We start from the raw sequence: 54,983 nt of genomic DNA on the forward strand, positions 1-54,983 counted from the left end.
CCCACTCGGTCCACGAGCCGTCGTAGTTGCGGACGTTCTCGTACCCGAGCAGGTGCTGCAGGACGAACCAGGTGTGGCTCGACCGCTCGCCGATGCGGCAGTAGGCGATGACCTCGTCCGCGTCGCCGATCCCGGCGCCGTCGCGGTAGATCGCGTCGAGCTCCTCGCGGGTCTTGAAGGTGCCGTCCGGTGCCGCGGCGGTGGCCCACGGGATGTTCACGGCGGTGGGGACGTGGCCGGCGCGGAGGGCGCCCTCCTCCGGGTAGTCCGGCGCGGTGGTGCGGTCGCCGGCGTACTCCGGGGCGCTGCGGACGTCGATCAGCGGCTTGCCGAGGTGGGCGAGCACGTCGTCCTTGTACGCGCGGATCTCGGTGTCGATCCGGTCGACGACGGGGTACTCGACCGGCGTGACCACGGTCTGGTCGGTGGTGAGCGCGCGGTCCTCGGCGATCCACTTCGCTCGGCCGCCGTCGAGGAGACGGACGTCCTCGTGGCCGAACAGCGAGAAGACCCAGAGGGCGTAGGCGGCCCACCAGTTGTTCTTGTCGCCGTAGATCACCACGGTGGTCTCGCGGCCGATGCCCTTGCTGCCGAGCAGTTCGGCGAAGGCCTCGCCGTCGATGTAGTCGCGGAGCACCGGGTCGTTGAGGTCGGTGTGCCAGTCGATCTTCACGGCACCGGGGACGTGGCCCGTCTCGTAGAGCAGGACGTCCTCGTCGGACTCGACGACGACCAGGTCCGGGGTGCCGGCGTCCAGGTGCTCCTGCAGCCACTCGGTGGAGACGAGCCGCTCCGGGTGGGCGTAGGCGGTGAACTTCTCGGACGTGTCGACCGGTGCGGTCATGGTGGGCTACCTCCAGGTGGTCATCCGGCACCGGACTAGGATCGGTCGTCGGTGCCTGTGGGCAACGGTACGCGGGCGTGCCGTGCTCCTGACGCAACGTGACACCCCACGACATGCTTCCCGAAGGACTGCCCCGATTGTCAGCGAACACCGCGCCTGAACACCTCGTCGACCGCGACCCGCAGGTGACCCCGCAGCAGATGGCTGCGTCGCTGGTCCCGCCGCCCCAGTTCGCCGATGCGTCGTTCGCCTCCTACCGGCCCGACGCGGAGTACCCGTCGCAGGCGGCGGTCCGCGACGCGGTCGCGGCCTTCGTCGCCGCCGGTCCCGCCGACCAGCCTCGCCGGGGGCTGTTCGGTCGCCGGAAGCCCGCGGCGGAGTCGACCGTGAAGTCCGGCGTCTACCTCGACGGCGGGTTCGGCGTCGGGAAGACCCACCTGCTCGCCGCCGCCTACCACGCCGCGACCGGTCGGAAGACGTTCGGCACCTTCATCGAGTACACGGCGCTCGTCGGGGCCCTCGGGTTCCAGGGCACCGTCGACTTGCTGCGCGGGACGGCGCTGGTGTGCATCGACGAGTTCGAGCTCGACGACCCCGGTGACACGATGGTGATGACGCGCCTCATCAAGGAGCTCACCGAGACGGGCACCCGGTTCGCCGCCACCTCGAACACGCCGCCGGGCGCGCTCGGCGAGGGGCGCTTCGCGGCCCAGGACTTCCTGCGCGAGATCCAGGCGATGTCCGACCGGTTCGACACCATGCGCATCGACGGGCTCGACTTCCGCCGGCGTGCGGTCGACGAGTCGGCAGGCGTGGTGGCCGACGTCGCCGCGGGACTCCCCGGCGGACGCGTCACGCTCGACGACTTCCGGGCGGTGGTCGGGCACCTCGCGTCCGTGCACCCGTCGAAGTACGTCGCGATGGTCGAGGACCTCGACGCCGTCGGCCTCACCGACGTGCAGCCCTTCACCGACCAGACCGATGCACTCCGGTGGGTCGCGCTGGTGGACCGGCTCTACGACGCGCAGGTCCGGATCGTGGCCTCGGGCACCCCGCTCGACCAGGTGTACCCCGAGTCGATGCTCGACGGCGGGTACCGCAAGAAGTACCTGCGTGCGGCGAGCCGCGTCGTGGCGCTGACCCGCGCCGTGGACTGAGCCGCCTGCCGGTCGAGACCGGGCGCTGCCCCGCTGCGCCGCGCCTCCAGGCCCCGTTCCGCGACGGCTGTCGGACACCGTCCGGACGGACCGGGAGAACTCGTGGCCCCCGTCCAGGGGACTGCCCGGGGGACGAAACACGACGTTTACACACCGGGCCGTCGCGTTACATCCGCGAAACACTTCGTGCTCCCTCGTGAAACCTCGCCTCGCCAGACTCGGTGACACCCGACGCGGACCAAGAGCCGCTGGTGCAATCGAGAGGTGAACAGATGCTTGATCAGGGCAACACGACGTTCGTGTTGGTCATGGCGGCGCTGGTGTTGTTCATGACACCCGGCCTGGCCTTCTTCTACGGCGGTCTGGTGAAGGCCAAGTCCGTCATCAGCATGATGATGATGTCCTTCGGGGCGATCGCGCTCGTGAGCGTCCTCTGGGTCGTCTACGGCTACGCCATCGCCTTCGCGAACCACGGTGACGGCACGGCGGTGTCCGGTGTCGTCGGCTTCTTCAGCATCGACTGGAACCAGATCGGCCTCGGGCAGGCGTTCGAGGAGGCCAAGGCCTCGACGATCAACGCCGCGTACCCCTCGATGGCGTTCGTCGGCTTCCAGGCGACCTTCGCGATCATCACGGTTGCGCTCATCTCCGGTGCGATCGCCGACCGTGCCAAGTTCGGCGCGTGGATGGTCTTCGCCGGCGTCTGGGTCACGGTCGTCTACTTCCCGGTCGCCTCGTGGGTCTTCAACCTCACGTCCGGCTGGGCGGCGACCTGGGGCGTCATCGACTTCGCCGGTGGCACCGCGGTCCACATCAACGCCGGTGCCGCGGGTCTCGCGCTGGCGATCGTCCTCGGCAAGCGCGTCGGCTTCGCCAAGGGCGCGCACAAGCCGCACAACCCGCCCTTCGTGCTCCTCGGTGCCGCGATCCTGTGGTTCGGCTGGTTCGGCTTCAACGCCGGTTCCGAGGGTGCCGCGGACGGCATCGCCGCGATCGCCTGGGTCAACACCCTCGCCGCCCCGGCCGCCGCGATCCTCGGTTGGCTGCTCGTCGAGAAGCTCAAGGACGGCAAGGCCACCTCGATCGGTGCCGCGTCGGGCGCCGTCACCGGCCTCGTCGCCATCACCCCGGCGTGCGCCGCGCTCACCCCGGGCTGGGGCATCCTGCTCGGCTTCCTCGCGGGCATCATCTGCTGCTTCGCGATCGACTGGAAGTACCGTCTCGGCTTCGACGACTCGCTCGACGTCGTCGGCGTGCACCTGGTCGGCGGCATCGTCGGCACGCTGTACCTCGGCTTCTTCGCCAACGACACCGGCCTGATCTACTCGGGCTCGTTCACGCAGCTCGGCAAGCAGGCCGCCGCTGCCGGCGTGGTCGGTCTCTACTCGTTCATCCTCGCCTTCGTCATCGGCTGGATCATCGAGAAGACGATGGGCTTCCGTGTGAAGACCGAGGACGAGGTCGCCGGCATCGACACCGCGGTCCACGGCGAAGAGGGCTACGTCCTCTACGAGGAGCGCGACGAGACCCCGGTCTCCGTCCGGTAGTTCGCTGCCACACCGTCACGACGGGCCCCGCGCACACAGCAGCGCGGGGCCCGTCGTCGTGTGCGGGGCGCGGGGCGCGGCGCGCGCGGCGCGCGGCGGGCGCGTGGCGCGCGCCGGTGGTGCGGGGCGGGTTCGCACAACGGAAGTCACCCAGAACCGCGCGATCGCGTGGTTCGGGGTGACTTTGGTTGTGCGGCGCGGCAGGCGCCCGGCCGGCGGGGCTCGCGGCGCGGCAGGCGCCCGGGCACGCGGCACGACGGCGAGCGCGCGGCCGGCGGACGCGCCCGGCGCCCCGCGTCCGGCAGAGTGGAACCATGACGACGACGTCGAACACGCTCACGAACCTCCGCGAGGTCGGGGGACCCGGCCTCCAGCACGGCCGCCGGCGCACGGTGTACCGGGCGAACACCGACCCGGTCGCTCCCGCCGCGTACCCGGCGGCCCTCGCCGCCGTGGTCGACCTGCGCCGCGTGGACGAGACGGACGCGGTACCGCACCCGCTCGCCGCCACGCCCGCCTACCGCTCCGTGCCGCTCTTCGACCCGGCCTCGGCGATCGAGTCCGCCGCCGAGGCCGTCCACCTCGAGGATCAGTACACCGACTGGCTCGATCGGCACCGCTCCGGCATCGCCGCGGCACTGCGGACGATCGCCACCGCGGACGGCGACGTGCTCGTCTGCTGCGCCGCCGGCAAGGACCGGACAGGTATCGTGAGCGCGCTGCTCGCCCGGCACTGGGGTGCCGATGTCGAAGCCGTCGGTGCGGACTACGCGGCCAGCGCAGCCGGGCTCGTCGAGCGGTTCGCCGCCGAGCGCGCCGCCAGCACGGACCCCGTGGCGACGGCGATCGGCCACCGCTGCGTGCCGGAGATCATGACGACGGTCATCGAGCGCGTCGAGCGGCGGTGGGGCTCGGTGGACGGGTACCTCCGCAGCATCGGGCTGCGGGACGACGAGATCGCCGCGCTCTGACCGGTGGCTGCGCGCGCGACGCGGGTCCGGCTCTGGACGTGCGGACGGACGGGAGGCGCGGTGCGGGTCGGACCCGCACCGCGCCTCCCGTCATGGGTCGCGTCAGCGACGTGGTGGCGTCAGCGCGTCACCAGGCGTAGTCCTCCGGCGAGGTCTTGTGCCCCGGGAAGATCTCGTCGAGCCGGTCGAGCGCACGCTGGTCGAGGCGGATGTCGACGGCGCGGACCGCGGACTCCCACTGCTCCATGGTGCGCGGGCCGGTGATCGGTGCCGTGACGCCGGGCTGGTGCAGGAGCCACGACAGGGCGAGCTCGCCCGGGGTGTGCCCGAGCTCCTTCGCGAACGACTCGTAGGCGGTGAGCTGGTCGCGGTGGCCCTCGACGTACTCGGCACTGCGGCCCGAGAGGCGTCGCGAGCCGTTCTCGGTCTTCTCGATGACGCCACCGAGGAGGCCGCCCTGCAGCGGCGACCACGGGATCACGCCGAGGCCGTACTCACGGGCGGCCGGGAGGGCCTCGCGCTCGATGTCGCGCACGACGAGGTTGTAGATCGACTGCTCGCTGACGAGGCCGAGGGTGTTCCGGCGCGCGGCGGCCTCCTGGGCCTGGGCGATGTGCCACCCGGCGAAGTTCGACGAGCCGACGTAGAGCACCTTGCCCTGCTGCACGGAGACGTCGATCGCCTGCCAGATCTCGTCCCACGGGGTCGCGCGGTCGACGTGGTGGAACTGGTAGAGGTCGATGTGGTCCGTCTGGAGGCGCTGCAGGCTCGCGTCGAGGGCCTGGCGGATGTTGTACGCGCTGAGCTTCCCGCCGTTCGGCCAGTCGATCATGTCGCCGTAGACCTTCGTCGCGAGGACGGTCTTCTCACGCCGCCCGCCCCCCTCGGCGAACCAGCGGCCGATGATCTCCTCGGTGGCGCCCTTGCCCACCGAGCCGCCGTAGCCGTTGGCGGTGTCGAAGAAGTTGACGCCGAGCTCGTGGGCCCGGTCCATGATGGCGTGCGAGTCGTCCTCGCTGGTCTCGGGGCCGAAGTTCATGGTCCCGAGCACGGCTCGTGAGACCGACAACCCTGTGCGGCCGAGGTGTGTGTAGTCCATGGTCCAGGTCTACGCGGTCCCGGTCTCCGCAGGCAGGCCCTGTGGGTACCCGCCTCGGAGGGTGCGCTCCATGCCGCGCCGGGCATGAGCGGGTCGGGCAGGGGAGTAGCGTGCGGTCTCGTGAACACCCCAGCACTCCGTGGCAGCCGGATCCTCGGGTTCGGCCACCACCAGCCCGCACGCGTCCTGACCAACGACGAGCTCTCGACCATGGTCGACACGAACGACGAGTGGATCCGCACGAGGACCGGGATCGAGACCCGGCACATCGCCGGACCGTCGGACACCGTGACCTCCATGGCGATCGAGGCAGCGCGGAACGCCCTCGCCGACGCCGGCATCGCGCCCTCCGACGTCGGACTGGTCATCGTCGCGTCCACCACCCACCGCGACCGGGCGCCCTACACCGCCGGCCGGGTCGCCGCGGCGCTCGGCCTGTCGCCCGCCGCCGCACCCATCGACATCAACACCGCCTGCAGCGGCTTCGAGTACGGCGTCGCGCTGGCCGACCAGGCGATCCGGGTCGGGTCGACGGACATCGCGGTCGTCGTCGGCTCGGAGGTGCTGTCCGGCATCGTCGACTGGACCGACCGATCCACGTGCGTGCTCGTCGGGGATGGCGCCGGCGCCGCCGTGCTCGGCGTGTCCGACGAGGCCCAGATCGGCCCGGTGTCGTGGGGGAGCGTGCCGCACCTCGAGGAGGCCGTGCTCGTCTCCGGCGACCCCGAGCGCTTCAGCCAGGAGGGTCGCTCCATCTACCGCTGGGCCATCACCGAGGCCGCCGACCACGCCCGGGCAGCCGTCGCCGCTGCGGGGCTCACGATGGACGACATCGGGGTGTTCGCGTTCCACCAGGCGAACCTGCGGATCATCGAGCCGCTCGTGCACGCCCTCGGCGGGGAGTCGAAGTTCGTGGTGCGGGACGTCGTCGAGTCGGGGAACACGTCGGCGGCGAGCGTGCCGCTCGGGCTGTCGAAGGCGTGGGCCCGGGGGGACCTCCCCGAGGGGGTGCCGGCGCTGCTCTTCGGGTTCGGCGGTGGGTTCGCGCACGCTGGGCAGGTGGTGACGACGCCGGTGCGGGGGCGCTGAGGCGGGCCCGCGTCGGGACGGACGGGAGGCGCGGTGCCGGCTGGCACCGCGCCTCCCGTCCGTCTGTCGGTTGCGTCCGGCCGGTCGGCGGTTGCGTCCGATCGCTGGTTTGCGTCCGGCTGGTGGTTCGCGTCCGGTCGGTGGTTTGCGTCCGGCCGGTGGGTGCGACCGTCAGTCGCCGGTGCGGTCCGGGGTGTCGGCCCAGAGGTCCTCGCGGCCCTTCCGACGACCGATCGCCCGCCGTTCCTTCGGCGCCTTGGCCTGCTTGGGCTTCTTCGGCGCCTTCGAGTCCTTCGTCGACTTCGGTTCCTTCGCCGACTTCGGTTCCAGCACGATCGGGAACTGCGCCGGGGGCAGCCCGAACCCCGTCCGCGAGGCCTGGATCACCTTCCGCCCGAGCGCGTGGTTCCCGAGGCCACCGACCGCCGCGCCGATCCCGAACGGGAGGGCCCGACCGACGATCGTCGTGCCCTGCCGTGCGGCGAAGCGCTTGATGAACTGGTCGCGCACCTGTCCGCCGATGCCGTTCACGACCTGCTTCGGGAGGGACGACGTCACCATCTCGCCCCAGAACGCGGTGCGGACCTGTCCACCGGCGATCTGGCCCGCGAGCTGGTTGATGAGCTGGGTGCCCGGCGAACCGAGGATCATCGCCATCACGAGCATGCGTGCGCGCTCGGGGTCGTCGAGCGCGATGCCGTGCACCTCGGTCACGGACTGCGCGAACAGAGCCGTGGTCTCGAGGAAGCCGACGGTCTCGGCGCCGCTCAACCCGAGGGCCGCCGCCATGCCGACGCCCGGGATCACCGCGCTCGCGCCGACGGCTGCACCGCCCGTGGTCACCGCCGCGAGGTACTGCCGCTCGAGGATCTGGATGATCTCGGCCGGGGTCGAGTCGGGGTGCCGACGGCGGAGTGCCCGCACGTGGGCCACCACGACGGGGCGTTGCACGCTCAGCACCCGGTCGAGCATCTTCACCCAGCCGGCCGGCTGGGTCTGCTCGGGGGTGCGCGCGTTCGGGTCGGTGGGGGTGGAGGCCACAGGCGCTGCCAGCAAGGGCACGATCGCCTGGTCCTTCTGCTCTCGGGCCATGGGGACGACGGTACGCCGGACGCATGGGAGGCTCGTCGGATGACCCCTGCACACGCACTCGATGCAGCACGGCGCGCTGCCGGATTCCTGACGCCGGACGAGGTCGCGGCACTGGCGCCGGACGTGCTGGTCCTGGACCCGGCGTCCGTGCTGGTCGGTCGCTCGGTGGTCATCGAGCCGGGCGTCGTGGTGTACCCGGGTGCCGTCCTCGAGAGCCGGGGGACCGGGGCGGTCGTCGTCCGCGCGCGGGCGCGGTTGGGGCCGGGGCCGGTGACGGTCCTCGCGGACGGGGCGCGCGTCGAGATCGGTCGGGCGGAGCTCGGGCCAGGTCCGGTCACGGTCGTCGCGGTCGGTGCGGCCTCGTCCGGTTCCGGGAGTGCCGACGTGGAGATCGGCGCGGGTGCGAGGCTGTCCGGTGGCTGTCTCGTCGAGGGACCGGTGACGATCGGCCCCGGTGCGCAGGTGATCGGGACGGTCTCCGTCCGTGACGTCGTCCTCGGCGCCGGAGCCGACCGCCACGACCCGGACCCGGACCGGCGCGGCGCGGTGGTCAAAGGTACGGGGCGGGTCCACGGCGTCCGACTCGGAGCGGGTGACGTGGTCGTCGGCCGTGCCACGGTCTCCGGTGTCGAGCGCCAGCGGGCCCACCACCCGGACGCTCCGCGGTTCACCGGCACGTGATCCCCGCCCGTCGGAGCTTCGCCCGGACCCGCTCGGGATCCATCAGGTCCGCCCAGGTCAGCCGGACGACGGCGCGGACCTCGGGGAAGGACCGCACGAAGTCCTCGCGCTGCTTCTCCTGCCAGTGGGCGTCGGCGGTGGTGGAGCCGCCCAGCATCGCCGGGTCTTCGTACTTCCCCCGGCCGTCCACCTCGACGACCACGCCGGCCTCGGGGAACCAGAAGTCGACGATCGCCGTGCGTTCCCCGGGCCGTCGGAACGTGTGCTGCTGTACGGGCTGCGGGACGCCGAGCTGCCGGAACCGGACCCGGCACACCGACTCCGCCGGCGACCCCGACAGCCCCGACCCCATCCCGATCGCGACCCCCGCCTTCGTCCGCCCCTTGCGCAGCGAACCCGCCTCGCGCTCGAGCTCCGTCGTGGTCGCGAGGCCGCGGCCGAGCACGTGGTCGACGACGGGGAGCGAGTGGATCAGCGGTCGTGACGCTGCCAGGTCAACCGCCGTCCGGGCCGCATCGGTCGCGGCGATCTCGTTCGCCCGGGTGCGACCCGACGGCGGTCGGTGTTCGGAACCGTGTCGGACGAACCACGTCGTGACGCGGGTGTTCGGGGAGGTCGGATCGCACACGTGCACCTTCGGTGGCCACGGCCCCACGAACGGCAGTCCGAGCACGGCGCACGCGGACTCGTGCGAGACCAGGTCGCTCGGGCGTGCGCGGTGGATCGAGGCCCGCACGAGCACGTGGTGCCGATGCTCGGGCAGGAGATCGTCCAGCGCACCCCGCTGCACGAGCACGCCGGGCCGGATCCGGACTAGCTGCCCACGGACGACGGCTCGTTCGAGGTGCCGCCGTTCCGCGCTCGGGAGCCCGGTCGTGCGGATGATCTCGATGTCGTCTGCTCTGCTCACCGCCCCAGGGTCGCGCCCGCGTCGGCCCCGGGCGTCCGTGCCGCCGGATCCGTGGACACCTCCGGTCATCAAGCAGCTTGTGGAGGACCGAGGGTGATCCGTGCGTGTACATCGACCGACAAGACACTCGTCGATCGTCGGGCGTGATGTCGCTTCATGCACGTGCATCTCATGCGTGTGCAGGTTCCGACGAAGCACGCGTCGATCGACTCGCGCGATGTCGAAACACGCGCGGAACCCGGGGCGCGGCCGCCGCCGCCAGCGCTCAGCGCGCGGCGAGCTCCGCGCGCAGCGGCAGGTCCTGCTCCTCGAGGATGAGCTGCGCCCCGACCGACGTCCGGGCGTTCACGACGATCGGCGCGAGCAGGTTCACCGTGGTCCCGCCGTCGGCGCCGCCCGGGTTCGCGACGACGAGCAGCATCGCGTCCTCTGGTGCGGTCAGCCCGAGCCCGGCCGCCTGCTCGTCCGTGAGCTCCGGCGCGTACGACGGCAGGTGCACCGCGGCGTCGAGCACGAACAAGCGCGCGTCGTCGCCCACGAGCGTGAAGAGCCCGTCGGCGCCGTCCACGGGCGTCAGCGTGAAGACGGGGGCGGGCGCCAGGCCGAACGGGGGGACGGCGAAGGTCAGGTCGATGCTCATCGGAGGTAGTCCATCAGGGTCGGCTGCAGGACCTTCGCGGTGACGGCGAGGGCTGCCTGGTAGTTGGTCTGCTGCACCTGCAGGTCGAGGACGGCCTTCGCGAGGTCCTTGTCCTCGATGCCGGCGCGCCGGTTCTCGAGCGACACGGTCGCGCTCTTCAGGGAGTCCTGCGCGGAGAGGGCCGCGGCGTGCCGGACGCCCACGTCGGCCTGGATGCCGCGGACGGTGCTGATCGCGGCGTCGACGTCGTTGATGCGGGGGTTCACGTTCACGCCGTTCTGCAGGTCGCCGACGATCGAGTCGATCATGGCGAAGACGGACGAGTTCCCCGAGCCGAACACCGCGGTGCCGGCGGTGTCGACCCGCACGGTGGTGCCGTCGCCGATCCGTCGGGTGACGTCGGTACCGGAGGACGCCCACCCGGTCGCCGGGTCGTACGCTGTGGCGGCGGTGGACGATCCAGCGAACACCGATCGCGTGCCGTAGGTCGTGTTCGCCCGGGACTCGAGCTCGGACTTGAGGGACTGGAACTGCGTGATGAACGCGTCGCGGTCGGTGTCGCTCATGGTGCCGCTGTTCGCCGCCTGCACGGTGAGGTCCCGCACGTTGTTGAGCACGGAGTACACGCTCGACAGGGCGCTGTCGGTCGTGGCGAGCCAGCCGGCCGCGTCGTTCGCGTTGCGGGTGTACTGCGCGGCGGCCGCCTGCTCCTTGCGCACCTGCATCGACGAGGCGGTCCCGACGGGGTCGTCGGACGGTCGCTGGATGTTCTTCAGCGTCGTCGCCTGGTCGGTGAGCTGCGCGAGCTTCGCGGCGCCGGCCTGCAGCCTGGCGCTCGCGGCCGTCATCGACATCTGGGTGGTCACACGGGTGATCACGGTCAGCCCCTCCCGACGAGTCCGACGCGGTTGATGATGGTGTCGAGCATCTCGTCGACGGCGGTCAGGACCCGCGCGGCGCCCTGGTACGCGTGCTGGTAGCTCAGCAGGTTGACGTTCTCCTCGTCGAGGTCCACACCGGCACTCGACTGCTGCTGCGTGCGCGCGTTGGTCAGCGCGAGTCCGGTGAGCGTCGATTCCGACGCGGCGGACCTGGAGGCGCTGCCCACCCCCGCCACGAACGTCGCCCAGGAGCGGTCGGCACCGTCGGAGGCCGCGCCGAGTCGCGAGAGCGCGTCGGTGAACGAGTCGTCGAGTTCCCCCGCCGCGTTCCGCGTCGCCAGGCCGCTGCCGTCGGTCGGGACGACGGCGAGGCCCTGGGCGGCCGGGACGCCGGCCGCGAGGGAGAAGAACGGGGTCCCGGTGGCACCGGTCGGTGTGGTCCCCGTGGCGTGCACGGCGTTGACCGCGCCGGCGAGCTTCGTCGAGACCTGGTCGTACGACGCGGACGCCTCGGCGAGTGCTCCGCCGGTGCCGTTCGCCGTCGCGGGGGCGAGCAGTGAGAGGTTCCCGCCGATCGAGCCGCCGGACAGGGCGACCGCGCCGGCCGTGCCCGAGGTCCAGGTGAGGGTGACCGCGGCACCGTCGGCCATGCGCTGCCCGCCGCCGAGCGCCACGGAGCGGGCATCGGTGCCCTGCACGATGGCGTTGCCGCCGATGAGGACGTCGACGGTGCCGTCGGTGTTCTGCCGGACGGTGCCGCCGGCCAGCGAGGCGATCTGCTGGGTCAGCTGGTCGCGCTGGTCCAGCAGCTCGTTCGCGTTCCCGCCGGACGCCAGCGCGGTGCGGATCCGACCGTTCAGGTCGGCGACCTGCGACGCGGCGTCGTTGAGCTGCTGCACCTGGCCGTCGACGGTGCCGCGGACGCTCGTCCACTGTGCGTCGACCGCCTTCGAGCCGCTGGCGAGTGCGCTGGCGACGGTCTTCGCGGCGCCGATGACGGCGCTGGCGGCACCGGGGTCGTCCGGGTGGCTGGAGAGCTCGCTCCACGAGGACCAGAACGCGTCGAGCTTGCTGGCGAGCCCGTCGTCACCGGGTTCGTTCAGCCCGTTCTCGAGCGCGGCGAGTGCGGTGGCGCGGGCGTCGGCGTAGGCCGAGGAGCCGGAGGCCACCCGCACGCCGGCGTCGAGCGTGAGGGACGCCAGGCGGGCGATGCCGTCGACGGACACGCCCTGGCCCGCGAGCGCTGCGGTCCCGCGCATGAACCCGGTCTGGGCGGCGGGGATCGAGGACTGCGAGACGCGCTGGCGGGTGTACCCGGCGGTTCCGGCGTTGGCGATGTTCTGCCCGGTGACGTCGATGCCGGCGCGGGCCGCGGCGAGGCCGGAGTAGGCGGTGGCGAGGGAGCCGAAGGTGCTGACCACGGTGCTACAGGGTCCCCTCGAAGAGTCGTGCGCCGTCCGTGCCCGTACCCGAGGTACCACTGGCGTCGTAGGTGGCGGCACCCGTGACGGACCCGGCGAGCGTCTCCTCGGTCGCCTGCGCGGCAGCTCGGAGGAAGCGGTCGTTCTCGTCGCGGAGCGCCCCGATCTGCGTGGTGAGCTCCACCATCGCGGTGAGGTGGGCGGCGAGGATCTCGCCCCAGGGGCCGTTCGGCGCAGCGGCGACGACCTCGCGCAGGGGTGCGTCGGCGGCGACGCCCCACTCCTCGGCGACCTCGGCGCTCGACGCGGCGCGCTCGAGACCGGTGCTGCGGAGGCGCTCGAGGACCTGCTCGACCTCGCGGCTGGCGTGCGAGACCCAGCGGGAGCGACCGGCCGCGAGGAGCAGCTGTTCCTCCTCGAGCTTGAAGGTGAGCAGCTCGAGCAGTTCGCGTTCGCGCCAGAGCACGGCGGACAGTTCGTTCACGCTCATCAGCTCCTCCCGGTGGGGTGTGTCGGTCATCCTGCGGACACCGGGACCTATCGGGTCGCGGGTGCCGGGCGTAAGCACCGACCGGGCGAGTGCGCCTGCCGGACACCATCCGCGCCTCCAGGGAATCACCCACATCGGGGGACAAGAACGCGCGTTCCCAGGCCGGGGTCCCCCCAAATGCCGACCGGGAAAATGCCCCCTCACCCCCGCTTTGGGGACGGTTGTGCACCCACTCAGGGCTTTGCCAGCCGATACATTCGAAGCGCACCGCGGGGGACACCCCGCACCGCGTCGCAGGGACGCACGGTGCACCACCCGGAGGGACCCGGGTGGGTCTTCGGCGTACGCACCGGCCATCCGAGGCCGGCGTCTGCCGCGCCCACGGACGGGTCAGCATGTCAGGCGACCAGGGGATCAGCATGGACCGGAACGACCGCAACGCGATGATCGTGGAGCACCTCCCGCTCGTGGGCTACATCGTCGCCGACGTGCGGGCGCGTGCCACGCACCTCGACCGTGACGACCTCGCCGCCGTCGGGTCGCTGGCCCTCGTCGCCGCGGCCGAGGCCTTCGACCCCGACCTCGGCGTCCCCTTCGGCGCGTACGCCCGCACCCGCATCACCGGCGCGATCGCCGACGACATGCGCTCCGCCGACTGGGCGTCCCGCGGCACCCGGAAGCGGATCCGCGAGACCCTCGCCACGCAGGAGGCGCTGTCGGCCCGGCTCGGGCGGAGCGTCGGCGTGCAGGAGATCGCGGACGCGATGGGCGTCGACCGCCAGACCGCCGCCGACGCCATGAGCGACGCGGCCCGGACCGTCTCGCCGATCGACGAGACCGTGCACGACACCCTCGCCGCGGACCTGCCGCTGCCGGGTGAGGACCTGCTCGAGGCCGAGAAGCGCCGCTACCTCCGTGCCGCCGTCGAGGCGCTGCCGGAGCGGATGCGCTTCGTGGTCGAGAACGTGTACTTCGGCGACCGGTCGGTGACCGAGGTCGCCGCCGAGCTCGGGATCACCCACTCCGCCGTGTCGCAGCAGCGCTCCGAGGCGATGCGCCTGCTCCGCGACGGACTCGCCGCGCACTACGGGGACGACGGCGTCACCGTGGAGCCGGCCTCGAAGACCACCGCCGCGCGCCGCAGTGCGTACCTGGCACGGGTCGCCGCGAACGCCGCAGCCGGCGTGGCGCGTGCCGTGCAGGACGCCACGACGGTCACGACCGCACCCGTCGTCGCGGTGAGCTAGCCCTCGGCGGTCTCGTCGCACGACGAAGTCCGCCGATTCCCTAACGGCTCCGGCCAACCGGTCGAGAGTCACCCCTGTCAGCCCACGGACGGGCAGACGTACGACCCAGATTTCACGGAGGAAACCACCATGGGTATGTCCATCAACACCAACCTCTCGGCACTCAACACGTACCGGAACCTGAACTCGACGCAGAACGACCTGTCGAAGTCCCTCGAGAAGCTCTCGTCGGGTCTCCGCATCAACCGCGCTGCCGACGACGCGGCCGGTCTGTCGATCTCCGAGGGGCTGAAGTCCCAGGTCGGTGGCCTCACGGTCGCCGCCCGCAACGCACAGGACGGCATCTCCGTCGTGCAGACCGCTGAAGGTGGCCTCACCGAGACCCACTCGATCCTCCAGCGCATGCGCGACCTCGCCGTGCAGGCCGGCAACGACTCGAACAACGCGGACTCCCGCACGGCGATCTCCACCGAGGTCACCGAGCTGTCCAAGGAGCTCACCCGCATCTCCCAGTCGACCAACTTCAACGGCATCAACCTGCTCGACGGCTCCGCCGGCACCGCAGGCGTCCTGAAGTTCCAGGTCGGCGCCAACGGCGACGCGGCGAGCCAGATCGACGTCGACCTGTCGGGCGCGAACGTCTCGACCGTGGCGACCGCCGTCACCGGTCTCGACTTCACGACCGCCACCGGTGCGCAGACCGCGATCACCACGATCGACGCGCAGATCAAGAGCGTGTCGACGGCACGTTCGAACATCGGTGCCATCCAGAACCGCTTCGACCACGCCATCAACGTGACGAACGTGGCCAAGGAGAACCTCACCGCTGCCGGTTCGCGCATCACCGACGTCGACATGGCGGAGGAGATGGTCAAGTACACGCGCGACAACATCCTCAGCCAGGCCGGCACCTCGATGCTCGCGCAGGCGAACCAGAGCACGCAGGGTGTGCTCTCGCTCCTGCGCTAGCAGCGCTGACGCCGCCGTCCGGGATCGTTCAGGTACCCCGGGCGGCGGCGTCACCCGCACCCTTTCCCCTCGTAGCGGCAGGAGCCATCGATGTCGTCCGTGTCATCGGCGAGCAGTCTCGCGATCGACGGTCTCGTCAGCGGTCTCAAGACCACCGACCTCATCAACTCGCTGATGAGCGTCGAGGGGGTCCCGCAGACGCTCCTCAAGAACAAGCTCACCAGCACCAACTCGTTCATCTCGTCACTGCAGACGATCAACGGGCTCGTGCAGACCCTCGCGACGAAGGCGAAGGACGCGGCGAAGGCGACCTCGCTCGACCTCTTCACGGCCACGAGTTCGTCGCCGGGCGTCACCGCGGTCACCGGGGCGAACGCCAGCGCCGGGTCGCTGAGCTTCACGGTCGGGTCCACCGCGTCGGCCCAGGTCGGCGTCACCGCGGCGATGGCGACGTGGTCCTCCGCAGCCGAGTCGATCACGCTCGTCGGCGCCGACGGCACGAAGACGACCGTCACACCGGCCTCCGGGTCCCTCGACGACACCGTGTCCGCGATCAACAAGTCGGGCGCCGGTGTCACGGCGACGCGGGTCGCTGCCGGGACCGACGCCGACGGCACGAAGCTCTACCGCCTGCAGCTCACCTCGGCGAAGACCGGGGCAGCCGGAGCGTTCGAGGTGTACCGCGGCACGGCCGACGAGGTCACCGCCGGCACCGCGACGAACGTCCTCACCCAGGTCGGTGCCGCGGTCGTCACGCAGGCGAAGGACGCCAGCGTGACCCTGTGGGCCGGTACCGCGGCGGCGCAGACGGTGACGAGCACGACGAACACGTTCACCGACCTCGTCCCCGGGGTCAGCGTCACGGTGACGCAGCCCACGACCGACCCGGTGACGCTGACCATCGCGCAGGACACCACGAAGGCGCAGACCGTCGCGTCCGGCCTCGTCGACGCGATGAACGCCGTGGCCGCGTACTACAGCTCGAACACCGCCGTCACGAGCACGACCAGCCCGACGACCGGCACCACCACGACGACGGCCGGCGTGCTCTCGGGCGACGGCACCACGCGTGACGTCGTCCAGCGGCTCGCGAGCACGATGTCGGCGCCGGTGGGCGGGAAGTCCCCGTCGTCGATCGGGATCTCGATCACGAAGGACGGCGACTTCACCTTCGACGCCGACGTCTTCCAGAAGGCCCTCGCGACCGATCCGGAGGGCACGCAGGCGATGCTCTCGGGCGTCGCGGCGAACGTCGGCGCCGCTGCCACCTCGGCCTCCGACAAGTACGACGGGTCCATCACCACCGCGATCACCGGACAGCAGGCCGTCGCGAAGGACCTCAACACCCAGATCGACAGCTGGACCGACCGGCTCACCTCGCGTCGCGCAGCGTTGCAGACGATGTACGCGAGCCTCGAGACCAGCCTCAGCAAGCTCCAGTCCCAGTCCAGCTGGCTCGCGAGCCAGCTGGCGTCGACGACGAGCTGACAGGAACACCGATGAACGCCTTCGACCTCCAGTCCGCCGCCTTCCGACAGGCCGCGCAGCCCCGCACCGTCACGGACCAGCGCCGTGCCCAGTACACGAACGAAGCCGTGCTCTCGGCGACGCCGGCGCAGCTCGTCACGATGCTCTACGACCGGCTGCTCCTCGACCTGCACCGCGCCGAGGCCGCACAGACGACCGCCGACTGGGACGCGGCCCGCGAGCAGCTCCTGCACGCGCAGGCCATCGTCGGCGAGCTGTCCTCGACGCTGAAGATCGACGTGTGGGACGGCGGCGAGGGACTGCTGGCGATCTACAACTACGCGTCGACGTCGCTCATCACCGCGAACGTGCACCGTGACGTCCAGGCCACCCGCGACTGCATCCGGATCCTCGAGCCGCTGCGGCAGTCGTGGCACGAGGCCGCCGCGTCGATCCCGGCGGCGACCGCGGTGCAGCACCCGACCGGCGGGGCACTCGGTGTCGCCTGACGCGGAACGCCGTGCCGCGTGGGAGGCCGTGCTCGAGGCGCTCGAAGCCGACCTGACGGCGGGCGGCGACGTGCGGTGGTCCGAGCCGACCGGGCTGGGGCCGGTGCCGCGTGAGCTGGTGGGGCGTGCCTCCCGGCTGCTCGCCGCGCAGCGGGACCGGATCGCTGCGCTCGAGGGGGACCGTCGGGCGACGCGCGACCACCTCGGGGCGCTCCGGGCGGTGGACGCGACGCGGGAGCCGCGCGGTTCGGTGTACCTCGACGCTTCCGCCTGACGCGGGGCCCGGGCGGGCGCGGGCGGCGGCCGCGCGGATGCGTGTGCATCGTGCGACGAAGCACGTGTCGATCGACCGGCGGAACGTCGGAGCATGCACACGCACCGGATGCGTGTGCATCGTGCGACGAAGCACGCGTCGATCGACTGGCGGAATGTCGGAACATGCACACGTGAGCGCGCCCCGCCCCCCGTTCGGGGCGACCCCTAACGCGCCCCACAGCCCGGCCGACAGCGCCCCCTGAGCACGGATCGCTCACCAGTTCGGCCACGGATCGGCCACCGCCATCAGGCGACGTCAACAGGGGACGTCGTCAGCGAGGGGACGGTCCACCAGTGTTCGATTCCGTGACGAGCGTCGCACTGCAGAGTGCGCTCGACGGCCTGTCGATGCGACAGAAGGTCATCGCGAACAACATCGCGAACATCAACACGCCGAACTACCACGCCGAGAAGGTCCAGTTCGAGGACGCCCTGGCGAAGTCGATCGTCGACGGGGACGGCGGCACGACCCCGACCGTCGCGCGGAGCCTCGAGCCGACGAACACGAACGGCAACAACGTCAACCTCGACGAGGAGACGCTCTCGAACATCGACACCGTGCTCCGGTACCAGTTCGCCACGCAGGCGATGAACTCCGAGCTCACCAGTGTCCGCGCGGCGATGCGGACCACCTCGTGACCACGTTCGACGCGATCGGCATCGCGAGCACCGGCATGACGGTGCACCGCAAGTGGCTCGACGCCGTGTCGGACAACATCGCGAACGTCAACACGGTGAAGTCGATGGACGACTCAGCCTTCCAGGCCCGCTACGTCGAGGTCCAGGAGGGCAACGGCGTCTCCGGCGCCTACGTCAAGGGCGCCGCGTTCGGCAGCGCCGCCGGCCGGGTCACGTACGACCCGGACAACCCGCTCGCGAACGCCGAGGGCTACGTCCGCATGCCGGACATCGACCTCGGCACGCAGATGGCGGACCTCATCATGGCCCAGCGGGGCTACCAGGCGAACGCCGCCGTGGTCGACCGCGCGAAGACCGCCTACGAGGCGGCCCTGCAGATCGGGAAGAACTGATGCCCATCGACGCCGTGAACGGTGTGACCACCAACGCGATGACGAACGCGATGACGAGCCTGAGCGGCACGTCCGGCGACGTCGGCACGAGCGCGACGAGCGGAGTCGCTGCCCCCGGCGCGACGTCCGACGGCAGCGGGTTCGCCGCATCGCTCGGGAACGCGGTCGACGGGCTCCAGCAGCTGCAGAGCGACTCGAAGACCCTCGCGCTCAAGGCCGTCACCGGCAACCTCGACGACATCCACGACGCGACGATCGCCGCCACCCGCGCTCAGGTCACGCTCGAGCTCGTCTCCGCCGTCCGCAACAAGGGCGTCGACGCCTTCAACGAGATCATGAGGATGCAGGCCTGATGCCCGTCGCCGTCAAGGACCTCTTCGGTCGTCTCGCCGCCTACGTCAAGGGCTTCAGCGCCGCCCAGCGGACCATCGCGATCCTCGTCATCGCCGCGCTCGTGCTCGGCGGCATCGCGCTCGCGACCTGGCTCGGCAAGGCGTCCTACGCCCCGCTGTTCACGGGACTGGCGGCGGCCGACGCGGCGAGCGTCACCGACCAGCTCACCACCGACGGTGTGCCGTACCAGCTCACCGACGGCGGGGCCACGATCCTCGTCCCGCAGGGGTCGGTGTACTCGGAGCGGCTCAAGGCCGCGTCGAACGGGCTCCCCGCATCGAACGAGGGCGGCTACTCGCTGCTCGACAAGATGGGCGTGACGAGCTCCGAGTTCCAGCAGGACGTCACGTACAAGCGCGCGATGGAGGGCGAGCTCGCGAAGACCATCGGCGCGATGGACGGCGTGCAGACCGCCACCGTGCAGCTCGCGATCCCCGAGAAGACCGTGTTCGTCTCCGAGGAGAAGGACCCGACCGCGTCGGTGTTCATCGCCACGAAGAACGGCAGCGAGCTGAGCACCGACCAGGTCCAGGCGATCGTGCACCTGACGAGCGCCGCCGTCGAGGGCATGCAGCCGACCGACGTCTCCGTCGTCGACGCGAAGGGCCAGACGCTCTCCGCCGTCGGCACCGGCGCGACCGGCAGCGGTGCGGACCAGGCGGCCGACTACGACGCCTCGACGAGCAAGAAGATCCAGGACCTGCTCGACACGACCCTCGGCACCGGGAACGCCAGCGTCGTGGTGTCCGCCACGATGAACCAGAACTCGGGCACCCGCACGTCGGAGTCCTACACGACGCCGACGACCGGCCCGGTCGCGCTCAACGAGTCGTCCACCACCGAGCAGTACGGCGCGGGGTCCGGTGCCGGCGGCGCCGGGGCGACCGGCGTCCTCGGCCCGGACAACATCGCCGTGCCGAACGGCACCGCCACGAGCGGCGCCGACGACGGGTACAAGAACGAGTCCGCGACGAAGAACAACGCCGTCGACCACACCACCGAGACCACGCAGCTGCCGGCCGGTGGGCTCTCCCGTCAGACGATCTCGGTCGCGCTGAACTCCAAGGCGGCCGCGGTGCAGAACGCGAACCTGCAGAGCATCAACGACCTCGTGGCCGCGGCCGCCGGTGTCGATCAGACCCGCGGCGACCAGGTCCGCGTGGCGATGATGGACTTCGACACCAGCGCCGCCGACAAGGCGACGAAGGCGCTCGAGGCCCAGCAGAAGGCGGACCAGCAGGAGGCGCTGTGGTCGTCGATCCGCACCGCCGGGATCGTCGTCGGTGCGCTGCTCGCCCTCATCGCGATCATCGTCTTCCTCGCCCGCCGCAGCCGGAAGCAGGAGCGCGAGGCGGTCGACCTCGGCGAGCTCGACGCCTTCTCCGGCGAGACCTTCCAGCTCCCGCTCGCCGTCGACGGCGCCGCGGACCGGAGCACCCTGCAGGCCGGGGACGCCCCGACCGTCGCGCTGCCCACCGTCCCGCACGACGACGCCCCCACCGAGGTCCTCACCACCGAGGAGATCACCGCGGAGCGGCGTCGCCAGGACATCTCCGCCCTCGCCGAGCGGGACCCGAAGCGCACGGCCGAGCTCCTCCGCGGGCTCCTCGACGACCGGGCACCGGTGTGAGCGCCCTGGTGCCGAGCGCCGGCGGGACCGGCGCTGGCGACCGTGCGCTGACCGGTGCGCAGAAGGTCGCGCTCATCCTCATGCAGATGGAGACCGAGCGCGCTGCCGAGGTGATGAAGCAGTTCACCGAGATCGAGGCCGAGGAGATCTCCGCCGAGATCGTCCGGATGCGCCGCGTCGAGGACACCGTCGTCGACAAGACCCTGACCGAGTTCCACCGGATGACGCTGAGCGGCCGCACGCAGAAGCGCGGCGGCAAGGAGACCGCGCTCGGGCTGCTCGAGGCGTCCTTCGGTGCCGAGCGCGCCGCCGGCGTCATGGACCGGCTCGCCTCGAACCTCGCCGGGCAGTCGTTCGACTTCCTCGACGACGCCGAGCCCGGCCAGGTCGTCACGCTCCTCGAGGGCGAGCTGCCGCAGACCATCGCCCTCGTGCTCGCACACCTGAAGCCGGCGCAGGCCAGCGCCGTGCTCGCCGGGGTGGACGAGCGCGCCCGCACCGACGTCGCCCAGGCGTTCGCGACCATGGGGAGCGCGACCCCGGAAGCCGTCGGGATCGTCGCCGGCGTCCTCCGCCAGCGCGCCGGTGCCGTCGTGTCGCCGCGCGAGAGCGTCGAGGTCGTCGGCGGCATCGCCCCGCTCGTCGACATCATCAACCGCTCGGACGTCGCCACCGAGAAGGCCGTGCTCGACGGGCTCGAGGCGCGCGACCCCGAGCTCGCCGAGGACATCCGCTCCCGGATGCTCACGTTCGAGGACATCGTCAAGCTCGAGTCCCGCGACATCCAGCAGGTCCTGCGCGGGATCGATTCGAAGCTCCTCGCGACCGCCATGAAGGGTGCCGCCGCGCCGGTCGTCGAGACGATCCGGGCGAACGTCTCCGAGCGCAACCGCGAGCTCCTCGACGACGAGCTGCAGGCCATGGGCCCGGTCCGGGTCTCGCAGGTCGAGGAGGCCCGCGCTGAGGTGGTCCGCTCGGTCCGCGAACTCGAGGCGCAGGGCGTCATCACGGTCCACCGCGCCGAGGAGGACGAGCTCGTTGACTGAGTCCGTGGTCCAGCGCGTCGCGTTCCCCGTCATCGGGGACCCGTCCGGGAACGCGCGCGCCGCCAGCGCCGACGTGCGCGGGCACGCCGCCGGGTACGCCGCAGGGCTCCGGCAGGCGCAGGCCGAGACCGACGCGCTGCGCGCCCGGCTCGAGTCCGAGCACGCGGCCCGCACCGCCTCGATGCAGGCCGACACCGCGCGCCGCATCGCGGTCCTCGACGCCGCGACGAACGCGATGCTGTCGCACGTCGCACCGGTCCTCGACCAGGCCGAGCAGTCGGTCGCGGTCGCGGCCGTCGACCTGGCGGAAGCCGTCGTCGGGTACGCGATCCGCGCCTCCCGAACCGCGGACACCGCCGATGACGGACGGGAGGCGCGGGTCGTCCCCGGTGCACAGGCGACCGTCGAGCGGGCGCTCGCGTCCATCGACCGCACCGTCGCCGTGGCCGTCCGGCTGAGCGTCGCTGACGTCGCGCGCGTCGCCGACCTCGACCTGCCGGTCCCGGTCGTCGCCGACCCGTCGCTGCGCGACGGGGACGCCGTCGTCGACCTGCCCGACGGGCTGCTCGACGCGCGGATCGCCACCGCCCTGGACCGTGCCCGCACGGCGCTGGGGGTGACCCCGTGACCACGACGCTCCTCCGCCCCCGTGGGCTCGACGAAGCGCTCCGACAGGCCGCTCCGCAGCGGGTCGGTGTCGTGACGAGCGCGGTCGGACTCGGCCTCACGATCGCCGGACTCGACGCGCACGTCGGCGAGGTCGTCGCCGTCGGTGCCGAGGGTGCGCCGCAGACCCTCGTCGAGGTCGTCGCGACCGACGTCACCGGCGTCCGCTGCATGCCGCTCGGGCGCCTGACCGGTGTCACCGCCGGCACGCCCGCACGGCCCACCGGGCGACCGGTGCTCGTGCCCACCGGTGCGGGGCTCTTCGGGCGCGTGCTCGACGGACTCGGGCGCCCGATCGACGACCGCGGTCCGCTCGTCGGCGTCGGTGGCGAGCCGGTCGCGTGGGTGCCGCTCGACCACGAGACGCCGAACGCCATGGCCCGGACGCGCATCGACACCCCGATGCAGCTCGGCGTCCGCGTGCTCGACACCCTCACCACGGTCGGGCGCGGGCAGCGCATGGGCCTGTTCGCGGGCTCCGGCGTCGGCAAGTCCTCGCTGCTGTCGATGATCGCCCGGGGGAGCGACGCCGCGGTCAACGTCATCGCGCTCGTCGGCGAGCGTGGTCGCGAGGTCCGCGAGTTCCTCGAGGACGACCTCGGTCCGGAGGGCCTCGCCCGCTCGATCGTCGTCGTGTCCACCTCGGACGAGCCGGCGCTCATGCGCCTGCGTGCCGCGTTCGTCGCCACCCGCATCGCCGAGTCCTTCCGCGACGCCGGCCAGGACGTCGTGCTGATGATGGACTCGCTCACCCGCGTCGCGATGGCGCAGCGCGAGATCGGGCTGTCCGTGGGGGAGCCGCCGGCCACCCGGGGCTACCCGCCGTCGACGTTCTCCGTCCTCGCCGGACTGCTCGAACGCGCCGGGACCGACCGGGTCGGCAGCGTCACGGGGCTGTACACGGTCCTCGTCGACGGCGACGACCACAACGAACCGATCGCCGACGCCGCCCGGAGCATCCTCGACGGGCACGTCGTGCTCGACCGGAAGCTGGCGATCACCGGGCACTTCCCGTCCGTCGACGCGCTCGGCTCGGTGTCGCGCGTGGCCTCGAAGGTCACCACGCCCGGGCAGCGCGGTGCGGCGACGGCCCTGCGGAAGGTCATGGCGGCACGCAGGGCGGCGCAGGACCTGCTCGACGTCGGGGCGTACCAGCGCGGGACGAACCCCCTCGTGGACGCCGCCGTCGACCACCAGGACGCGATCGACGACTTCCTGCGGCAGGGCATGGACGAGCGTGCGACCGCGGCTGCGTCGTGGCGCTCCCTCGACGCACTCGTCGGCACGCTCGGCGCCGGGGGTGGTGCCTGATGGCCCGCCGGTTCCCGCTCGCCGGGCTCCTCCGGCTCCGGCACGCCGAACAGGACCGTGCCGCCGCCGCCCTCGCGACCGCCAACGAGCGGGTGCGCGACGCCGCCGACGCCCGGATCGCCGCGCGTCGGAACCTCGCCGACACCGAGGGGTCGCAGCCGATCCAGGACGCCGCGACCCTCAGCGCGGTCGCCGCGGCCCGTGCCGCCACCCGCGGGATGCTCGAGGAGCTCGACGCCGTCGCCCGGACCCGCCGCGCCGACGCCGACCGGGCACAGGACGAGTACAACGCCGCCCGCCGGTCCGCCCTCGGGCTCGAGAAGCTCGAGGTCCAGCACGACGAGCAGCAGGCCGCCGAGGACCTCCGCACCGAACAGAACGCCCTCGACGAGATCGCGGCACGCAGCCGCGCGGAAGGTGGTGCCCGATGAGCGTGGACGCCGTGCTCTCCCGGATCTCCGAGATCCGGACCCAGATCGATGCCCTGCGCAGCGGGACCACCGCGACGGCGGCCACCTCGGCCGCGTCGGGCGCCGCCACGTCGACCGCGTTCGCCGACGCCCTGGCGACCGCGACCGGGAGCGGGACCGGCACGACCGGCACCGGCACGACCTCGTCTGCGACGCCCGCGACTGCCGCCGCCACGTCCGTCGACGCCGGGGCCGGGACCCTCGCGACGGGCAGCGGCGCCACGGGTGCCGACGTCGTCGCGGACGCGAAGAAGTACCTCGGCGTGCCGTACGTCTTCGGCGGCACCACCACGAGCGGCATGGACTGCTCGGGGCTGGTGCAGACGGTGTTCAAGGACCTCGGAGTGACCATGCCCCGGGTCGTGCCGGACCAGGCGAAGATGGGCGTCGAGGTGGGGTCCCTCAAGGACGCGCAGCCCGGCGACCTCATCATCCCGAAGGGCGAGGGGCACGTCGTCATCTACGTCGGCGACGGCAAGGTCCTGCACGCGCCGCGACCGGGCAAGGACGTCCGGATCGTCGACAACTGGTACAAGGACTCGGACATCGCCACGATCCGACGCATCGTGCCCGCGCAGGCGTCCGCCACGACGGCGACGACCGCGGCCTCGGGTGCGACGGACCTGCAGACGGCGGCGCTGCTGTCCCTCATGAACGCGGGGAGCGCAGCATGAGCCTGACCATCACCACGTCCGCCGCCACCCCGGCACCGGCGCGGGCCGCGTCCTCGTCGGGTGCGCCGGCGTCCGCGGACTCGTTCGGCGCCGCGATGGCCGCTGCGGGGAACGCGGGTTCGGCCGCGGCCACCGGGTCCTCCGCGTCCGCTGCCTCGGCAGCCGAGGCCCGGGACCGACGCACGCCGACGGGGCCGTCCCACGACCGCCGCACCCCGGTGCCCGGAGCGGACCGCGATGCGCAGCACACGGCCTCGGCAGCGGGACGGGACCGCCGCTCGGCGACGGAAACGACGACGGACGGCCCGACGGACGGTGCGACCCGTGCCGCCGCGGCTCGCTCCGCCGACGACACCGCCAGCGACGACACCTCCGCCGACGGCACCTCCGCCGTTCCCGCCGCCACGGGAACCGCGCCGACCGTCGACACCGCGTCGATCGTCGCTGCCCTGGTCCAGGCGGTCCCCGCCGCGCCGACCACCGCCGCCCAGCCGCTCGCGACTCCCGTAGCAGCCAGCTCGTCCGTGGCGTCGCTCGACGCACCCGTGCCGGGCAGCGGGGCGACCCCGACGCCCGACCCCGCCGGCCCGACGCCGCACGCCGACGCCGCGAGCAGCGAACACCCGACCGCGGCGACCGCTGCCGCGACCCCAGCGGCCGGGTCGCTCGGCGGCACCGCAGCGGAGACCGCCGCCGGAGCGCCGGCCGGAACGACAGCTGCCGCGGCGACGACCCCGGCCGCCCCGCTCGGTGCGCCCGGCCCGGCCCTCCCGGCGGGACCCTCGCTCCAGGCCGACCGGACGGCAGCAACGCCGACGTCCGCCGTCCCGGGGGCAACGGCCGCACCGACGGCCCCGGCAGCAGCGAGCACGCCGGTCGCCCAGAGCACCCAGGCCAGCCAGAGCGCCCAGGGCACCCGGGCCGCCACGACCGGCGCCGGCGCCGACCCCGCCGACGCCGGGCAGCCCGTCGTCGCCACGGCCACGCCCACGGCAACGGCCACCGCCCCGACCACCGGAGCACCGGGCAGCAGTGCCCAGACCGGCCACGAGGCGGACAGCGGCGCGCCCGACCAGGGCGATCCGCGCCTCCAGGCCGTCACCACGACCCGCGGCGCCGAGAGCGCCTTCGCGGTCCCGACCACCTCGCCGACGGCGCCCGCCGCGCCGGCCACCCCGACGTCCGGCGCAGCGACCGCGAACGCTCCGGCCCCGCTCGCCCAGCAGCTGGCCCGCCCGGTGTTCACGCTCGCACAGGCCGGCCCGGGGGAGCACGTCGTCACCGTCCAGGTGACGCCGGACACGCTCGGCCCGGTCACCGTCCGCGCGCACGTCACCGCGCACGGGATGCACGTCGAGCTCTTCGCCGCCTCCGACGCGGGGCGCGACGCGGTCCGGCAGGTCATGCCGGACCTCCGCCGCGACGCCGCCGGCTCCGGACTGTCGACCACGCTCGACCTGTCCTCGCAGAACCACCCGGACACCCGCTCCGGGCACGACGAACGGCCCGCCCAGACGGGTCCACGCGTCGACACCGGCCAGGAGGCGCGGCGCACCCCGCGCGCACCCGGCACCGCCCACACGCCCACCGTCCGCACCGTCGGACTCGACGTCCTCGCCTGAGCGACGACCACCAGCACAGGCAGAACCGAAGGGAACGACCATGCCGATCGACGGCATCACCGGCACCGTGGACCAGGCCGCGCAGGCCGCGGCCCTCGCCGCGAACCAGACCAGCTCGCGGTCGCAGACGATGGACTCCGAGGTGTTCATGAAGCTCCTCGTCACGCAGCTGCAGAACCAGGACCCGTCCTCGCCGATGGACACGAACCAGATGATCAGCCAGCAGACGCAGCTCGCGATGATGGAGCAGATCACCAACCAGACCACGACGGCGAACGAGAACTTCTCGCTGCAGATGCGGATCGCCGCCGCCAACCTCGTCGGGAAGCAGGTCAGCTACACCGACGCCACGTCCGGCACACCGATCACGGGGACGGCGACCGCGGTGTCGTACGCCCAGAGCGTGCCGACCGTGACGGTGAACGGGAAGGAGGTCAACCTCGACGTGATCTCCGGCATCAAGACGACCTCCTGACCCCCTCCACTTCTTCTTCGGTACCTCCACGAAAGGACGCACCATGCTCCGCTCGCTCTACTCCGGGATCTCCGGCCTCCGTTCGCACCAGCAGATGCTGGACGTCACGGGCAACAACATCGCCAACGTCAACACGGTCGGCTTCAAGTCGTCGTCGACGGTCTTCCAGGACACCCTGTCGCAGATGACCCAGGGTGCCGGCGGACCGCAGACCGGCATCGGTGGCACGAACCCGGCCCAGATCGGCCTCGGCGTGCAGGTCGCCGGCGTCTCCACGAACTTCGCCCAGGGCTCCGCCCAGGCCACCGGCAAGGCCACCGACCTGATGATCTCCGGCGACGGCTTCTTCGTCACGCGCCTCGGCAACGACACCGTGTACAGCCGCGCCGGTGCGTTCGACTTCGACGCCGACGGCCGCCTCGTCAGCGCCGACGGGAAGATCGTGCAGGGCTACCCGGCCACGAACGGCGTCGTGAACGAGAACGGCGCCCTGTCGGACATCGTCCTGCCGCTCGACGCCGCCGCGCCCGCCGTCCGCACCTCCACCGCTGGTGTGACCGGCAACCTGCCGTCCGAGACCGCCGTTGGCGCGGTCATCACCCGCGACGCCACCGTCTACGACGCGTCCGGTGCGAAGCACACCATGTCGATCGCCTACGAGCGGACCGCCGCCGGCTGGGACGTCACCGCGACCGACGGCCAGGGCACCCAGGCGACGACGTCCCTCACGTTCGGGACCGACGGCAAGCTCACGGCCGGTGGCACGCTCGCCGTCGGGGGCATCGCCGTCGACATGCGGCAGCTCACGGGCTTCGCCTCGCTCAACACCGCGTCGATCTCGTCGCAGAACGGCCACGAGGCCGGGTCGCTCCAGGGCTACTCGATCTCGAAGGACGGCACGGTCGTCGGGACGTTCTCGAACGGTGCGTCGCTCGCCATCGGTCGGATCGCCCTCGCGACGTTCGCGAACCCGGCCGGCCTCGAGAAGACCGGTGCGTCGGGCTACCGCGCCACGGCCAACTCCGGCAACGCCACGGTCGGCGCTCCGGGTTCGCCCGGTGTCGGGCAGCTCGCGTCGGGCACGCTCGAGATGTCGAACGTCGACCTGTCGCAGGAGTTCACGAACCTCATCGTGGCGCAGCGCGGGTTCCAGGCGAACGCGCGCATCATCACGACTTCGGACGAGGTGCTGCAGGAGCTGACGAACCTGAAGCGGTAGCGCGGGGCCGCGGCCGCGGCGGCGCCCCGCGGTGCGGGGTGCTTGCGCACAACGGAAGGCACCGCGAACCACGGGGAACCGCGGTTCGCGGTGCCTTCCGTCGTGCGCTGGTCAGGCACGTCGGACGCCCGGGTGCGTTCGCATGTGCGGGCCGTACGGTGGGACCACGCGGTCCCCGACCGCTGGAGCAGCGCACGACCGGCCACTTCTGATCACCGCATCTGGAGTGACCCATTGGGTGTCGACCGCGAACGACGACTGCTCGACACGATCATCGAACTGGTCGGCGGTGCCACCGGTCCACGGGACCTCGCGGGCCGCCTGCAGCTCCTCGTGGACGAGTCGGCGGCGTTGTTCGACGTCCAGGCCGCCGGGCTGATGCTGTTCGGTTCGGACCACCGGTTGCACATCGCCGCCTCGGTGGGGCACCACAGCGGACTGCTCGAACTCCTGCAGCTCGAGGTCGGCGACGGACCCTGCCTCGAAGCCACCCGGACGGGGACCGTGGTCTCGATCCCCGACGTCCTGGACGCCGAGTCTCGATGGCCGCACTTCTCCCGAGCCGCTGCGGACGCCGGGTACCGCGCCGTCCACTCGATCCCGCTGCGGCTCCGGGCGACGGTCATCGGGTCACTGAACCTGTTCGGCGAGTCCACGGGCGCGTTCAACGAGGACGACCTCGTCGCCGCGCGGGCACTGGCGGACATCGCCGCGATCTCGGTCGTGCAGCAGCGGACCATCGACGACGCCGTGACGACACAGGCGCAGCTGCAGGCGGCCCTCGAGAGCCGGACGGTCATCGAGCAGGCGAAGGGGTGGCTCGCCAACCGGAACGGCGTGGACCCGGCGACCGCGTTCTCGCTGCTGCGCGACCACGCGCGGCGGAACCGACTCCCGATCACCGAGGTCGCGCTGGCCGTGCTCGCCGGACGGACCGTCCTCGGCCAGCCGTCGGAGCCGACGGACCCGACGGACCCGACGGACCCGACGGGCCCGCCGGAGCCCCGCACCCGTCGCCGCGGGTAGCGTCAGCGGCGCCCGACGTCACCGGACCATGTCGTCGATCGTCCGCATCGCCGTCGCGAAGATCGTCAGCACCGGGTTCACCCCACCGTTCGTGACGTGCACCGACCCGTCGGCGACGCGCAGGTTGTCGTGTCCCCACACCCGGCCGAACGGATCGACGACCGACGTGCGCGGGTCGTCGCCCATGCGGAGGGTCCCGGCCTGGTGCTGGCCACCACTCGTCCCGGTCAGCTCCCCGTGCATCTCGGCGACCCACGTCGCACCCGCGGCCCGGAGCCAGTCCCCGCTCCGCGCACTGGTGTGGTCTCGGGCACGGGTGTCCTCCGGGTGCGGACCACCGCTGAACCGTGCGACGGGGACGCCCCACCGGTCGGTGACGGCGGGGTCGACGCGGACGCGGGAGTCGGCGGACGTGACCTCCTGGATCGGCCCCATCAGTCGCATGCTCCGGCGGGCGAGGTCGCGCATCCCGTGCTTGCTGTCGATGCCCGCACGGGGGAGGAGCCCGAAGCCGGTGAGGTACGCGTAGGTGTTCGACGGCGTCGCGACGAACTCGTCCGCGATGATCCCGCCGCCGATCTGCCCGGGGACGCCGTGCCGGAAGTCGGTCGTGGCGATGGAGGGCCCGGGCCCGAGGCCGTCCTCGACGACGTCGTCGAAGATGCCCATCGCGCCGCCGTACCGGTGCCCCTGCAGGTGCCGTCCGACCTGGTCCTGGCCGTTGCCGAGCCCGTTCGGTTCCTGCTCGCTGCGGCTGTTGAGGAGGAGCCGGGCGGACTCCACCGCTCCCGCCGCGACGACGACCTCCGCCGCGTCGACGTCCGAACGCCAGTCCAGGCCGTCGACCGTCCCGACGAGCGTGACCCCGACGACGCGGCCGGACCGGTCCGTCCGGATCCGCGCGGCCCGGGTCTCGAGGAGGACGGACGCGTTGCCGGTGGCGAAGGCCCGGGGGAGCATCGTGTTCTGGCTGCCGTTCTTCGCGTCGACGGGGCAGGCGAACCCGACGCACATCCCGCACTGCTCGCACGCTCCCCGCCCGAGGAAGGGGACCGAGCTGACGAGCAGCGGGACGTGCACCGTCGACCAGCCGAGCTCGGTCGCGGCCCGCGCCAGCCGCTCCCGCGCGGGTCCCGCCGCCATCGCCGGCATCGGCAGCGCCCGTGTGCGGGGACCCGCCCACGGACCGTCGCCGTCGCCGCTCACGCCGAGCTCCCACTCCGCCCGCTCGTACCAGGGCTCGAGGTCCGCGTAGCCGATCGGCCAGTCCGCCAGGGCACTGCCGTCCGGCACGCCGTGGTCGGTGGCCATCGTGAAGTCCCTCGGGGCGAACCGCCACGCCTGCGCACCGTAGACCCTCGTGCCACCGCCCGCCGTGAAGGCGTTGTTGTGCCAGTCCCAGTCGGACGGCCGGGCGACCCGGTCTCCCTCGGGCGAGGCGATCACGCGCGGGTTGCCGAGGTCGACGGGACCGGACCGCGGTGCGAGCCCCCACGTCGACCGGGGATTGCGGATGTGGTCCTGCGCGAGGTCGGCGGTGCCCGGCCAGGACCCGGCCTCGACCACGAGGACGCGGCGCCCGGACTCGGCGAGCCCGCACGCCGCGACACCCCCACCGGCACCCGAACCGATGACGATCGCGTCGTACCACTCGGCCAACTCCGACGGGCGCACCACCACCGGCTGCGCGGTGGGCACCGGCACCGGGACGCTCCACCCCGCCGGCGGCCCGGGCTGCCAGCCGACCATCTCCCACGAGCGTTCGCCGGCGTTGCCGCCGTTGCCCGCGTCGGCGTAGTAGCCGGCGGCGACGATCCCCGCGAACCACGCCCAGTCGGGGTCGTCGTCCTGGTCGTGGCCGTCCACGACCGCACGGACCCGGTCGAGCCAGTCCGGACGCTCGTCGAGGACCGACGCCAGGAACTCGAGCGCACCGGCCTCGGACGCCGACGGGTACTCGTCGGCGGGCACGATCCGGTCGACGAGGGACTGCAGTCGAGCGCGGTTGCGGCGGAGGAACAGCCGCTGCGTCGAATCGCCGCGACCGGTCGTCGGTAGTGCGTCACTGCCCATGCCCGCAACGCTAGACCGACAGGGTCACCCTGTCAGGACATCCCTCCCGACCGCCATCGGTCGTAGCGTCGGACGCAGCGGGCACACGACCACCCGCCGAGAGAGGACGAACCCATGCCGCAGGAGATCCTGCCGAAGCAGCCCACCGCCAAGAACCCGCCGGAGCAGTTCGCCGGCGACGTGTGGGTCGACCCGATCGTCACCCCGCAGGACGGCGACCAGCGCGCGACGCTCGCGCTCGTGAAGTTCGCCCCCGGTGCCCGCACCGCCTGGCACTCCCACGCCCGCGGCCAGTTCCTCCGCGTCACCCAGGGCGTGGCGCGCTTCGGGACCCGCGACGGGAAGGCCGTGACCGCGCGTCCCGGTGACACCGTGTACGTCTCACCGGGCGAGGAGCACTTCCACGCCTCCGCCGAGGGCACCTTCATGGAACACTTCGCGATGCTCGAGAGCGCCGACGACCCGTCGACCACGACCACCTGGCTCGAGCACGTCTCCGACGACGACCTCGCGGGCCGGTGACCCGATGACGAACTGGGACGAGGACACCATCGCCGCGATCGCCGCGAGCGACGACCTCCACGTCAGCCCGTTCCGGGGGGACGGCACGACGTACGGCACGCCGACGTGGATCTGGTCCGTGGTCGTCGACGGCGAGCTGTACGCCCGCGCCTACAACGGTCGGCGCTCCCGGTGGTACCGCGCCGCCGTCGAGCAGGGTGCCGGCAGGATCCGCGCTGCCGGGACCGAGCACGAGGCCGCCTTCGAGGCCGTCGGCCCCGACCTGAACAGCCGCATCGACGCCGCCTACGAGGCGAAGTACGCCGGCAGCCCGTACCTGCCCCCGATGCTGCAGGACGGACCGACCTCGGCGACCGTCCGGATCAGTCCCCGTCCATGAGCACGAACCACGACGACGTCAGGGACTTCCTCGTCAGCCGGCGCGCCCGCGTCCGCCCCGAGCAGGTCGGCCTGCCCGCAGGAGCGAACCGGCGGGTCGCGGGCCTCCGCCGCGGCGAGGTGGCGATGCTCGCCGACGTGAGCGTCGAGTACTACTCCCGACTCGAGCGCGGCAGTCTCTCCGGGGTGTCCGAGGGCGTCCTGCACGCGATCGCCGGTGCGCTGCTCCTCGACGACGCCGAACGCGACCACCTGTTCGACCTCGCCCGTGCCGCGAACGCCTCGCCGGTGCGGGCCGCCCGCCGCCGGTCCACGACCCCGAAGACGCTGCGTCCCGGCCTGCAGTACGCGCTCGACGCCTTCACCGGGGGACCGGCGTTCATCCGCAACGACCGCCTCGACGTGCTCGGCGCGAACGCGCTCGGACGGGCCCTCTACGCCGACCTCTTCCGGAAGACCGAGCGCCCGAACCTCGCCCGCGCAGCGTTCCTCGACCGCGAGTGGTCGGACGCGTTCTACCCGGACTGGGACCTCGCCGCCGACCAGAGCGTGGCGATCCTCCGGGCAGCCGCGGGGCACGACCCGCACGACCGGGAGCTGCAGGACCTCGTCGGCGAGCTCTCCACGCGCAGCCCCGAGTTCCGGACGAAGTGGGGTGCGCACGACGTCCGTCGGCACGGCACCGGCGAGAAGCACTTCGTGCACCCGGTCGTCGGTGCGCTCGACCTGCTGTTCGAGGGCTCCCGCCTGATGGGCGACCCGGCGCTGAGCTTCCTGCTCTACACGGCCGAACCGGGCTCGCCGACGGCGGATGCGCTCCGCCTGCTCGGATCCCTCGACGCCACCGAGCGCCGGGACGCGGCGCACGCCGCCGACCCCGCTGCGGCGGACGGACGCGCGTGACGACGGCTCGCTGACACCGGGTCGCGACGCGACCACCCAGCGGACGGGAGGCGCGATGCCAGCCGGCACCGCGCCTCCCGTCCGTCACCGGTCGCGTCCCGCCCGTCCGGGACGTTCGGCCCTGGTCGACCCGGGCGGCGAGGGTTGGGATGGCGGTGGGTCCGTCAGGACCCGAACCGCCCTCGAGAGGCCTCGTCCATGGACAGCACCGACATCCCGACCACGAGCGCCCGCGCCGTTCCCCGGTCGACCTGGCACCAGCGTCACCACTCGACCCTGTCGCGGGGCGAGCGCGCCGCGGACGCCATGCGCAACGGGATGGGGAGCTGGGGGTTCGTCGGCGGGTTCGTCGCGTTCATGCTCGTCTGGGCGGCGGTGAACACGGCCGCGGTCCGGTGGGATCCCTACCCGTACATCCTGCTGAACCTGTTCCTCTCGATGCTCGCCGGCCTGCAGGGTGCCATCCTGCTGATCGCCGCCAAACGGCAGGACGGCATCGCCGCCGCGCTGGCGCAGCACGACTTCGGCACGAACGCGGCCGCGAAGGTGGACATCGAGGCGCTGCTCCGGATCAACCACCAGCAACTCGTGATGCTCGCCGAACTCCGCGCGCTCGTGACGGCGGTGGGCGATCCGGTGGTGCACGATGCTCCTGCGCCGGAGGTGTCGATCCGGTCCTGACGGGTGCGCACCGACCGCCCGGCCGGGCCGGGGCGGGGCGAACGAGACAGGGCCGAGGGCCGGCCGTCGAGCACGCACGGCCGATCCGCTCCGACGAACGCGCAGAGCAAGACGAATCCCCACGGTCCGTTCCGCACCACCGTCGGGCCGGTCGGTCAGCCCGTGTCACGAGCGTGCGGCGTCGGGCGGCTGAGGTCGCCGGGCGACATCGTTCGCGGCGGGACGATGAGCACGGGGACGTGTGCCTCGTGCATGAGCGTCTCGCCGACGCTGCCGGAGAGCAGTCCAGCCACCGCGCTCCGGTGCCGGCGACCGACGACGACCAGCGACGCCGATGCGGACTCGTGCAGCAGGACGTGCCCGGCGGAACCCCGTCGAGGTCGTCCGAGGACGGCGACGTCGGGGTGCGCCGCGTCGACGGCGTGCAGTGCTGCCTCCAGCTGGAGATCGGCCGTCCGCTCCCAGGTGGACAGGTCGCCCTCGAAGTACACGGCACCGAACGGTGTCGTCGTCGAGGGCGACTGCCATGCCCGGACGAGGACGAGCTCCCGGTGCCAGCGTGCCGCGAGCGCCCCGGCATACGCCAGCGCTGCGGCTCCGGATCGGCTGTCCACACCGAGGACGACGGGACCGCCGTGCTCGACGCGTTCCTCCGGGACCACGATCACCGGCGTCGTCGCTTCCGCGACCACGCGCTCGGCAACGCGGCCGCGCACCGCCGCGAGCAGACGTCGGCGCTGACGGCCTCCGATGACGAGCACGTCCCCCGTGGCTCCTCCGCGGAGGAGCCCGCGGACGGTCCCGCCGTCGACGAGGTCCGTCGTGACGCGCAGTCTGGGCTGGTGGTGGAGCAGGACGGCCCGCGCCTCGAGGAGGCGGTGCTCTGCCCTGGAAGGGAGATCACCGACCAGTTCGGGCACGCTGACTGCCTTGACCACGTCGAGGCCTGGGTCCACGACCCCGGTCAGCCACTCCACTGCCGCCTGGGCGGCGTCCGAGTCGTCCACGGCGACCGTGTACCGGGTCATGGTGGCCTCCACCGCTCACGGGCCGCGGGTGCAGCCTGGTCCGGCGACCGTAGTGCCGTAACGCCGAGGTCGCGTCAGGCCGAAGGTCCCGTCGGAGCACTCGACGGTCTGTCTCGTGTGCCGCGGCTACCTTCGTCCAGCTCGATGTCCGCGTCAGAGGGGACCCGCATCGTCCGGGCATCGCGATCGGTGCGGTGCAGCGTCAGAACGGTGACCGAGACGCCGCCGTACCTGGTGTGCTGGATCGCCGCGAGTTCGGCGTCGTCCTGCGCGACGCTCGCGCCGAGTTGTGGCGCACCGAGCAGGCCCGCGGTGTACGTGTGTCGAACCATGGCGACGCTCCTTCCCTGAAAGGGTGCATCAACCGCAGCGTCCTCTCGTTCTCGCGGCGACACAAGCGGGAACGGTCTGTCCACCGCTTCTCGTGTTGTGGAGTTCGCGGGATCCGGACACGCGCCCCGGTTCAGGCGTTCGCTCTCACGGTGCGGGGGCCGATCCAGGCGGGCGTTGCGCGCCTGCCGTGACGTGCTCCGGCTCGTGTTCCGCGAGCCGGGTCGTGGGTGGGACGACCAGGACCGGGCAGTGGGCGTGTTCGCTGCAGCGGGCGCTGACGGATCCGAGTCGGAGCCCGACGAACCCAGAGTGCGACCTCCTGCCGACGACGAGCATCCGCGCGATCGAGCTCTGCTCGATGAGGACGTCGGCGGCGGGACCGAGCAGGAGTTCGAGGTGCACCCACGGCGGGACCCCGCCACGGAACTCGGCTTCGGATGCGCGGCGGAGGATGCGTTCGGCATCGTCCGCCGCCGTGTCGGCGGGGAGTTCGCCGAGGCCCGTGGCGACGTCGTCGAACATCGCGGGTTCACGCCACACCATGACGATGCGGAGCTCTGCGTCGAGGAGTCGGGCGAGTGCTGCTGCTTGGTGGAGCGCCGCGCGGCCGCCGAGGGAGTCGTCGTACCCCGCGACGAGGACGCCGCCGTGTCGTCGGACGGTCATGGTTGCACGATCAGCAGGTTCTGCACATCGGTGACGTGGGGCGACCGCCATGCGGCGAGTTCGGCTTCCCGCTTCTCGGCTGCGGAGCCGACCCGGCCGGTCAGGGTGACCACGGAGTCGCGGACGGACACCTCGAGGCGGTCCGCGTCGAGCTGGGCGTGACGGACGAACGCCTGAGCGATGCGGGCCTCCGTGTCCGTGGCTGTTGGCCTGGGGGTGAGCTCCACGTGGTTGAGGACGTACTTGACGCCGGGAACGCGCTCGGCGTCGCGGATCGCAGCGAGCCGTTGGAAGTGCCACGGGACTGATCCGTGGAGGGTGACGGTGTGGTCGGCGACCTCGACCTGCAGGTGACCGGCCGGCACGGTGTCGTCCGCGTCGAGCGCCTGATGGACCATCTTCGCGATCTCGGCGTCGGTGTGCAGGGCACGTGCCGCAGCACGCACGACGAGGTCGTCGGCGAGGGCGTGGACACCCTGCACACGGAGCGCTGCCCGGCTGGCCTGGATTCGCTCCGAGAAGCTGTCGACGGTGCCGCTGAGTGTCACCACGCCGTCGTCGACCGCGACGCCGATGGCAGTGGCCTCGATGCCGGGGGTCCAGTCGAGTTCCTGCTGCACGTCGTGTTTGATCGTCGAGTCTGAGCGGTGTTCGGTTCGGGTCATCGTTGTCATGGAGCGAGCATCGGGGGACGGAACTGCCGACGGCAGGGTCGAAGGTCCGGGCATCACCTGCTGAGCGCCCGGGTCTTCAGCGCGTCGAACTCCGCCGGCGTGATCGTTCCGTCGTCGAGCAGCGCCTTCGCCCTGCCGATCTCCTCCGCCGGGCTGGGGTCGCGCCACGTCCCTGCTGACGGATCGATGATCGAGTCTGCACGAGCGGCCTGGTGCGCGGCCCGCTCCTGCATGCCGCGTCCCCGTGCGACGAGGTACACGAGCACGGTGAGGAAGGGAACGAAGACGAGGAACGCGACCCAGACGGCCTTCCACCACCCGTTCAACGTGTGATCGCGGAACAGGTCGGTCACCACCGCGAAGAGCGCGAAGAGGTACGCGACGAGCGCGACGATCCAGAAGAAGGACCACAGCACGGACCAGACGCTTCCCCAGGCGCCGTCCCAGTTGACCATCATGATCGTTCTCCCATCGGTGCGTCTCGGTGATGCAGGGAATCGTGCGAGCACTCACTCCCGGTGACCAGAGGCGAACGTCCCGAGTCGGAGCGGGACCTTCGGCCTGGCCCGTCGCCGTCGTTGCCCGCACCCTGGTCGGATGGTGCCGGAGACGATGCGCGCGTGGGTGACCGAGTCCGTGCCGGGCTCCCTGCGGCTCCGCGTCGACGAGCCGACGCCACGGCCGCTCGGCGACGAGGTGCTCGTGCGTGTCGAAGCCTGTGGGCTCTGCCGGACCGACCTGCACGTCATCGACCGAGAGCTGCCAAAACACCTCTCGCACGTCGTCCCCGGCCACCAGGTCGTCGGTACGGTCGTCCAACGCGGTGCCGGGGCGGGACGTTTCGTACTCGGCGACCGGGTCGGCGTCGCCTGGCTCAGGAGCACCTGTGGACGGTGCGACGCATGTCGGACCGGGGCCGAGAACCTCTGTCTGCTGAGTTCCTACACGGGGTGGGACGCCAACGGTGGCTTCGCCGAGTACACGGTGGTACCCGAGGCGTTCGCGTACCCGATCGCCGGTACCGCGGACGCCGCAGGGACGGCCCCGCTGCTCTGTGCCGGCATCATCGGGTACCGGGCGCTCGAGCGTGCCGCGCTGCCCGACGGCGGTCTGCTGGGGATCTTCGGGTTCGGGTCGAGCGCGGGGATCACCGCCCGGCTCGCGGCTGCTCGTGGCGCGCGGATCGCGGTCTCCACCAGGGGTGAGTCGAACCGTCGGCGTGCGCGAGCGGCGGGCGCGGTGTTCGTCGGGGACGCGGCCGAGGTCGGTCCGGACGAGGTGGACAGCGCGATCGTGTTCGCGCCGGCGGGTGAGCTGGTGCCGGTGGCGTTGCGGGCGACGAAGCCGGGCGGCACCGTCGTCCTGGCTGGGATCCACATGAGCGACCTCCCGCCGATGCCCTACCGGCTGCTCTTCGACGAGCGTGACCTCCGGACCGTCACTGCGAACACCCGCGCCGACGGAGCTGCCTTGTTCCGTCTCGCCGCCACGCTCGACCTCGCTCCTGAGGTCACCGTCCTGCCGTTCTCACGACTTCCGGACGCCGTCGGTGATCTCCGAGCGGGCCGTCTCGGCGGCTCGATCGTCCTCAGCGCCTGGTCGTGACCGGCACCGGCGGGGGCGGCGAGGCTCCGTCCGCACGAATCGCCCACGTCACTGCCCGTGCCGGCCGCTCTGCACGTCCCTGACGTGCGCGGCGTGCACGGCGATCCTGTCGTGGATCTCGGCGATGTCGGCGGCGTCCGCGGCGACGGCGTGATGCAGCAACGAGCGCATGAGCCACAGCACCGCGAGGTCGACGTCGCTGGCCGTGTGCGCTTCCTGAGCGCACTCGGCGGCGTCCGTCCGTGCCTCGGTGGCGATGGCGCGGTGTGCTTCGGCTGCCGCCCGGCTGGACGACTCGACGCTTTCCCAGTCGATGTCCGACCTCCTCGACGACGGTGCAGGATCCGACCGGTGCCCCGGCGGAGGGAACGTTTGCGACGCAGACAGTGATCAGTGCCGGTGTTCTGATGAGCACCGTCCTGTGGTCCGTTCGTCTTCCGGGAAAGCGTCCCGTGCCGTCCCGTGAACCCAAAGGGCCTCGAGTGTCGCTGTCTGCGCCTGGTGACGAGGATGCGCTCCTGGTGCGCCGGAGACGAGGGCCGAAGGTCCCGGGGCTCCGGCGGGTCGAACGACCCTGCCGCGTGAGCTGGCCGCGTGTCTAGGGTCGGCCGACCGGCGGATCGTCCGGCACATGAACACCTGCGAGGAACGAGGGATCATGGCTCTGTACTTCGACCCATTCCGCGAGCTCGACCGGTTGACGGCGACGATGTTCGACGGCCGCAGCGGTCCTCGGTTCGTGCCGATGGACCTCAGTCGCCACGGCGATCACTCCGTGTTGAACGCAGACATGCCGGGGGTGGATCCGGGCAGCATGCGTGCCGAGCCCCGCCGGATCCCGATCACGGGCTCGACCGCACCTGAGCGGTCACCGTCGCCACCGGAGCGGACCACACCGGTGCGGCCTGACCTCGTCGCTGCCACTGCGGACACCACCGTTGATCGGGACCCAGAGGAGCACCCGTGACGAACATCGAGATCGGTGATGTCGGACCGACCGTTCGCGGCCCACGGGCACGAGCGCCGCGACACCGAGAGACGTCGCCGGGGACCGCCGGGGACACCAGGCGGTGGCTCGCCGCGCCGGGTCGCACGCGCGCGTTGATCCTTGCGCGCGCGTGCGCGGACGCTGCCACGCTCACGCGGTTCGGCGACGACCGCGCTGTCGGCATCGCGGCCGCGTTCGCTGGTGCAGCGGCGTCCTCCACGGCGTGGAAGCAGACCGACGAGCCCGTCGTCCGTGTCCGGGCGGATGCGGTCGAGATCATCGTCGTCGGCCCCGTTGGAGACGTGTTCCTCGTCATCGACGAGGACTTCCCGCCGTGCGCCGCGGCCGCGCACACGGTCGCGGCGGTGGTCGCAGGCAACCGCGTGACCCTCGGCATCCCCTCGACATCACCGATCGCAGTGCTGAGCTACCTGGGGATCGTCACGACCTTCCTTCCCGACGACGTGCTCCGCATCGCACTCCTGTGTGGGCAGGACGACCCGCCGCTCACGGGCATGCACGTCGTCCGGCTCGCAGCCCCCGGCGGGTGCCCCCAGCTCGCGCAGCGAGGCGACGTGTCGATGCTGTACCAGCAGCGGTCCGTCCGACGCATGCCCCTCTCGGTGACCGAGCACGATCCGCTGATGGACGCGCCGACACTCCGGGGGAGTACCTGGCGAAGCGACCGTGCGACGGACGGGCGGCACCGCTCGCAGCCGTGAACCGTCAGTGACCAGCCCGTTGGACGGACGGGCGGAATGCGGCGCCGGCGATGCCGAGTTCGACGAGCCCGAAGACGACGTACAAGGCCTGACGGAGATCCCCGCCGATCAGGGCTGCCTGCACGAGACACCACGCCAGGAGCGTCAGTGCCGCGGACACCGTGGCCCACGCGCCTCTCCGTGCGCCGGTCACGGCCGCGACGAACTGCGCGCCACCCACGACGATCGAGAGCAGCAACCCCGGAACGAACGCCACGCTGAGGCTCGACGCATCCGCCCGCGACGGTGGAGGAGCGGTCGCAGACATTCCGCTGCTCGTGACCATGCCGATTCCCCGGCGATCGCGGTGAGCCCGACGAACGCCGTCACGACCATCGCCAGCCGACGACCGGGAGGCGTCGAGTCGGGATCCGACGAGTCCGTGCCACGGCCCGTCATCCTGCTCGGAGCAACGCGATCATGTCCGCCGGCTGGGTGATCTCGGTGTCCGGCTCGTCATCGGGCGGATGGTCCGTGGTGCTTGCGTCGTCCACTGTTCGTCCTTCGTTCGGGCCGCCTGCTCGGCGGCCGGGTGGTGTCGAGGGCCCGCGCGTCACCGGCGGGGCATTGCTGTCCGGGGCCAGCGAGAGGCGCCGGTCCGGGCCGTCTGCGGGGCAGTCACGATGCGCCACGCCTCGGCGGTGACCGGTTGTCGGTCGAGGTACCCGACGGCGTCGTGCGTGCTCAGGATGCCGGGGACGGTCACTGCGAGGGTCCGCGCGGCTGCGTCGGTCACGACCACGCGCAGCCGTCGAACGGCCTCGCGTTCCCGCGCTTCGTCGGTCGGGTGGTGCCCCGGCAGGAACCGCAGCCACCGATCGTGTGTGCGCTGCTGGTACTCGAGCACCGTCGCCATCCGCCTCGCGGTCTCGGTCAGGGGACACCATCCGTAGGGTTCGCGTCGCCGTTCAGACATCGCAGCCACCCGCACCGAGGTCCATCGGGTCTGTCCCGTGCAGGCGGCGTCCGTGCACAGCGGCGTCGTCGAAGAGGACGAGGTCGTTCACGACCGCGCAGACTCCCGGCGTGTTCCATGCGATCTCGCCGATGTGGCTGCGTTCGGACCAGGACCGGACGTGACCCCGCAGGGCGAGTTCGTCACCACTCACGATCACGAGCACGTTGTGGGCGTCCAACGAGGCGTCCTCGAACAGTGCCTGCTCGATGCGCTGGGCGACCTCGGCAGACCTCGCTGCATCCGCTGGGATCGCCGACGCCTCCACGTGACGGCGCGCGCTCATCGTCGCCGTCCGTCCGACAGGAGGCCGAGATCGACCAGGACGAGTCCGATCTCACCGAGCCCGACGGCGAAGTACACCGCCTGCAGCACGCTCCACGGGATCATCGCCGTCTCGACGAAGATCCAGACCAGCAGCACGACCGCAGCGACCGTCACGGCGAGCACGGTCCAGCGGGACCGCACGACCGCCAGGACAGCGGCGGCCAGCTGTGTGCCGCCCACGACGACGCCGAGGAGCAGACCGGGCACGAGGAACGAGCTGAATCCGCTGCCGGCCAGGACGCTCGACGCGGGCGCGAGGAAGTCGGCGTCGAACCCGACCACGAGCGCGAGGCCGCCGGCGACCGCGGTCAGGCCGACCAGCGCTGTGACGGCGATCGCGGACCATCGGAAGGCTGCTGGCCGTGGCGCGACCAGTGCTCGTCGTGCTTCCTCTGCTCCGGCGTTCGGCGTGTGGGTGGCGTGCGTGGTCATCACGAATCCTTCCGTCTCGTCCCCGCCGATGCTCCTCGGACGCCGCGTGTCCGACAGAGGCCAACGTCCCTCGACCCGTTGCGCTCCACCGGGCCGTGGGTCGAAGGGCCCTGTGCACCGACGGGCCGGCCACGTACCGTCGCTGGTCAGCACCGAACCGTCCGGAACCGGTACCCGGTCCACAGCGGCGGCGCATCCCGACCCGAGGAGTGATCGCATGTCCGAGCACAGTGAGCGCATCCCGCCGACCGGCATGGACCTCCCGGACGCGGTGCGGACGGTGGCCCGGAAGGCCGCCGACTTCCGCGGCCGAGCGGCACGGCCCGAGTTCTGGTGGTTCATCCTCTTCAGCGCCGTCGTCGGTACCGCACTCGGCGCCGCGAACGTCGTGACGCCCGCGGGGACCGTGATGGTCGGCTCGGCGCTGTCCGGGGTCTGGTCGGTCGTGGTGTTCGTGCCGACCCTCGCCGTCACGGTTCGGCGACTGCGCGATGCCGGACGTCGTTGGCAGAACGTGTTCTGGCTGCTCCTGCCCTTCGTCGGACTGATCCTGCTCATCGTCCGGCTCTGTGAACCCAGCGTGGGGGCGACGACGAACGGCCTGACGGGACCTTCGACCCTGCCGCTGGACGGTCAGGCGGTCCGACACTGAGCTGGGCAGACGGACCCGAAGCGTCTGCACCGAGGAGGGTCCGCACGACGGCGTGCGGACCCTCCTCCTTGGTGTAATAGTATCTGCGTGTGCACGTAGACAAGCAACCATGCGGGCTCGATCCGGAGTCGGAGTACGTCGAGCTCGCGGTCGAGGTGTTCGCGATGCTCGCGGACGCGACCCGCGTGAAGATCATCCTCGCCCTGCGCCGCGCCGAGGAGATGTCCGTGAACCACCTGGCGGACGTCGTGGACAAGAGTCCAGCAGCGGTCTCGCAACACCTCGCGAAGCTGCGGCTCGCCCGGATGGTCTCGACGCGACGCGACGGCACGACGGTGTTCTACCGACTCACGGACGAGCACGCCTCCGAGCTCGTCGTCGACGCCGTCAAGCAGGCGGAGCACGTGGTCGGAGCGGCACCGCACCACCGTGGGGAACAGGAACGGGCATGAGCCCGCACAGCCACGACCACCCGCATCCGCACAGCCACGACCACGACCACCCGCACCCGCACGGTGGGGTGTCGGGCTTCCTCCACGACCTCTTCGTCCCGCACACGCACGACAGCGCGGACTCGATCGACGACGCGATGGAAGCCAGCTCCGCCGGCGTCCGCGCGCTGAAGATCAGCCTCTTCGTCCTCCTCGGCACCACCATCCTGCAAGCCGTGATCGTCGCGTTCACCGGATCGATCGCCCTGCTCGCGGACACCGTCCACAACTTCGCGGACGCACTGACCGCCGTGCCGCTGTGGATCGCGTTCGTCCTCGGCCGCCGCCTCGCGACCCGCCGGATGACCTACGGGTACGGTCGCGCCGAGGACCTCGCCGGCATGTTCATCGTCTTCGTCGTCGCGCTCTCCGCCGTCGTCGCCGGCTGGCAGGCGATCGATCGCTTCGTGCACCCACGCCCGGTCGAGGCGCCCTGGCTGCTCGTCGCCGCCGGGCTCATCGGGTTCGCCGGCAACGAGGTCGTCGCGATCTACCGTGTCCGCGTCGGTCAGCGCATCGGTTCGGCGGCGCTCGTGGCCGACGGAGTGCACGCCCGGCTCGACGGCTTCACGTCCCTGTCGGTGGTCCTCGGTGCGATCGGCGTCATGGTCGGCTTCCCGCTCGCCGATCCGATCATCGGTCTGCTCATCTCGCTCTCGATCCTGCTGCTGCTCTGGGGAACGGTGCGGTCGATCGGGGCGCGTCTCATGGACGCGGTCGATCCCGCGCTGGTCGGCCGGGCGGAACACGCGCTCGAGCACGCCGACGGGGTGCTCGCCGTCCGTGACGTCCGACTCCGCTGGACCGGGCACCGGCTCACCGGGTCCGCGACGATCGAGGTCGCGAACACCGATCTGCACGCGGCCACGCGCCTCGCGGCTCACGCCGAGGGGCACCTCCGCGACGCGGTTCGCAACATCGACGAGTTCACGGTCACACCAGCGGTGGCCACCCGCACCGGCGACCACCCGCACTGACCGGCACACGGTCGGACGGGAGGCGCGGTGCGGGCCCGCACCGCGCCTCCCGTCCATCCCGGATCGAGCCCACCGCGCACCCGCGCGAACCGTCCGCGAGCGCACCGTCCGCGACGGACGGAGGACCTTCGGCACTTGGCCCGTCGCCCGTGACCGCCGACGCTCGTGACGGCGCCGACCGGCGTCGCTGCTCGTCGACGGAGGTTCCATGGCACGGTCGTCGCAGGGAACGCTCGTCCGTACGCGGCTCGTCGTGGTGTCCGTGGCGGGGGTCGCTGCGCTCGTCCTGTCCTGGTCGGGCGCCGGTGAGGTCGTGCCGCTGCTGTTGACCGTGACGGCCCTCGCCGCTGCGCTCGTCGCTACCGTCTCGATGGTCCGGGAGATCGCGCACGGACGATTCGGCGTCGACCTGCTGGCGGTGACGGCGATCGCCGCCACCGTCGCGGTCGGCGAGTGGTTGGCGGCGTTCGTCGTCGTCCTGATGCTCATCGGGGGAGAGGCGCTCGAGGCGCACGCCCAGCGGCGGGCCACGAGCCAGCTGTCGCGACTGCTCTCCGACGCCCCGAAGACCGCGCACCGGACGGCGGGCGAGGCCGTCGTGGACGTCCCGGTCGCCGAGGTGGCGGTGGGGGACGTGCTCGTCGTCCGGCCGTACGAGGTGGTGCCCGTCGACGGCGTGCTGGTGTCGGGCACGGCGACGTTCGACGAATCGAGACTGACCGGGGAGAGCGTGCCGGTGGGCGTGTCCGCGGGAGCGACGGTCCCGAGCGGTGCGGTCAACGGTGCAGCAGCGGTACTGCTGCGGGCGAGCAGACCGGCAGCAGGGAGCGAGTACCAGCAGATCGTTGCGCTCGTCTCCGGGGCGATGTCCTCGCGGTCGCCGATGGTCCGGCTCGCCGACCGGTACGCGCCGTGGTTCACGGCCTTCGCCGTCGTGCTCGGCGGTGTGGCCTGGTGGTTCGCCGGGGATCCGCGACGGTTCGCCGAGGTCCTGGTGCTCGCCACCCCGTGCCCGATGCTGATCGCTGCCCCGGTGGCGTTCCTCGGCGGGATCGGGCGCGCTGCACGGGCCGACGTCGTGGTCAAGGACGCGTCGGTGCTCGAACGGCTGGCGGCGGTGCGCACGGTCGTGTTCGACAAGACCGGCACCCTGACCCGCGGCCGTCCGGCGCTGGAACGCGTCGTGACCGTGTCCGACGGCCCGGACCGGCGCCGGGTCCTGCAGCTCGCGGCCAGCGCGGAGCAGTACTCGTCCCACACGCTCGCCGACTCGATCGTGGCGGCGGCACGGGCCGAGGGCATCGTGCCCAGCGGTGCCAGGAACGCGGTCGAGTCCGAGTCGGACGGCGTCGCAGCCGAGGTCGGCGGACACGAGGTCGCCGTCGGGACGCTCGCATTCGCCCGGCGGCGTGCTCCGGACGCCGAGCCGCTCGACGTCCCCGGGGGCCGTGTCGTGTCCTACGTGCTCGTCGACGGACGGCCCGCCGGTGCGCTCGTGCTCCGTGACCCGATCCGGCCGGAAGCGAGGGCGACGGTCGCCGAGCTCCGGCAGCTGGGGGTCATCGACGTCGTGATGCTCACGGGCGATGCGCTCGCGACCGCGGACGCGGTGGCCGCGGACGTCGGTGTCGCCGTGCTCCGAGCCGAGTGCCGCCCGGGCGACAAGGTGTCCTCGGTGCGTTCACTCACGACGCGGCCCGTCCTGATGATCGGCGACGGGGTCAACGACGCGCCGGTCCTCGCCGTCGCCGACGTCGGGGTGGCGATGGGCGCCCGCGGTGCGTCCGCCGCGAGCGACACCGCCGATGCCGTGGTCCTCGTCGAGTCGGTCGAGCGCGTCGCGGTCGCGGTCCGCATCGGTCGCGAGACCGTCCGGATCGCGCGACAGAGCATCTGGATCGGCATGGGAGCATCGGTCGGGCTCATGCTCGTCGCCTCGACGGGCGTCGTTCCCGCCGTGGTCGGCGCCCTGCTGCAGGAGGTCGTCGACGTCGTCACGATCGTCGCGTCGCTCCGCGCCACCTCGGGCCGGTTCGGTGCCAGGGACCGAGGCGGTCCGGTCAGTCGGCCGGTACCGGCACGATGACGACCGGCGTCTTCGACCGATGCATCGCCTCGCGTGCGACGGACCCGAAGAGTTCACCACCGATCGTGGTCCGGTGCCGTCGCCCGACGACGACCAGGGACGCCTCGACGCCGGCCTTCGCGAGTGCTGCACCGGCGTCGCCCTCCCAGAGGGTCGAGCGGACGGAGACGGTCGGTTCACGTCGCGCGGCTTCGCGTTCGGCGGCGCCGAGCACGAGGCGCGCGGATTGTTCGTCGGTGCTCGACGCGTCCTCGAGCAACGCGATCGGACGCGCCGCGACGGGTGCTGTCACACGCCACGCGTGCACGACCCGGAGCGAACGCCCGGTCCGTCGCGCTTCGTGCAGCGCGAACGAGAGCGCGGCCTCGGCGGTGTCGGCGTCGATGCCGACGACGATCGGACCGCTGCCGAAGGTCCAGTCGTCCGGAACGACGACGGTGGGCACGGGTGCCCTGGTCGCGATGCGCTCCGGGAGCGACCCGGTCAGCGCGGAGCGGACCCGGCGTGCCCGGTGCGCTCCGATGACCAGGAGGTCGGCGTCAGCCGTGTCGTCCACGAGTGCGTCGGCCGCGAAGCCGCGTTCGACGGAGGTCTCGACGACGGTCCCCGGGGCGGTCCCGCGGACGAACGCCGCGGCCTCGGCGAGGCGCTCGCGCACGACGAACACATCGGTGTCGCCCGTCTCGAGCGCGTGCACGATCCTCACCCGCGCCGGATGGTCGCCGGCGCGGTTCGCCGCCCACCGCAGTGCCGTCCAGCTGGCCTGGGACGCGTCGAGACCGACGAGGATCCGTTCAACGGACATGGTGCTCTCCTGCTCCTCCGGGACCGCGCGCGGCGTGCGGTCGTCGCGCGATCAGCGCGCGAGGCGACGCTAACCGGCGGGCGTGCGGTCGAGGAGGGCCGAACGTCCCGCGGAACGGTGACGTCCCGGGGCGAAGGACCCTGGCGCGGCCCCGGGTCCGGCGCTGAGGTGGAGAACGGCCGGACACCCCGGTCGAGCGGGCCGTCGTGCCTCGCCGGGCTCATCGCCCACGAGGACCGACCTGCCCCACACGAGCGACGGGAACCACCATGGACGAGACGACGAGCGGGACCCCGGCAACACCGACGACGGGACGCTTCGCCGGGCGGACCGTGATCGTCACGGGCGCCGGGGCCGGCATCGGCCGGGCCACGGCCGAACGGTTGCTCGCGGAGGGCGCCCGGGTCGTCGGCGTCGACCTGCTGGCCGATCGGTTGGACGACCTGGTCGCCCGCGCCCGATCGGATCGGCTCGTCGCCGTCGCGGGGGACCTCGCCGACCGACCGGTGATCGACCGGATCGTGGAGGCGGCGGCCGGACGGATCGACGGGCTCGCCAACGTCGCCGGCATCATGGACGGGTTCGTCCCGACCGCCGAGCTCGACGACGACGTCTGGGACCGTGTCCTCGCCGTCAACCTGACGGCCGTCATGCGGCTCACCCGAGCGGTGCTGCCGACGATGATCCGCGCCGGTTCGGGGAGCATCGTCTCGGTGTCGTCTGAGGCCGGACTGCGGGGCTCCGCGGCGGGGACCGCCTACACGACCTCGAAGCACGCGGTGAACGGCTTCACACTGAGCACGGCGTTCTTCTACGCTCCCGCCGGCGTCCGGTGCAACGCGGTCGCGCCGGGAGCGGTGTCGACGAGCATCGAGGCGCCGTTCCGGTCGCAGTACGCCGGCGAACGGCTCGGACCGTACCTGCAGACGAACGTGCCGCCGATCGCCACGGCGAACCAGCTCGCTGCGGCGATCACGTGGTTGCTGAGCGACGACTCGGCCAACGTGACCGGAACGGTGCTGCCGTCGGACGGCGGGTGGTCCGCGATCTGACGCACGGTGCGCAGGGACCTTCGGCTCTCGGCGACGCGGCGCGGCGGACGTAGCGTCACGACGACGGGCGACCGCCCGTCGGACCGGACGGAGCGGAACATGCACGAGGACGTCGAACGGATCACGATCGGCCTGGACGACACCGAGGCGAGCTGGACCGCGCTCCGGTGGGTCGCCGAGCGGGCTGCTCGGCACGCCTGTCGCGTCCGGATCGTGCGCGCGGTCGACCCGCTCGAGCCCGAGGAGGGGTGGACCCACCACCGCCTCGTGGCGGGACGCTCGCTCGTGCTGCAGTCGGCGCCGGGGACCCAGGTCGAGCTCGATGCACCGCCGGCCCCGATCGTCGACGCGCTCGTCGGTGCTGCGCAGCCGGACGACCTCCTCGTCGTCGGCAGCCACCGTCGTCGTCGCCTGCAGTCCGCGCTCACCGGGCTCCTGCCCGACCGGATCGCCGGGGCGTCGCACGTCCCGACCGTCATCGTCCCGGACGACTGGCCGAGTGGCCAGCTCGACGCCGACGTCGTACTCGCCGTGGACGCGGACACCGCGCCCGAGGCCGTCGACTTCGCGATCGCCGAGGCCGGTCGGCACGGTGCGGTGCTCCGCGTGGTGCACACGTGGCAGGAGTCCGCGCCGGTCGGCCCGCCCGTGGTCGCCGCCGTGGTGGAGTCTCCGGTCGTCGAACGGGCGGCCGCACAGGCCGTGCTCGACGACGTCGTGACCCGGATCGCTGCTGCCTCGCCGGCGCTGATCGTCCGCAACGAACTGCTCCGCGGCGCCCCCGGAGGGACGGTCGCGGTGGCGGCGGAGCACCACGGGCTGGTCGTGGTGGGGCGTCGGCACCGGTCCACCTTCGGCGGCGAGGTCCTGGGATCGGTCGCGCAGGACCTGATGGCGGAGTCGACGACGGCGCTGTGCGTCGTCCCGCTCGAGCAGGGCTGACGCCGATCAGCCGACGACCGGGGCGACCGTCAGCTGGTCGGTGACGAAGTGCACACCGCCGCACCGGGCGGCGGCGGCGTGCACCGCGCGGCGTTCCGCCACGGAGCTGACGGACCCGGCGATGGTCACGACGTGGTCGTGGACGTGAACGGCGACCGCGGCCCGCGGTGCGACGAGCCCGATTACGCGTTCGACCCGGCTCCGGACGTCAACGTCGGTCTCCTCGGGGTCGCACGCGTACGCACGAACGACGATCCGGTTCTCGATCGCGTGCATCGGCGCGCACTGTTCCGCGAGTCCGACGGCGGTCACCCGGTCGCTGTGGCAGCCGACGTCGCCGGTGAGCACGACGCGGCCGTTCCGCAGCGCGACGTCGAGGGAGCTGGCATCGAGGGAGCCTTCGGATGCCCAGGCTCGAAGGATTCGGTCACGGGCGGTCAGCGGTGCGACGTGGCGGTGTGCGCGGGTGTCCATGTGGCCATGGTCGCGGTCGCGGGCGTCGGCGCCGAGTGGCAAAGGTCCTGCCGAGTCCCGCCGGGTCCGGACGGCGGCGTGAGGCGACCAGGACCACCGGGGTAGCGACCAGTGCCGCCACCAGCGGCAACCAGTACTCCACGAGCCGCCAGCCGAGCACACCGACGAGCGCGACGGCAGTCGGGACACCAGCCAGGTGCAGCGATGCGACGGCGGCTCCCTCGACGATGCCGACGGCTCCGGGCGTGACCGGCACCGTCGCAAGGATATTCACCAACCCGTACGTCAGGATGACGACCTCCGGCCGCGGGTGCGCGCCGGCCGCGGCGACCATGAGCCCGAACGCGCCCAGATCGGCGGCCCAGTTCAGCACGGTCCACGCGAACAGCGCGCCGAACGCGCGCGGCGAGCGGAGTCGGCGCAGCCCGGAGGCGAGCGCATCGACGTACTCGGCGACCACGGCTCCGGACGGGCGGTGTGCGAACCGACGCAGGGGACTGCTCCACCGCACCGCAGTGCGACGAGCGGCCGCCGGGTGGCGGAGCAAGAGCCACCCCACAGCGCCGCTGGTGACGACGAGCGCCAGCACGAGTCCGATCGCACCGCTCACGAGCGGCGGGGGAGCGGCCCGCGCTGCGACAGCGAGCCCGAAGAGGAACAGTGCGGACAGGACGAGGTTCGAGACGACGACGCCGGTGGTCGCGGATGACGCTGCGGCGGACGCGCTGACGCCGAAGCGCTCGAGCAGGGAGATCCGGGCTCCGGCCGACGTCGCGGCACCCCCTGGCAGGAGGCTGCGGACGCCCTGCGCGACGATGTCCACACCGAGTACGTGACGGAACGCGGGCGCGTCCGGGCCCAGCAGCAGACGGGACGCACGAGACGCTGCGGTCAGGGAGACAGCCTCGGCGAGGACCGCCACCGCGGCGGCCGGCAGTGCGACCGGATCCAGCGTCCGCAGGACGATCCCGGCATCGCGGAGGTGGGGCAGGGCGACCAGGACTGCCGTCGCCAGTAGGAACGGCGTCACCGCGAGCAGCACCCACCGCACTCGCGACGGACGGGAGGCGCGGTGCGGGCCCGCACCGCGCCTCCCGTCCGTCCTGCTGGTCGCGTCGCGGACGCGACTCACGGGGCGGCCTGGTCGAACAGCCGTCCCGTGATCGAGGTGGGTTCCAGGACGACCGTCGCGCGCTTCGGGGTGGCGAGCATCGACCGGAGCCGCTGGGCGCTGACGTTGCGCGTGTCCGGCAGGTGGGCGGTCCCCTTCGCGACGACGCTCCAGGCGGTCCAGCCGTCGTGTTCGTCGGCTTCCATCACGATCTCGCGGCCGGCGTGCACGGCATCGAGGATGACGGTGCTCGACGTGGCGAACACCAGCCGACGATCCTCGGCCACGTAGTTGACCGGGATGACCTCGAGCGATTCCTCGGTGCGGAACGCAACGCGCGCGGTGCGGGAGCGGTGCAGCCGTTCCCAGCACTGGTCGGCGTCGAGTCGGACCACGAGTTCATCGTCCGGCACCCGGTCCGGTGGCGGGCTGGGTGTCGACGGCGGCGTGGTCATGCGGCGACCGCCGGTCGTGTCGGCTGCTGACGGGAGTCTGGCGCGAAGACGATTCCGCTGACCTCGGTGACCTCGAGCACCTTGCTCCGCGAGGCCGAGTCGAAGCCGGGACGGGGCACGGTCACCACCGGCACGGTAGCGACGACGACGATGACGTTCCACCCGCCTCCGGGGCCCTGGTCGCCGATCTCGAGGAGCGCAACCTCGCGTCCGCACACCGTCCCACCGAGGTCGACGGTGATGCGCGCGCGACGACGGTCGGCAGTGACGACCGTCACGGCGGAGACCCGGCCGTGCACCAACCGAGCTGAAGTGGTCCTGGCCAGGAGGGCCCAGCACTCCCCGGGGTCGAGGGATCGGTCGACGGAACCGAGTGTGGCGGTGGTCATCGCCCGACCCGCTCGTCCGGTCCGAGCACGACGGCCTCGCGTTCGACGGCGGGCAACTCGAACACGATGCGCGCCGGCACACGTCCCGCGAGGACGTCCGCCATCGCGTCGTTCACGTCGGCCAGCGGACGACGGACGGAGACGACACGGGTTCGACCGGCCGCGTGCAGTGCGAACACCTCGGCGAGGTCCTGCCGCGTGCCGACGATCGACCCGATGATCGAGATGCCCTTGAGGACGGTGTCGAAGATCGGGACGGACATCGTCCCGTCCGCCGGCAGCGCCACACAGACGAGTCGACCGCCGCGCTTCAGCGACGCGAAGGCCTGCTCGAACACCGCGGCGGACGCGGCCAGGACGACGGCGACGTCGGCGCCGCCGAGCTCCTGCACCTGCGCCGCGGCGTCGCCGGACGATGCATCGACGGTGTGGTCGGCACCGAGGTCCCGCGCGAGTCGGAGCTTCTCGGGCTCGACGTCGACCCCGATCACGTCGGCACCGAAGACTCGGGCGTACTGCACAGCGAGGTGTCCGAGGCCGCCGACGCCGAAGACGGCCACGGTCTCGGCGGGTACGACGTGGGCGACCTTGAGGGCCTTGTACGTGGTCACGCCGGCGCAGGTGAGCGGTGCCGCGTCCCACGGGTCGACCCCGGCGGGCACCGGTACCGCGTACTCCGCGTCCGCCACCGCGAACTGGGCGAAGGCGCCGTCGATCGAGTAACCCGTGTTCTGCTGCTGCTCGCACAGCGTCTCGCGGCCGTCGATGCAGTAGCGGCAGGCGCCGCACGCGTGCCCCAGCCAGGGGAGTGCGACCCGTTCGCCGACGCGCCGCTCGGTGACGTCGGGCCCGACCGCCTCGACTATGCCGACGCCCTCGTGTCCGGGGACGAACGGCGGGGTCGGGCGGACGGGCCAGTCGCCGTGCGCTGCGTGGATGTCGGTGTGACAGAGCCCCGACGCCTCGATCCGGACGAGCACCTGCCCGGGGCCGGGATCCGGGAGTGGTCGTTCGTCGACGATGAGGGGCTGTCCGAATGCGTGGACGACTGCTGCCTGCATGGTCGGCCTTTCCGGTGGGTGGGGGACGGGACGACCTGTCCCTCGCCGTGTCGACGCCCGCACGATCACGATGTCGGTGCCGTCGCGGGACGGGCAGGGTCGGAGGTCCCGTCGACGAGCTGCCGTGACGCCGTCATCGCTGCCACCACCGCGAGCCCACGCGTGACCGGCGACCGGTCCGTGACGCAGTCCGACGACAGCCAGACCACGCGGTCGGTGCCACCGTTGACCAGCCGGTCGCCGCGGCTGATGCGCAGGACGCCGCCGGGCAGGAGCGCCGCCACGGCTCGGACGTAGCGCAGCGTGCCCGCTGTCACGGGGCCGCACAGACCCAGCAGGACGGTCTCGTCGGCGATCAGCGCCGCGGCGAGGTGCAGGGTCGCGAGCTCGAGGGGGAACCCGGTGTCGACGACGAGTTCAGTGCGGACCCGCGTCGACCCGACGGAGCCGGCCGGGAGTGCCGCGGCGTGCGCTGCCACGTCGTGCAGGACGCGATCGCACCGGGAGGGGAGGTCACCGCCGCCGATCTGGTTCTCGTGCGACCGAGGGTCCTGCGGGCCGTGAGCGAGGGCGTGTCGGCTGGTCCCACCGACCGCGATGCCGCTGCACTCCGCGAGCAGTCGAGCCCGATCGGCGGTGCTGAGGGCCGACCAGGCTGCTCGCGATGCGGCGCGCTGTCCTGCGGCGGTCGTCGTGGTGCGGTCGAGCGTCGTGGTCATCGGCAAGGTCCCCTCGGCGGGTCAGCGAGGTGACCACGATCGCCGCTGGGACGTCGTCGTGGCAGGGCCGATGGTCCCGTGGCGTCAGCGCCGATGGTCGCGGACACCGTGGTCGGCGCCGTAGACCGCGGCCTGCGTCCGCCGTTCCAGTCCGAGCTTCGCGAGCAGCCCGGAGACGTAGTTCTTCACGGTCTTCTCCGCCAGGCCCAGCCGGTCGCCGATCTGCCGGTTCGTGAGGCCGCCGGCGATGAGCTCGAGGACCTGCCGTTCGCGCATGGTGAGCTCCGGGACGTCGTCGCGGACGTCGCTGGTCAATCGTTCGACGGTCGCCGGCACGGTTGCGGCGGGCAGGAGCCGGCGACCCGCGGCGACGCGCCGGATGTCCTCGAGGAGGGTCTGCCCGCGGATGTCCTTCACCACGTAGCCCGCGGCGCCGGCGAGGATCGCGGCCTGCATCGCACTGTCGTCGTCGTAGGCGGTGAGCATCAGGCACACGATGTCCGGGAAGGCGGAACGGACCGAGCGGCAGGCGTCGATGCCGCTGCCGTCGGGGAGCCGGACGTCGAGGACGACCACGTCGGGCAGGGTCGCGGCGACGCGTCCGACGGTGTCGCGGACCGTGCCGGCCTCGCCCACCACCTCGAGGTCGGGTTCGGCGTCGATGAGGTCGGCGACGCCTCGGCGGACGATCTCGTGGTCGTCGACGAGGAACACCCGTGTGGTCATGATGGCTCCGTTCCGGAGTGGGTCGGGACGGTCCACCGGACGCGCGTGCCGCCCTTCGGAGGTTCGTCGAGGCGGTACCCGCCCCCGCGCAGCCGCGCTCGGGCCGCGAGGTTCGCCGTGCCGCTCCGTCGCCCGTGGTTGCCGGGCCCGGGCCCGTCGTCCTCGACCAGGACGTGGACGGCCTCGTCATCGACCGAGACCTCGATCCGACAGCTCGCCTCGGGAGCGTGTCGGGCGACGTTGGCGAGCGACTCCCGCACGACGGCCGCGACGTCGAGCGCCAGGTCACCGGTGACCACGGTGTCGACCGGTCCCGCGAACGCGATCCGGGGCGCCGTGCTGAGCGCGGGTCCGAGTTCGGCGACGACGTCCAGCAAGCGGTCTCGGGCGGTGCGTGGTCCGTGGCGGTCCGGCGTACCGAGGGCGAACACCGCGGTGCGGATCTCTCCGATCGCCTCGTCGATGATGGTCACCTGCGAGTCGATCCGGTCGCGAACCTGTTCCGGGGCACGTTGGGCCGTCGCCTGGAGGGACAACCCCGCGGCGAAGAGCCGCTGGATGACGTGGTCGTGCAGGTCCCGAGCGATCCGACCACGGTCCTCGGCGCGCTCGAGGAGTCGGCGGTCCTTCCGTCCGCGTGCGACGGCGAGCGCCACGCTCGTCTGCCGGCCGAACTCGTCGGCCATCTCCGCCTCCGTCCCGGAGAAGGGCCGGGCACCGGGCCCGCGGGAGATCATCAGGGCGCCTAGTGGCGTGCTCCCGTCGCGCAGCGGCACGGCGAGCGTCGGACCGAGCGGGGGAGCCCAGTCGTACGCGGGCAGATCGGCCCCCGTCGGGTCGGCGATCACCGTCCCCGTCGCCATGGCGCGTCCGGCGAGCGATCCGTCAGCACGGTAGTCCCGACCCTGTACCCTCGCCGCGCCCGTGCCGACGGCGACCGCCACGTGGATCGTGTCCGGGGCACTGCGCGGCTCGACGACGGAGACGAGCACGGCATCGACGAAGGCGATCACCCGGTCGGCGATGAGCGTCAGCACGTCCTCGAGTGTCTCGTCGCCGACGAGTGCAGCCGACACCTCGGCGGCGGCCGTCGTCCACCGCTCACGTTGTCGTGCTTCGTCGAAGAGCCGGGCGTTGTCGATCGCGACGCCGGCGGTCGCGGCGAGTGCCTCGACGAGCTCCTCGTCCTCGTCGGTGAACCGACCTCGTGACGGGTTCGCGAGGTAGAGGTTGCCGTAGACGGTGTCCCGGACCCGGACCGGGACACCGAGGAACCCTTCCATCGGCGGGTGCCCGTCGGGGAACCCGGCCGAGCGGGGATCCCCGGCGATGGAGTCGATGCGGATCGCCGTGTGCTCGTGGACGACCGCACCGAGGAGACCTTCGCCGTGCGGCGGGTGGCCGATGCGCGTGACGAGCTCGGCGTCCATGCCGACGTGGATGAACCGTTCGAGGGCGGTGGCGTCCGCATTGATCACGCCGAGTGCTCCGTACCGGGCGCCGACGAGTTCCACGGCGGCGTGGACGACCGATCGGAGCGTGTCCTCGAGGTCGAGGTGCTCGACGATGCGTCGGTTGGCGGCGAGCAGGTGCCGGAGGCGCCCCTGGGTCCGGAGCACGTCCTGAGCACGCTCGACGAGTTCCTCGATCGTGCGTTCGAGCGCGGAGCGGGGGCCGTCGGGGAACGCGAGTTCGTCGGGCATGATCGGGCACTCCTTCCCTGCGGAGTCCCGGCTGAATGTACTCCGTCGGCGGAGCGCGGCCGCGCGGATCACCGCGACGGTCCGAACCGGGCGGCGGCACGACGGACGTGGTGGGTGGCGTG

The 54,983-nt window shown here is 72.2% G+C and carries 64 protein-coding genes (2 of these 64 cut by a window edge); 36 read left to right on the forward strand and 28 right to left on the reverse strand.

Annotated features, from left to right (window positions below):
- Positions 1–844: the 5' portion of a sulfurtransferase gene (locus BJK06_RS16610; RefSeq protein ID WP_070418816.1), read on the reverse strand. It extends 62 nt beyond the left edge of the window; the window shows 844 of its 906 coding nt (coding positions 1–844); its start codon is at positions 842–844; its stop codon lies off the left edge, out of view.
- Positions 845–957: 113 nt separating this feature from the next.
- On the opposite strand from BJK06_RS16610, the gene zapE reads away from it, so the two are divergent.
- From zapE to BJK06_RS16625, 3 genes are all read left to right on the forward strand, one after another.
- Positions 958–2,001 (forward strand): cell division protein ZapE, encoded by a 1,044-nt coding sequence (zapE, locus tag BJK06_RS16615; RefSeq protein WP_070418817.1) that lies wholly within the window; start codon positions 958–960, stop codon positions 1,999–2,001.
- A gap of 272 nt (positions 2,002–2,273) precedes the next feature.
- The gene (locus tag BJK06_RS16620) at positions 2,274–3,548 is read left to right on the forward strand and encodes an ammonium transporter (RefSeq protein ID WP_070418818.1); all 1,275 of its coding nucleotides are present in this window, start codon (positions 2,274–2,276) and stop codon (positions 3,546–3,548) included.
- A gap of 314 nt (positions 3,549–3,862) precedes the next feature.
- Positions 3,863–4,519 carry a tyrosine-protein phosphatase gene (locus tag BJK06_RS16625; RefSeq protein WP_070418819.1) on the forward strand — a complete coding sequence of 219 codons (657 nt, stop codon included), beginning with the start codon at positions 3,863–3,865 and terminating at the stop codon, positions 4,517–4,519.
- Positions 4,520–4,646: 127 nt separating this feature from the next.
- Here BJK06_RS16625 and BJK06_RS16630 read toward each other — a convergent pair whose 3' ends face one another.
- Complete coding sequence (locus BJK06_RS16630) at positions 4,647–5,618, reverse strand: aldo/keto reductase (protein WP_070418820.1); 972 nt, start codon at positions 5,616–5,618, stop codon at positions 4,647–4,649.
- 120 nt (positions 5,619–5,738) lie between these two features.
- Here BJK06_RS16630 and BJK06_RS16635 point away from each other — a divergent pair, with 120 nt between their 5' ends.
- The gene (locus BJK06_RS16635) at positions 5,739–6,707 is read left to right on the forward strand and encodes a beta-ketoacyl-ACP synthase 3 (RefSeq protein WP_083295336.1); all 969 of its coding nucleotides are present in this window, start codon (positions 5,739–5,741) and stop codon (positions 6,705–6,707) included.
- A 171-nt stretch (positions 6,708–6,878) separates the two neighbouring features.
- Here BJK06_RS16635 and BJK06_RS16640 read toward each other — a convergent pair whose 3' ends face one another.
- On the reverse strand, positions 6,879–7,799 hold the full coding sequence (locus tag BJK06_RS16640; protein ID WP_181015108.1) for a hypothetical protein: 921 nt from the start codon (positions 7,797–7,799) through the stop codon (positions 6,879–6,881).
- 39 nt (positions 7,800–7,838) lie between these two features.
- On the opposite strand from BJK06_RS16640, the gene BJK06_RS16645 reads away from it, so the two are divergent.
- Complete coding sequence (locus tag BJK06_RS16645) at positions 7,839–8,480, forward strand: hypothetical protein (RefSeq protein ID WP_070418822.1); 642 nt, start codon at positions 7,839–7,841, stop codon at positions 8,478–8,480.
- On the opposite strand, the gene BJK06_RS16650 is transcribed toward BJK06_RS16645, so the two are convergent.
- The 5 genes from BJK06_RS16650 to BJK06_RS16670 form a co-directional block, all read right to left on the reverse strand.
- On the reverse strand, positions 8,467–9,390 hold the full coding sequence (locus tag BJK06_RS16650) for a hypothetical protein (RefSeq protein ID WP_070418823.1): 924 nt from the start codon (positions 9,388–9,390) through the stop codon (positions 8,467–8,469). The genes BJK06_RS16645 and BJK06_RS16650 overlap by 14 nt on opposite strands.
- Before the next feature lie 265 nt (positions 9,391–9,655).
- The gene (gene fliW / locus BJK06_RS16655; RefSeq protein WP_070418824.1) at positions 9,656–10,030 is read right to left on the reverse strand and encodes a flagellar assembly protein FliW; all 375 of its coding nucleotides are present in this window, start codon (positions 10,028–10,030) and stop codon (positions 9,656–9,658) included.
- Entirely contained in the window at positions 10,027–10,908 is an 882-nt protein-coding gene (gene flgL, locus BJK06_RS16660; RefSeq protein WP_070418825.1) for a flagellar hook-associated protein FlgL, read from the reverse strand. Before flgL ends, fliW begins: the two co-directional genes overlap by 4 nt.
- Positions 10,909–10,910: 2 nt before the next feature.
- On the reverse strand, positions 10,911–12,332 hold the full coding sequence (flgK, locus tag BJK06_RS16665) for a flagellar hook-associated protein FlgK (protein ID WP_070418826.1): 1,422 nt from the start codon (positions 12,330–12,332) through the stop codon (positions 10,911–10,913).
- Between the two features lie 4 nt (positions 12,333–12,336).
- Positions 12,337–12,822: a flagellar protein FlgN gene (locus BJK06_RS16670; protein WP_070419569.1), complete on the reverse strand. Its 486-nt coding sequence runs from the start codon at positions 12,820–12,822 to the stop codon at positions 12,337–12,339.
- A 395-nt stretch (positions 12,823–13,217) separates the two neighbouring features.
- On the opposite strand from BJK06_RS16670, the gene BJK06_RS16675 reads away from it, so the two are divergent.
- The 18 genes from BJK06_RS16675 (at position 13,218) to BJK06_RS16760 (ending at position 28,892) form a co-directional block, all read left to right on the forward strand.
- Entirely contained in the window at positions 13,218–14,069 is an 852-nt protein-coding gene (locus BJK06_RS16675; protein ID WP_229086786.1) for a sigma-70 family RNA polymerase sigma factor, read from the forward strand.
- Positions 14,070–14,198: 129 nt separating this feature from the next.
- Entirely contained in the window at positions 14,199–15,038 is an 840-nt protein-coding gene (locus tag BJK06_RS16680; RefSeq protein WP_070418828.1) for a flagellin, read from the forward strand.
- Positions 15,039–15,128: 90 nt separating this feature from the next.
- Complete coding sequence (gene fliD, locus BJK06_RS16685) at positions 15,129–16,526, forward strand: flagellar filament capping protein FliD (RefSeq protein WP_070418829.1); 1,398 nt, start codon at positions 15,129–15,131, stop codon at positions 16,524–16,526.
- An 11-nt stretch (positions 16,527–16,537) separates the two neighbouring features.
- Entirely contained in the window at positions 16,538–17,014 is a 477-nt protein-coding gene (fliS, locus tag BJK06_RS16690; RefSeq protein WP_083295338.1) for a flagellar export chaperone FliS, read from the forward strand.
- Positions 17,004–17,288 (forward strand): hypothetical protein, encoded by a 285-nt coding sequence (locus BJK06_RS16695; protein WP_070418830.1) that lies wholly within the window; start codon positions 17,004–17,006, stop codon positions 17,286–17,288. The genes fliS and BJK06_RS16695 overlap by 11 nt, the downstream gene beginning before the upstream one ends.
- A 335-nt stretch (positions 17,289–17,623) precedes the next feature.
- Positions 17,624–17,968 carry a flagellar basal body protein gene (locus tag BJK06_RS16700; protein WP_070418831.1) on the forward strand — a complete coding sequence of 115 codons (345 nt, stop codon included), beginning with the start codon at positions 17,624–17,626 and terminating at the stop codon, positions 17,966–17,968.
- Positions 17,965–18,360, forward strand: a complete 396-nt coding sequence (locus BJK06_RS16705) for a flagellar basal body rod protein FlgC (protein WP_070418832.1) — start codon at positions 17,965–17,967, stop codon at positions 18,358–18,360. The genes BJK06_RS16700 and BJK06_RS16705 overlap by 4 nt, the downstream gene beginning before the upstream one ends.
- On the forward strand, positions 18,360–18,713 hold the full coding sequence (fliE, locus tag BJK06_RS16710) for a flagellar hook-basal body complex protein FliE (protein ID WP_083295339.1): 354 nt from the start codon (positions 18,360–18,362) through the stop codon (positions 18,711–18,713). The genes BJK06_RS16705 and fliE overlap by 1 nt, the downstream gene beginning before the upstream one ends.
- On the forward strand, positions 18,713–20,383 hold the full coding sequence (gene fliF, locus BJK06_RS16715) for a flagellar basal-body MS-ring/collar protein FliF (protein WP_070418833.1): 1,671 nt from the start codon (positions 18,713–18,715) through the stop codon (positions 20,381–20,383). Before fliE ends, fliF begins: the two co-directional genes overlap by 1 nt.
- Complete coding sequence (fliG, locus tag BJK06_RS16720; protein ID WP_083295340.1) at positions 20,380–21,429, forward strand: flagellar motor switch protein FliG; 1,050 nt, start codon at positions 20,380–20,382, stop codon at positions 21,427–21,429. The genes fliF and fliG overlap by 4 nt, the downstream gene beginning before the upstream one ends.
- A complete protein-coding gene (locus BJK06_RS16725) occupies positions 21,422–22,057 on the forward strand; it encodes a hypothetical protein (protein WP_156794901.1) in 636 nt (211 codons plus the stop codon). The genes fliG and BJK06_RS16725 overlap by 8 nt, the downstream gene beginning before the upstream one ends.
- Positions 22,054–23,406 (forward strand): FliI/YscN family ATPase, encoded by a 1,353-nt coding sequence (locus tag BJK06_RS16730; RefSeq protein ID WP_070418835.1) that lies wholly within the window; start codon positions 22,054–22,056, stop codon positions 23,404–23,406. Before BJK06_RS16725 ends, BJK06_RS16730 begins: the two co-directional genes overlap by 4 nt.
- Positions 23,406–23,837, forward strand: a complete 432-nt coding sequence (locus tag BJK06_RS16735) for a hypothetical protein (RefSeq protein WP_070418836.1) — start codon at positions 23,406–23,408, stop codon at positions 23,835–23,837. The genes BJK06_RS16730 and BJK06_RS16735 overlap by 1 nt, the downstream gene beginning before the upstream one ends.
- Positions 23,834–24,550, forward strand: a complete 717-nt coding sequence (locus BJK06_RS16740; protein WP_070418837.1) for a C40 family peptidase — start codon at positions 23,834–23,836, stop codon at positions 24,548–24,550. Before BJK06_RS16735 ends, BJK06_RS16740 begins: the two co-directional genes overlap by 4 nt.
- Positions 24,547–26,172, forward strand: a complete 1,626-nt coding sequence (locus BJK06_RS16745) for a flagellar hook-length control protein FliK (protein ID WP_070418838.1) — start codon at positions 24,547–24,549, stop codon at positions 26,170–26,172. Before BJK06_RS16740 ends, BJK06_RS16745 begins: the two co-directional genes overlap by 4 nt.
- Positions 26,173–26,212: 40 nt before the next feature.
- Entirely contained in the window at positions 26,213–26,647 is a 435-nt protein-coding gene (locus BJK06_RS16750; RefSeq protein ID WP_070418839.1) for a flagellar hook assembly protein FlgD, read from the forward strand.
- Between the two features lie 43 nt (positions 26,648–26,690).
- Positions 26,691–27,866, forward strand: coding sequence for a flagellar hook protein FlgE (locus tag BJK06_RS16755; protein WP_070418840.1), 1,176 nt, complete (start codon positions 26,691–26,693; stop codon positions 27,864–27,866).
- 234 nt (positions 27,867–28,100) lie between these two features.
- Positions 28,101–28,892, forward strand: a complete 792-nt coding sequence (locus tag BJK06_RS16760) for a GAF and ANTAR domain-containing protein (protein WP_070418841.1) — start codon at positions 28,101–28,103, stop codon at positions 28,890–28,892.
- Between the two features lie 18 nt (positions 28,893–28,910).
- Here the strand turns inward: BJK06_RS16760 and BJK06_RS16765 are convergent, their stop codons facing one another.
- Positions 28,911–30,965, reverse strand: coding sequence for a GMC oxidoreductase (locus BJK06_RS16765; RefSeq protein ID WP_083295342.1), 2,055 nt, complete (start codon positions 30,963–30,965; stop codon positions 28,911–28,913).
- Positions 30,966–31,079: 114 nt separating this feature from the next.
- Between BJK06_RS16765 and BJK06_RS16770 the strand changes: the two genes are divergently transcribed.
- The 4 genes from BJK06_RS16770 to BJK06_RS16785 all read left to right on the forward strand — a co-directional run bounded on the left by BJK06_RS16770 (position 31,080) and on the right by BJK06_RS16785 (position 33,449).
- Positions 31,080–31,487 (forward strand): cupin domain-containing protein, encoded by a 408-nt coding sequence (locus BJK06_RS16770; protein ID WP_070418842.1) that lies wholly within the window; start codon positions 31,080–31,082, stop codon positions 31,485–31,487.
- Positions 31,488–31,491: 4 nt separating this feature from the next.
- Complete coding sequence (locus BJK06_RS16775; RefSeq protein ID WP_070418843.1) at positions 31,492–31,866, forward strand: DUF2255 family protein; 375 nt, start codon at positions 31,492–31,494, stop codon at positions 31,864–31,866.
- A complete protein-coding gene (locus BJK06_RS16780; RefSeq protein WP_070418844.1) occupies positions 31,863–32,768 on the forward strand; it encodes a helix-turn-helix transcriptional regulator in 906 nt (301 codons plus the stop codon). Before BJK06_RS16775 ends, BJK06_RS16780 begins: the two co-directional genes overlap by 4 nt.
- Before the next feature lie 198 nt (positions 32,769–32,966).
- Positions 32,967–33,449 (forward strand): DUF1003 domain-containing protein, encoded by a 483-nt coding sequence (locus BJK06_RS16785; RefSeq protein ID WP_258027658.1) that lies wholly within the window; start codon positions 32,967–32,969, stop codon positions 33,447–33,449.
- A gap of 155 nt (positions 33,450–33,604) precedes the next feature.
- On the opposite strand, the gene BJK06_RS16790 is transcribed toward BJK06_RS16785, so the two are convergent.
- From BJK06_RS16790 to BJK06_RS16810, 5 genes are all read right to left on the reverse strand, one after another.
- Positions 33,605–34,477, reverse strand: coding sequence for a universal stress protein (locus BJK06_RS16790; protein ID WP_070418845.1), 873 nt, complete (start codon positions 34,475–34,477; stop codon positions 33,605–33,607).
- Positions 34,478–34,551: 74 nt separating this feature from the next.
- Positions 34,552–34,809 (reverse strand): hypothetical protein, encoded by a 258-nt coding sequence (locus BJK06_RS16795; protein WP_070418846.1) that lies wholly within the window; start codon positions 34,807–34,809, stop codon positions 34,552–34,554.
- Between the two features lie 145 nt (positions 34,810–34,954).
- Positions 34,955–35,476 carry a universal stress protein gene (locus tag BJK06_RS16800; protein ID WP_070418847.1) on the reverse strand — a complete coding sequence of 174 codons (522 nt, stop codon included), beginning with the start codon at positions 35,474–35,476 and terminating at the stop codon, positions 34,955–34,957.
- Positions 35,473–36,141 carry a BON domain-containing protein gene (locus BJK06_RS16805; RefSeq protein WP_181015109.1) on the reverse strand — a complete coding sequence of 223 codons (669 nt, stop codon included), beginning with the start codon at positions 36,139–36,141 and terminating at the stop codon, positions 35,473–35,475. The genes BJK06_RS16800 and BJK06_RS16805 overlap by 4 nt, the downstream gene beginning before the upstream one ends.
- A 62-nt stretch (positions 36,142–36,203) precedes the next feature.
- Positions 36,204–36,608, reverse strand: a complete 405-nt coding sequence (locus tag BJK06_RS16810; protein ID WP_258027659.1) for a hypothetical protein — start codon at positions 36,606–36,608, stop codon at positions 36,204–36,206.
- A 139-nt stretch (positions 36,609–36,747) separates the two neighbouring features.
- Between BJK06_RS16810 and BJK06_RS16815 the strand changes: the two genes are divergently transcribed.
- From BJK06_RS16815 to BJK06_RS16825, 3 genes are all read left to right on the forward strand, one after another.
- A complete protein-coding gene (locus BJK06_RS16815; protein WP_083295345.1) occupies positions 36,748–37,755 on the forward strand; it encodes a zinc-binding alcohol dehydrogenase family protein in 1,008 nt (335 codons plus the stop codon).
- A 658-nt stretch (positions 37,756–38,413) separates the two neighbouring features.
- The gene (locus BJK06_RS16820; RefSeq protein WP_156794902.1) at positions 38,414–38,722 is read left to right on the forward strand and encodes a hypothetical protein; all 309 of its coding nucleotides are present in this window, start codon (positions 38,414–38,416) and stop codon (positions 38,720–38,722) included.
- A gap of 134 nt (positions 38,723–38,856) precedes the next feature.
- The gene (locus BJK06_RS16825) at positions 38,857–39,465 is read left to right on the forward strand and encodes a hypothetical protein (protein ID WP_156794903.1); all 609 of its coding nucleotides are present in this window, start codon (positions 38,857–38,859) and stop codon (positions 39,463–39,465) included.
- Between the two features lie 4 nt (positions 39,466–39,469).
- On the opposite strand, the gene BJK06_RS16830 is transcribed toward BJK06_RS16825, so the two are convergent.
- From BJK06_RS16830 to BJK06_RS16845, 4 genes are all read right to left on the reverse strand, one after another.
- The gene (locus BJK06_RS16830; protein WP_070418852.1) at positions 39,470–39,721 is read right to left on the reverse strand and encodes a hypothetical protein; all 252 of its coding nucleotides are present in this window, start codon (positions 39,719–39,721) and stop codon (positions 39,470–39,472) included.
- A gap of 336 nt (positions 39,722–40,057) precedes the next feature.
- On the reverse strand, positions 40,058–40,360 hold the full coding sequence (locus tag BJK06_RS16835; RefSeq protein WP_070418853.1) for a hypothetical protein: 303 nt from the start codon (positions 40,358–40,360) through the stop codon (positions 40,058–40,060).
- Between the two features lie 52 nt (positions 40,361–40,412).
- The gene (locus tag BJK06_RS16840; protein WP_083295346.1) at positions 40,413–40,745 is read right to left on the reverse strand and encodes a BON domain-containing protein; all 333 of its coding nucleotides are present in this window, start codon (positions 40,743–40,745) and stop codon (positions 40,413–40,415) included.
- A complete protein-coding gene (locus BJK06_RS16845) occupies positions 40,742–41,218 on the reverse strand; it encodes a hypothetical protein (protein ID WP_083295347.1) in 477 nt (158 codons plus the stop codon). The genes BJK06_RS16840 and BJK06_RS16845 overlap by 4 nt, the downstream gene beginning before the upstream one ends.
- A gap of 217 nt (positions 41,219–41,435) precedes the next feature.
- Here BJK06_RS16845 and BJK06_RS16850 point away from each other — a divergent pair, with 217 nt between their 5' ends.
- The 4 genes from BJK06_RS16850 (at position 41,436) to BJK06_RS16865 (ending at position 45,424) form a co-directional block, all read left to right on the forward strand.
- Complete coding sequence (locus BJK06_RS16850; RefSeq protein WP_070418855.1) at positions 41,436–41,870, forward strand: DUF805 domain-containing protein; 435 nt, start codon at positions 41,436–41,438, stop codon at positions 41,868–41,870.
- Between the two features lie 89 nt (positions 41,871–41,959).
- A complete protein-coding gene (locus tag BJK06_RS16855; protein WP_258027660.1) occupies positions 41,960–42,322 on the forward strand; it encodes a metalloregulator ArsR/SmtB family transcription factor in 363 nt (120 codons plus the stop codon).
- Positions 42,319–43,338, forward strand: coding sequence for a cation diffusion facilitator family transporter (locus BJK06_RS16860; protein ID WP_070418857.1), 1,020 nt, complete (start codon positions 42,319–42,321; stop codon positions 43,336–43,338). Before BJK06_RS16855 ends, BJK06_RS16860 begins: the two co-directional genes overlap by 4 nt.
- 208 nt (positions 43,339–43,546) lie before the next feature.
- Positions 43,547–45,424, forward strand: coding sequence for a heavy metal translocating P-type ATPase (locus tag BJK06_RS16865; RefSeq protein ID WP_070418858.1), 1,878 nt, complete (start codon positions 43,547–43,549; stop codon positions 45,422–45,424).
- Here BJK06_RS16865 and BJK06_RS16870 read toward each other — a convergent pair.
- The gene (locus tag BJK06_RS16870) at positions 45,399–46,229 is read right to left on the reverse strand and encodes a universal stress protein (RefSeq protein ID WP_070418859.1); all 831 of its coding nucleotides are present in this window, start codon (positions 46,227–46,229) and stop codon (positions 45,399–45,401) included. The genes BJK06_RS16865 and BJK06_RS16870 overlap by 26 nt on opposite strands.
- A 269-nt stretch (positions 46,230–46,498) precedes the next feature.
- Here BJK06_RS16870 and BJK06_RS16875 point away from each other — a divergent pair, with 269 nt between their 5' ends.
- Positions 46,499–47,281, forward strand: a complete 783-nt coding sequence (locus tag BJK06_RS16875; RefSeq protein ID WP_070418860.1) for an SDR family NAD(P)-dependent oxidoreductase — start codon at positions 46,499–46,501, stop codon at positions 47,279–47,281.
- 99 nt (positions 47,282–47,380) lie between these two features.
- Positions 47,381–48,223 carry a universal stress protein gene (locus BJK06_RS16880; protein WP_070418861.1) on the forward strand — a complete coding sequence of 281 codons (843 nt, stop codon included), beginning with the start codon at positions 47,381–47,383 and terminating at the stop codon, positions 48,221–48,223.
- 6 nt (positions 48,224–48,229) lie between these two features.
- Here BJK06_RS16880 and BJK06_RS16885 read toward each other — a convergent pair whose 3' ends face one another.
- The 9 genes from BJK06_RS16885 to BJK06_RS16925 form a co-directional block, all read right to left on the reverse strand.
- Positions 48,230–48,697, reverse strand: coding sequence for a BON domain-containing protein (locus BJK06_RS16885; protein ID WP_070418862.1), 468 nt, complete (start codon positions 48,695–48,697; stop codon positions 48,230–48,232).
- Positions 48,651–49,748: a lysylphosphatidylglycerol synthase transmembrane domain-containing protein gene (locus BJK06_RS16890; protein WP_070418863.1), complete on the reverse strand. Its 1,098-nt coding sequence runs from the start codon at positions 49,746–49,748 to the stop codon at positions 48,651–48,653. The genes BJK06_RS16885 and BJK06_RS16890 overlap by 47 nt, the downstream gene beginning before the upstream one ends.
- Positions 49,749–49,825: 77 nt before the next feature.
- Complete coding sequence (locus BJK06_RS16895; protein ID WP_181015110.1) at positions 49,826–50,203, reverse strand: pyridoxamine 5'-phosphate oxidase family protein; 378 nt, start codon at positions 50,201–50,203, stop codon at positions 49,826–49,828.
- 56 nt (positions 50,204–50,259) lie between these two features.
- Positions 50,260–50,652, reverse strand: a complete 393-nt coding sequence (locus BJK06_RS16900; RefSeq protein ID WP_156794904.1) for a hypothetical protein — start codon at positions 50,650–50,652, stop codon at positions 50,260–50,262.
- On the reverse strand, positions 50,649–51,713 hold the full coding sequence (adhP, locus tag BJK06_RS16905; RefSeq protein ID WP_070418866.1) for an alcohol dehydrogenase AdhP: 1,065 nt from the start codon (positions 51,711–51,713) through the stop codon (positions 50,649–50,651). The genes BJK06_RS16900 and adhP overlap by 4 nt, the downstream gene beginning before the upstream one ends.
- 65 nt (positions 51,714–51,778) lie before the next feature.
- The gene (locus BJK06_RS16910; protein WP_070418867.1) at positions 51,779–52,432 is read right to left on the reverse strand and encodes a hypothetical protein; all 654 of its coding nucleotides are present in this window, start codon (positions 52,430–52,432) and stop codon (positions 51,779–51,781) included.
- Positions 52,433–52,516: 84 nt separating this feature from the next.
- Positions 52,517–53,158, reverse strand: a complete 642-nt coding sequence (locus BJK06_RS16915) for a response regulator transcription factor (protein ID WP_070418868.1) — start codon at positions 53,156–53,158, stop codon at positions 52,517–52,519.
- Positions 53,155–54,861, reverse strand: a complete 1,707-nt coding sequence (locus BJK06_RS16920; protein ID WP_070418869.1) for a GAF domain-containing protein — start codon at positions 54,859–54,861, stop codon at positions 53,155–53,157. Before BJK06_RS16920 ends, BJK06_RS16915 begins: the two co-directional genes overlap by 4 nt.
- A gap of 68 nt (positions 54,862–54,929) precedes the next feature.
- Positions 54,930–54,983, reverse strand: partial view of an HAD-IC family P-type ATPase gene (locus BJK06_RS16925; RefSeq protein WP_070418870.1) — the 3' end only. 2,457 nt of this gene lie beyond the right edge of the window; 54 of the gene's 2,511 nt are visible here — the last part of the coding sequence; the start codon falls outside the window, past its right edge; the stop codon is at positions 54,930–54,932.

Source organism: Curtobacterium sp. BH-2-1-1, from assembly GCF_001806325.1.
GTDB lineage: Bacteria > Actinomycetota > Actinomycetes > Actinomycetales > Microbacteriaceae > Curtobacterium.

Coding starts and splice junctions, on each gene's coding strand:
- BJK06_RS16790 (WP_070418845.1), bottom strand. CDS start 34,477: ATGACCCGGTACACGGTCGCCGTGGACGACTCGGACGCCGCCCAGGCG.
- adhP (WP_070418866.1), bottom strand. CDS start 51,713: ATGCAGGCAGCAGTCGTCCACGCATTCGGACAGCCCCTCATCGTCGAC.
- BJK06_RS16805 (WP_181015109.1), bottom strand. CDS start 36,141: ATGACCCGAACCGAACACCGCTCAGACTCGACGATCAAACACGACGTG.
- BJK06_RS16820 (WP_156794902.1), top strand. CDS start 38,414: ATGGCTCTGTACTTCGACCCATTCCGCGAGCTCGACCGGTTGACGGCG.
- BJK06_RS16865 (WP_070418858.1), top strand. CDS start 43,547: ATGGCACGGTCGTCGCAGGGAACGCTCGTCCGTACGCGGCTCGTCGTG.
- BJK06_RS16645 (WP_070418822.1), top strand. CDS start 7,839: ATGACCCCTGCACACGCACTCGATGCAGCACGGCGCGCTGCCGGATTC.
- BJK06_RS16840 (WP_083295346.1), bottom strand. CDS start 40,745: ATGAGCGCGCGCCGTCACGTGGAGGCGTCGGCGATCCCAGCGGATGCA.
- BJK06_RS16735 (WP_070418836.1), top strand. CDS start 23,406: ATGGCCCGCCGGTTCCCGCTCGCCGGGCTCCTCCGGCTCCGGCACGCC.
- BJK06_RS16620 (WP_070418818.1), top strand. CDS start 2,274: ATGCTTGATCAGGGCAACACGACGTTCGTGTTGGTCATGGCGGCGCTG.
- zapE (WP_070418817.1), top strand. CDS start 958: ATGCTTCCCGAAGGACTGCCCCGATTGTCAGCGAACACCGCGCCTGAA.
- BJK06_RS16885 (WP_070418862.1), bottom strand. CDS start 48,697: ATGGACACCCGCGCACACCGCCACGTCGCACCGCTGACCGCCCGTGAC.
- fliD (WP_070418829.1), top strand. CDS start 15,129: ATGTCGTCCGTGTCATCGGCGAGCAGTCTCGCGATCGACGGTCTCGTC.
- BJK06_RS16770 (WP_070418842.1), top strand. CDS start 31,080: ATGCCGCAGGAGATCCTGCCGAAGCAGCCCACCGCCAAGAACCCGCCG.
- fliW (WP_070418824.1), bottom strand. CDS start 10,030: ATGAGCATCGACCTGACCTTCGCCGTCCCCCCGTTCGGCCTGGCGCCC.
- BJK06_RS16745 (WP_070418838.1), top strand. CDS start 24,547: ATGAGCCTGACCATCACCACGTCCGCCGCCACCCCGGCACCGGCGCGG.
- BJK06_RS16765 (WP_083295342.1), bottom strand. CDS start 30,965: ATGGGCAGTGACGCACTACCGACGACCGGTCGCGGCGATTCGACGCAG.
- BJK06_RS16755 (WP_070418840.1), top strand. CDS start 26,691: ATGCTCCGCTCGCTCTACTCCGGGATCTCCGGCCTCCGTTCGCACCAG.
- BJK06_RS16910 (WP_070418867.1), bottom strand. CDS start 52,432: ATGACCACGACGCTCGACCGCACCACGACGACCGCCGCAGGACAGCGC.
- BJK06_RS16675 (WP_229086786.1), top strand. CDS start 13,218: ATGTCAGGCGACCAGGGGATCAGCATGGACCGGAACGACCGCAACGCG.
- BJK06_RS16920 (WP_070418869.1), bottom strand. CDS start 54,861: ATGCCCGACGAACTCGCGTTCCCCGACGGCCCCCGCTCCGCGCTCGAA.
- fliS (WP_083295338.1), top strand. CDS start 16,538: ATGAACGCCTTCGACCTCCAGTCCGCCGCCTTCCGACAGGCCGCGCAG.
- fliF (WP_070418833.1), top strand. CDS start 18,713: ATGCCCGTCGCCGTCAAGGACCTCTTCGGTCGTCTCGCCGCCTACGTC.
- BJK06_RS16835 (WP_070418853.1), bottom strand. CDS start 40,360: ATGGCGACGGTGCTCGAGTACCAGCAGCGCACACACGATCGGTGGCTG.
- BJK06_RS16740 (WP_070418837.1), top strand. CDS start 23,834: ATGAGCGTGGACGCCGTGCTCTCCCGGATCTCCGAGATCCGGACCCAG.
- BJK06_RS16780 (WP_070418844.1), top strand. CDS start 31,863: ATGAGCACGAACCACGACGACGTCAGGGACTTCCTCGTCAGCCGGCGC.
- BJK06_RS16750 (WP_070418839.1), top strand. CDS start 26,213: ATGCCGATCGACGGCATCACCGGCACCGTGGACCAGGCCGCGCAGGCC.
- BJK06_RS16915 (WP_070418868.1), bottom strand. CDS start 53,158: ATGACCACACGGGTGTTCCTCGTCGACGACCACGAGATCGTCCGCCGA.
- BJK06_RS16815 (WP_083295345.1), top strand. CDS start 36,748: ATGGTGCCGGAGACGATGCGCGCGTGGGTGACCGAGTCCGTGCCGGGC.
- BJK06_RS16680 (WP_070418828.1), top strand. CDS start 14,199: ATGGGTATGTCCATCAACACCAACCTCTCGGCACTCAACACGTACCGG.
- BJK06_RS16880 (WP_070418861.1), top strand. CDS start 47,381: ATGCACGAGGACGTCGAACGGATCACGATCGGCCTGGACGACACCGAG.
- BJK06_RS16845 (WP_083295347.1), bottom strand. CDS start 41,218: ATGACCACGCACGCCACCCACACGCCGAACGCCGGAGCAGAGGAAGCA.
- BJK06_RS16900 (WP_156794904.1), bottom strand. CDS start 50,652: ATGACCACCGCCACACTCGGTTCCGTCGACCGATCCCTCGACCCCGGG.
- BJK06_RS16785 (WP_258027658.1), top strand. CDS start 32,967: ATGGACAGCACCGACATCCCGACCACGAGCGCCCGCGCCGTTCCCCGG.
- BJK06_RS16810 (WP_258027659.1), bottom strand. CDS start 36,608: ATGATGGTCAACTGGGACGGCGCCTGGGGAAGCGTCTGGTCCGTGCTG.
- BJK06_RS16795 (WP_070418846.1), bottom strand. CDS start 34,809: ATGGTTCGACACACGTACACCGCGGGCCTGCTCGGTGCGCCACAACTC.
- BJK06_RS16640 (WP_181015108.1), bottom strand. CDS start 7,799: ATGGCCCGAGAGCAGAAGGACCAGGCGATCGTGCCCTTGCTGGCAGCG.
- BJK06_RS16850 (WP_070418855.1), top strand. CDS start 41,436: ATGTCCGAGCACAGTGAGCGCATCCCGCCGACCGGCATGGACCTCCCG.
- fliE (WP_083295339.1), top strand. CDS start 18,360: ATGCCCATCGACGCCGTGAACGGTGTGACCACCAACGCGATGACGAAC.
- BJK06_RS16800 (WP_070418847.1), bottom strand. CDS start 35,476: ATGACCGTCCGACGACACGGCGGCGTCCTCGTCGCGGGGTACGACGAC.
- BJK06_RS16630 (WP_070418820.1), bottom strand. CDS start 5,618: ATGGACTACACACACCTCGGCCGCACAGGGTTGTCGGTCTCACGAGCC.
- BJK06_RS16670 (WP_070419569.1), bottom strand. CDS start 12,822: ATGAGCGTGAACGAACTGTCCGCCGTGCTCTGGCGCGAACGCGAACTG.
- BJK06_RS16775 (WP_070418843.1), top strand. CDS start 31,492: ATGACGAACTGGGACGAGGACACCATCGCCGCGATCGCCGCGAGCGAC.
- BJK06_RS16625 (WP_070418819.1), top strand. CDS start 3,863: ATGACGACGACGTCGAACACGCTCACGAACCTCCGCGAGGTCGGGGGA.
- BJK06_RS16875 (WP_070418860.1), top strand. CDS start 46,499: ATGGACGAGACGACGAGCGGGACCCCGGCAACACCGACGACGGGACGC.
- BJK06_RS16860 (WP_070418857.1), top strand. CDS start 42,319: ATGAGCCCGCACAGCCACGACCACCCGCATCCGCACAGCCACGACCAC.
- BJK06_RS16870 (WP_070418859.1), bottom strand. CDS start 46,229: ATGTCCGTTGAACGGATCCTCGTCGGTCTCGACGCGTCCCAGGCCAGC.